Annotated in this window: 45 protein-coding genes; 17 read left to right on the top strand and 28 right to left on the bottom strand. The window is 53.6% G+C overall.

The window, feature by feature from the left end; all coding sequences use genetic code 11:
• Nucleotides 1–124 precede the first annotated feature (124 nt).
• The 6 genes from sctQ to sycN are packed head-to-tail and all read right to left on the bottom strand — an operon-like array spanning nt 125 to nt 5,646.
• Nucleotides 125–1,099 carry a type III secretion system cytoplasmic ring protein SctQ gene (sctQ, locus tag GW590_RS06265; RefSeq protein WP_169402173.1) on the bottom strand — a complete coding sequence of 325 codons (975 nt, stop codon included), beginning with the start codon at nt 1,097–1,099 and terminating at the stop codon, nt 125–127.
• Nucleotides 1,077–1,535 carry a hypothetical protein gene (locus GW590_RS06260; protein WP_169402172.1) on the bottom strand — a complete coding sequence of 153 codons (459 nt, stop codon included), beginning with the start codon at nt 1,533–1,535 and terminating at the stop codon, nt 1,077–1,079. Before GW590_RS06260 ends, sctQ begins: the two co-directional genes overlap by 23 nt.
• A gap of 2 nt (nt 1,536–1,537) precedes the next feature.
• Nucleotides 1,538–1,918 (bottom strand): hypothetical protein, encoded by a 381-nt coding sequence (locus GW590_RS06255; protein ID WP_169402171.1) that lies wholly within the window; start codon nt 1,916–1,918, stop codon nt 1,538–1,540.
• Entirely contained in the window at nt 1,900–3,228 is a 1,329-nt protein-coding gene (locus tag GW590_RS06250; protein ID WP_169402170.1) for an EscN/YscN/HrcN family type III secretion system ATPase, read from the bottom strand. The genes GW590_RS06255 and GW590_RS06250 overlap by 19 nt, the downstream gene beginning before the upstream one ends.
• Nucleotide 3,229: 1 nt before the next feature.
• Nucleotides 3,230–5,230: an EscV/YscV/HrcV family type III secretion system export apparatus protein gene (locus tag GW590_RS06245; protein WP_235955880.1), complete on the bottom strand. Its 2,001-nt coding sequence runs from the start codon at nt 5,228–5,230 to the stop codon at nt 3,230–3,232.
• A gap of 47 nt (nt 5,231–5,277) precedes the next feature.
• Nucleotides 5,278–5,646, bottom strand: coding sequence for a type III secretion chaperone SycN (gene sycN / locus GW590_RS06240; protein ID WP_169402168.1), 369 nt, complete (start codon nt 5,644–5,646; stop codon nt 5,278–5,280).
• A gap of 184 nt (nt 5,647–5,830) precedes the next feature.
• Between sycN and GW590_RS06235 the strand changes: the two genes are divergently transcribed.
• Nucleotides 5,831–8,599, top strand: coding sequence for a two component system sensor kinase (locus GW590_RS06235; RefSeq protein ID WP_169402167.1), 2,769 nt, complete (start codon nt 5,831–5,833; stop codon nt 8,597–8,599).
• A gap of 8 nt (nt 8,600–8,607) precedes the next feature.
• On the opposite strand, the gene GW590_RS06230 is transcribed toward GW590_RS06235, so the two are convergent.
• Entirely contained in the window at nt 8,608–9,264 is a 657-nt protein-coding gene (locus GW590_RS06230) for a two component system response regulator (RefSeq protein WP_169402166.1), read from the bottom strand.
• Nucleotides 9,265–9,431: 167 nt separating this feature from the next.
• Here GW590_RS06230 and GW590_RS06225 point away from each other — a divergent pair, with 167 nt between their 5' ends.
• From GW590_RS06225 to GW590_RS06175, 11 genes are all read left to right on the top strand, one after another.
• Complete coding sequence (locus GW590_RS06225; protein ID WP_169402165.1) at nt 9,432–9,824, top strand: hypothetical protein; 393 nt, start codon at nt 9,432–9,434, stop codon at nt 9,822–9,824.
• Nucleotides 9,821–11,311 carry an EscC/YscC/HrcC family type III secretion system outer membrane ring protein gene (locus tag GW590_RS06220; RefSeq protein ID WP_169402164.1) on the top strand — a complete coding sequence of 497 codons (1,491 nt, stop codon included), beginning with the start codon at nt 9,821–9,823 and terminating at the stop codon, nt 11,309–11,311. Before GW590_RS06225 ends, GW590_RS06220 begins: the two co-directional genes overlap by 4 nt.
• Before the next feature lie 14 nt (nt 11,312–11,325).
• The gene (sctD, locus tag GW590_RS06215; RefSeq protein WP_169402163.1) at nt 11,326–12,558 is read left to right on the top strand and encodes a type III secretion system inner membrane ring subunit SctD; all 1,233 of its coding nucleotides are present in this window, start codon (nt 11,326–11,328) and stop codon (nt 12,556–12,558) included.
• An 88-nt stretch (nt 12,559–12,646) separates the two neighbouring features.
• Nucleotides 12,647–12,898, top strand: coding sequence for an EscE/YscE/SsaE family type III secretion system needle protein co-chaperone (locus GW590_RS06210; protein ID WP_211186672.1), 252 nt, complete (start codon nt 12,647–12,649; stop codon nt 12,896–12,898).
• 149 nt (nt 12,899–13,047) lie between these two features.
• Nucleotides 13,048–13,818, top strand: a complete 771-nt coding sequence (gene fhuF, locus GW590_RS06205; RefSeq protein WP_169402161.1) for a siderophore-iron reductase FhuF — start codon at nt 13,048–13,050, stop codon at nt 13,816–13,818.
• 112 nt (nt 13,819–13,930) lie between these two features.
• Nucleotides 13,931–14,305, top strand: a complete 375-nt coding sequence (locus tag GW590_RS06200; protein WP_211186671.1) for a hypothetical protein — start codon at nt 13,931–13,933, stop codon at nt 14,303–14,305.
• 241 nt (nt 14,306–14,546) lie between these two features.
• Complete coding sequence (locus tag GW590_RS06195) at nt 14,547–15,845, top strand: MFS transporter (RefSeq protein ID WP_169402160.1); 1,299 nt, start codon at nt 14,547–14,549, stop codon at nt 15,843–15,845.
• A 17-nt stretch (nt 15,846–15,862) separates the two neighbouring features.
• Entirely contained in the window at nt 15,863–16,744 is an 882-nt protein-coding gene (locus tag GW590_RS06190; protein ID WP_328803046.1) for a MurR/RpiR family transcriptional regulator, read from the top strand.
• Between the two features lie 97 nt (nt 16,745–16,841).
• On the top strand, nt 16,842–17,840 hold the full coding sequence (locus GW590_RS06185) for an ROK family protein (protein WP_169402159.1): 999 nt from the start codon (nt 16,842–16,844) through the stop codon (nt 17,838–17,840).
• A gap of 134 nt (nt 17,841–17,974) precedes the next feature.
• Nucleotides 17,975–19,135, top strand: coding sequence for an MFS transporter (locus GW590_RS06180; RefSeq protein WP_169402158.1), 1,161 nt, complete (start codon nt 17,975–17,977; stop codon nt 19,133–19,135).
• Nucleotides 19,136–19,230: 95 nt separating this feature from the next.
• Nucleotides 19,231–20,049 carry a Cof-type HAD-IIB family hydrolase gene (locus tag GW590_RS06175; RefSeq protein WP_169402157.1) on the top strand — a complete coding sequence of 273 codons (819 nt, stop codon included), beginning with the start codon at nt 19,231–19,233 and terminating at the stop codon, nt 20,047–20,049.
• 103 nt (nt 20,050–20,152) lie between these two features.
• Here the strand turns inward: GW590_RS06175 and GW590_RS06170 are convergent, their stop codons facing one another.
• Nucleotides 20,153–21,241, bottom strand: a complete 1,089-nt coding sequence (locus tag GW590_RS06170) for an iron-containing alcohol dehydrogenase family protein (protein WP_169402156.1) — start codon at nt 21,239–21,241, stop codon at nt 20,153–20,155.
• A 117-nt stretch (nt 21,242–21,358) separates the two neighbouring features.
• Nucleotides 21,359–22,792: a NarK family nitrate/nitrite MFS transporter gene (locus GW590_RS06165; protein ID WP_169402155.1), complete on the bottom strand. Its 1,434-nt coding sequence runs from the start codon at nt 22,790–22,792 to the stop codon at nt 21,359–21,361.
• Nucleotides 22,793–23,060: 268 nt separating this feature from the next.
• Between GW590_RS06165 and narX the strand changes: the two genes are divergently transcribed.
• Together narX and narL are read left to right on the top strand one after the other, a co-directional pair.
• Nucleotides 23,061–24,860: a nitrate/nitrite two-component system sensor histidine kinase NarX gene (gene narX, locus GW590_RS06160; protein ID WP_169402154.1), complete on the top strand. Its 1,800-nt coding sequence runs from the start codon at nt 23,061–23,063 to the stop codon at nt 24,858–24,860.
• Nucleotides 24,857–25,504 (top strand): two-component system response regulator NarL, encoded by a 648-nt coding sequence (gene narL / locus GW590_RS06155; RefSeq protein WP_169402153.1) that lies wholly within the window; start codon nt 24,857–24,859, stop codon nt 25,502–25,504. Before narX ends, narL begins: the two co-directional genes overlap by 4 nt.
• Here the strand turns inward: narL and GW590_RS06150 are convergent.
• Nucleotides 25,501–26,994, bottom strand: a complete 1,494-nt coding sequence (locus GW590_RS06150) for a YchO/YchP family invasin (protein WP_169402506.1) — start codon at nt 26,992–26,994, stop codon at nt 25,501–25,503. The genes narL and GW590_RS06150 overlap by 4 nt on opposite strands.
• 443 nt (nt 26,995–27,437) lie before the next feature.
• Here GW590_RS06150 and GW590_RS06145 point away from each other — a divergent pair, with 443 nt between their 5' ends.
• Genes GW590_RS06145 through GW590_RS06135 form a run of 3 tightly spaced genes read left to right on the top strand, consistent with a single transcriptional unit; the run spans nt 27,438 to nt 31,220 of the window.
• The gene (locus tag GW590_RS06145; protein ID WP_169402152.1) at nt 27,438–28,208 is read left to right on the top strand and encodes a gluconate 2-dehydrogenase subunit 3 family protein; all 771 of its coding nucleotides are present in this window, start codon (nt 27,438–27,440) and stop codon (nt 28,206–28,208) included.
• Nucleotides 28,209–28,224: 16 nt separating this feature from the next.
• Nucleotides 28,225–29,988, top strand: a complete 1,764-nt coding sequence (locus tag GW590_RS06140) for a GMC family oxidoreductase (protein ID WP_169402151.1) — start codon at nt 28,225–28,227, stop codon at nt 29,986–29,988.
• A complete protein-coding gene (locus GW590_RS06135) occupies nt 29,985–31,220 on the top strand; it encodes a c-type cytochrome (RefSeq protein ID WP_169402150.1) in 1,236 nt (411 codons plus the stop codon). Before GW590_RS06140 ends, GW590_RS06135 begins: the two co-directional genes overlap by 4 nt.
• 203 nt (nt 31,221–31,423) lie before the next feature.
• On the opposite strand, the gene GW590_RS06130 is transcribed toward GW590_RS06135, so the two are convergent.
• From GW590_RS06130 to GW590_RS06045, 18 genes are all read right to left on the bottom strand, one after another.
• A complete protein-coding gene (locus GW590_RS06130; protein WP_169402149.1) occupies nt 31,424–32,194 on the bottom strand; it encodes a T6SS immunity protein Tli3 family protein in 771 nt (256 codons plus the stop codon).
• 64 nt (nt 32,195–32,258) lie between these two features.
• Entirely contained in the window at nt 32,259–33,029 is a 771-nt protein-coding gene (locus GW590_RS06125) for a T6SS immunity protein Tli3 family protein (RefSeq protein ID WP_169402148.1), read from the bottom strand.
• Between the two features lie 11 nt (nt 33,030–33,040).
• The gene (locus GW590_RS06120; RefSeq protein WP_169402147.1) at nt 33,041–35,146 is read right to left on the bottom strand and encodes a T6SS effector phospholipase Tle3 domain-containing protein; all 2,106 of its coding nucleotides are present in this window, start codon (nt 35,144–35,146) and stop codon (nt 33,041–33,043) included.
• A gap of 337 nt (nt 35,147–35,483) precedes the next feature.
• Nucleotides 35,484–36,374, bottom strand: a complete 891-nt coding sequence (locus tag GW590_RS06115; RefSeq protein WP_169402146.1) for a LysR family transcriptional regulator — start codon at nt 36,372–36,374, stop codon at nt 35,484–35,486.
• A 77-nt stretch (nt 36,375–36,451) separates the two neighbouring features.
• Nucleotides 36,452–37,273, bottom strand: coding sequence for a M55 family metallopeptidase (locus tag GW590_RS06110; RefSeq protein ID WP_169402145.1), 822 nt, complete (start codon nt 37,271–37,273; stop codon nt 36,452–36,454).
• A gap of 27 nt (nt 37,274–37,300) precedes the next feature.
• Nucleotides 37,301–38,356 (bottom strand): P1 family peptidase, encoded by a 1,056-nt coding sequence (locus GW590_RS06105; RefSeq protein ID WP_169402144.1) that lies wholly within the window; start codon nt 38,354–38,356, stop codon nt 37,301–37,303.
• Nucleotides 38,357–38,372: 16 nt separating this feature from the next.
• Nucleotides 38,373–39,284 carry an ABC transporter permease subunit gene (locus GW590_RS06100; RefSeq protein ID WP_169402143.1) on the bottom strand — a complete coding sequence of 304 codons (912 nt, stop codon included), beginning with the start codon at nt 39,282–39,284 and terminating at the stop codon, nt 38,373–38,375.
• Nucleotides 39,285–39,292: 8 nt separating this feature from the next.
• A complete protein-coding gene (locus tag GW590_RS06095) occupies nt 39,293–40,213 on the bottom strand; it encodes an ABC transporter permease (RefSeq protein WP_169402142.1) in 921 nt (306 codons plus the stop codon).
• Nucleotides 40,214–40,308: 95 nt separating this feature from the next.
• Nucleotides 40,309–41,853: a glutathione ABC transporter substrate-binding protein gene (locus GW590_RS06090; RefSeq protein WP_169402141.1), complete on the bottom strand. Its 1,545-nt coding sequence runs from the start codon at nt 41,851–41,853 to the stop codon at nt 40,309–40,311.
• A gap of 88 nt (nt 41,854–41,941) precedes the next feature.
• Entirely contained in the window at nt 41,942–43,843 is a 1,902-nt protein-coding gene (locus tag GW590_RS06085) for an ABC transporter ATP-binding protein (protein ID WP_169402140.1), read from the bottom strand.
• Between the two features lie 72 nt (nt 43,844–43,915).
• Nucleotides 43,916–44,881, bottom strand: coding sequence for an N-acetyl-D-Glu racemase DgcA (gene dgcA, locus GW590_RS06080; protein ID WP_169402139.1), 966 nt, complete (start codon nt 44,879–44,881; stop codon nt 43,916–43,918).
• Nucleotides 44,878–45,891: an N-acetyltransferase DgcN gene (gene dgcN / locus GW590_RS06075; protein WP_169402138.1), complete on the bottom strand. Its 1,014-nt coding sequence runs from the start codon at nt 45,889–45,891 to the stop codon at nt 44,878–44,880. The genes dgcA and dgcN overlap by 4 nt, the downstream gene beginning before the upstream one ends.
• A gap of 266 nt (nt 45,892–46,157) precedes the next feature.
• Nucleotides 46,158–47,258, bottom strand: coding sequence for a porin (locus GW590_RS06070; protein ID WP_328803055.1), 1,101 nt, complete (start codon nt 47,256–47,258; stop codon nt 46,158–46,160).
• Nucleotides 47,259–48,211: 953 nt separating this feature from the next.
• On the bottom strand, nt 48,212–48,889 hold the full coding sequence (gene narI / locus GW590_RS06065; RefSeq protein ID WP_169402137.1) for a respiratory nitrate reductase subunit gamma: 678 nt from the start codon (nt 48,887–48,889) through the stop codon (nt 48,212–48,214).
• Entirely contained in the window at nt 48,886–49,620 is a 735-nt protein-coding gene (narJ, locus tag GW590_RS06060) for a nitrate reductase molybdenum cofactor assembly chaperone (RefSeq protein ID WP_169402136.1), read from the bottom strand. The genes narI and narJ overlap by 4 nt, the downstream gene beginning before the upstream one ends.
• The gene (gene narH / locus GW590_RS06055; RefSeq protein ID WP_169402135.1) at nt 49,617–51,155 is read right to left on the bottom strand and encodes a nitrate reductase subunit beta; all 1,539 of its coding nucleotides are present in this window, start codon (nt 51,153–51,155) and stop codon (nt 49,617–49,619) included. The genes narJ and narH overlap by 4 nt, the downstream gene beginning before the upstream one ends.
• Entirely contained in the window at nt 51,152–54,901 is a 3,750-nt protein-coding gene (locus GW590_RS06050) for a nitrate reductase subunit alpha (RefSeq protein WP_169402134.1), read from the bottom strand. The genes narH and GW590_RS06050 overlap by 4 nt, the downstream gene beginning before the upstream one ends.
• 470 nt (nt 54,902–55,371) lie before the next feature.
• Nucleotides 55,372–57,060 carry a chloride channel protein gene (locus tag GW590_RS06045; protein ID WP_169402133.1) on the bottom strand — a complete coding sequence of 563 codons (1,689 nt, stop codon included), beginning with the start codon at nt 57,058–57,060 and terminating at the stop codon, nt 55,372–55,374.
• Between the last annotated feature and the right edge of the window lie 611 nt (nt 57,061–57,671).

Below are 57,671 nucleotides of genomic sequence, written 5' to 3'. Positions count from 1 at the left end.
GTGATATAGCAAAGGTATTGGGTTTGAAGGTGACGACAGAAAGGCCGTTGCCGATAGTGGGTTAACCACTATCGGCAACGGAGGGCATGCGGACATATCGGGCTACGGCGGGTAATTATGCCCTTCAGCACAGATGATCAATTTTTACCGCCAGCTGGGAATCAATCTCGAGCAGGGTACCTTTGGCAATCGGCCGTCCACCAATTTTCAACGTGACCAAACCATCATGGGTGGCTTTGCCGTTAAGCAAGGAGCCCACTTCTAACTGACTGAGATCTTGCAGCGAAGTTTCGAGTTGGGCGACTTCCACTGTCAACGCAATGGTGGCGTTAAGTAGCGTATTGTTGTGGGTAGTAATTAATGAAGGTGACGGTGTCACGTCCATCCAGTCATCAAAGTTATCCATAATTTCCTCAATTATAAAACTGTCGTCCTCACCAAACTGCTTCAGTGTTGCGAGGGGGTGTCCAATAAATAGTCCAAATTGTCCGTCGGCGACCTGCCAGCTATGCTGTAACAGCAAGGCATCACCCGGTCCCAAAATTTCCAGCGTCGAGGCCGCGATCTTGCTCCATCCTGCCAGCAGGGAAACGTCGAGAGCGATCGCCGCAGAGGCGTTCTCCGGGGCGACGGGATAAGCCTCATCGGCCAGTTGGCCAAGCCAGCTTTCGGCTGCCGATAACAGGTACAAATCCAGCCTGCGTTCCCCCTGGCGGATACTCAATTTCCAGCGCATACCTGCAGCCATGGCTCCCGCTTCAAGCCGTTCGGCGACCGGCCATGGCAAGCGACTTTCCTCACCACGACATGCTCCCGCCTCGGCCAGGGTCCAAATGGCAAGCAGCTCTCGCAGCTCGTCGGGCGTCGTCTGCCAGGAGGGAACGACCAGCATCGGCGCCACCCATTGACACCATTGCGACTCGTCCAGCCAGAATCGTAGCGGCCGATCGTCAAGGCGGGCGTGCAGTATCAATCCGTCGGCAACCGGCGGGTGGCAATAGGCAAGAGAACATTCACTCTGTTCGTTAAACCAATGCACGCCACATCCCACCCGGGCGACCAGTTGGCCCCCTTCTTTACTCAACTGCGGGATGTACATCGCTTACCTCTACCATAACCTGACGGGAAAATTGTTGACTCAGTTGCTGCTGCAATTGCCGCGCGCTGCCCAATGCCTGGTGCAGTTTCTGCAAATCTTGCGATTTCAGACGCAGATGAAGTTCATCACCGATGCAACAGGCTGCTATCTCCAACCCGGCCAACGGGCCATTGGTCAGACGCCATTGCAACCAGGCAGTGGCCGCAGATGGCTGGCGGAAAAGCTGTTGCAGCAAGCGGGTATCCGATCCTTCTTCACACTGCGCACGCTGACCTGCCCGCTCATCGCTCAGTGAGTAACCGCGGTTTTCTACCGCGGCGGGTATCGCCAGCAGTGCGGCAAAGCGGCGTTTATCTTGCTCATCAGATGCCTGATGTTCACTCTCCCTGCCAGAGTCAAAAGCTTGTCGACGCTGATAAGTTGTGGGTATATACATCTTTACTCCAAAAGAATTTTCAGTTTTTCCTGTTCCAACAAAATTTGTCGCAGCAGGTCTTGTTGTTCCTCAATCGCCACCTGCAGGCGCATAAACTCGTCCCCCGTTGCCTCGACCTGCGCCAACAGGTCATGATCCTGTTGGTAGTAATTGGCCAGTTGCAATCGGTAAGAACGCCACTCAACCGGGCCGAGTACCTGTTCGTTGCTGCCACACTGTCGCCATTGGTGCCAGAGTTGCCGCCGTGCTTGCAACAGCGCCGCTTTATGCTGCTCCAGTCGCACCCGTTGTTGTTCGAGACGAGCCATGGCACTGCGCACCCCACGTTCGCGCCGGGTTTTGATCGATAACAGCGTCGCCAGGGTTAATTGGTGGTCTGACATAGCCACTCCAGCGTTTCAGCAAAGTCATTTTTTTCGTTCACCGACTGGCACAGAAAATCGCGGATCGCGTCTTTACGCGCCATGGCTTCATCGGCTTGTTCATCTTGTCCTGGCTGGTATTCTCCTACCCGCACCAACAACTCAATCTCCTGCCAGGCGGCCATCAACCGCCGCAGTTTGCCGGCATGCTGACGATGCGCCTCTTCGGTAACCTGTCCCATAATACGGCTGACACTGGCGGCAATATCGATCGCCGGATAGTGGTTGGCCTGAGCCAGTTTGCGCGACAGAACGATATGTCCATCCAAAATTGAGCGCACCTCATCGGAGACAGGTTCATTAAGGTTATCCCCCTCCACCAGTACGGTATAAATACCGGTAATACTTCCCCGCTCAGCGGGACCGGCTCGTTCCAGCAATCGCGGTAAACGGGCGAAGAAACTGGGTGGGTAGCCTCCCGCTGCCGCCGGTTCACCGGCGGCAAGACCAATTTCTCGCGAAGCACGGGCAAAGCGGGTAAGAGAATCCATCATCAGCAGCACATTTTTGCCCTGATCGCGAAAATACTCGGCGATGGCCGTGGCGGTATAAGCGGCTTTCAATCGCTCAAGTGCCGGGCGATCGGAGGTGGAGATCACCACCACGCAGCGTGACCGCGCCTCTTCGCTTAGGGTATGTTCTAAAAATTCGCGCACCTCGCGGCCCCTTTCGCCAATCAGCGCCAGGACAATCACATCGGCAAGGGTGCCATCACAGATCATACCCAGCAGGGTACTTTTGCCGCCGCCTGCGGCGGCGAAAATACCAATACGCTGCCCCATACCACAGGTAAGGATGCCGTCAATGGCACGAACGCCGAGCGGCAATGGCGTATCAATCAGTTGGCGGGTTAACGGATTCGGTGCCGGGCCATCCAAAGGACGCCTTTCGCTGTTTGCCGGTAACGGCATATTGTCAAGCGGACGCCCCATGCCATCGAGGATACGACCTAACAGAAAGTCCCCCAGTTGCAGTTGGTGCATACTGCCCGTCGGCACCACTTTACTGCCGGTGGTCACGCCCAGCGGCTCGGAAAAGGGGGACAACATGGCGTAATTGCCCTCTATCGCCACCACTTCCGCCTCAATACCGGAAGGCTCCAGACGACACAGCTCTGCCAGACAAACATTGGGTAGCGAGGCTTTAAGCAGCGTCGGGCCGATTTCGACCACTTTCCCGGCCAGCTCAATGCCGACTGCGGACACCGCCGGGGCCAGCGTCAATTTTGCCAATAGTTGCTCTAGCACCTGGTGTTGATCAGGCTGACGCATATTATTCCTCCCCTATCAGGTCAATATTGCCGACCACGCGTAATTCGGTTTCCTCACCAATTTCCTGAAAGGACAAAACCTGGAGATTATAAAATTCACGTTCAATCACTTTGCGCAGGAAACGGCGAACGTCGATGGCGGTTAACAACACGTGGTGAGGTTTGTCGCCTTCGCCCACCTCCTGGCGAATGCGGGCGATAATTGCCTGGTTGAGTTCGGGATCGAGAGCGGAATATGACCCGGCCGAGGTCTGACGTATCGCTTCGCGGATCATGCTTTCGATAACATCACCAATCATCCAGCCGCTAATCCAGGGCTGACCGGCGCGGAAACGAGTGACCAGGTGACGACGAAGACCAATACGGACATACTCCACCAGCATCACTGGATCTTTCTCGCGCGGGGCCCATTCGATCAGGGCCTCAAATATGCTGCGCAGATCGCGGATTGATACCCCTTCGGACACCAGTCGCTGCAAGACATCGGCAATACGCCCAATCGGCAACTGACGCTGCACTTCTTTTATCAGGTCGGCGTACTTGCCTTCCATCGCATCCATCAGGAAACGCGTCTCCTGCACACCGACAAACTCGCCGGCATAACGGTCGATAAGCACCGATAGACAGTGGATCAGCCGCTCTTCATCCTGGTAAAGCCTGATACCCATTGCCGACAGCGCTTCCTGATGGCTGGGGGCCAACCATTGCAGGCTCAGTGAGCCAAACGGCAGACGTACACTTTGTTCCGCCTGCGACAAGGCTGGGGCAGTAATATCGGCCAACAACAGCCCTTCGGGAACCGAAACCACCAGCACCGGTTCCTGGTAGAGCATGATTTGCAGGGTTCCCGCTGGCAGCGAAGCATCTTTGTGCAACTGAATATCCGGTAGCGGGATCCCCAATTGCTCGAATTTTTGGTGGCGGAAACTGTCCAGCTTGCCGGCCAGCTTGGTAGAACGCGCCAGATCGGCAGACAAGCGCACCATTAATGGCGTAGCACCCGGCGTCATCTGGGCAGCACCAGCGCCCCCCTCGTCATCACCGCCAGACAGGGAAGAACCCGTTGCGTCAGTGCCCCCGGCGTTACGGCGCTTTTTCGCCCACCAGGTGATGGCAAACAGGCCCGCCGCCAGCAGAATAAAGTAGATGGCCGGAAACCCCGGCAGCATGGCGAAAACCAGCACCACGGCGCAGGACAGCATCAGTGCCTGCGACTGCTTGCCCAGCTGTTTGGCCAGGTCTCCGGCCAGGTTCAGTTTTTCCTCACCGGACACGCGGGTAACGATAATCCCGGCGGTGATGGAGATCAGCAGTGCCGGGATCTGGCTTACCAGACCGTCACCGATAGAGAGGATCGCGTAAGTCGAAATAGCCTCACTGGCACTCATGCCATGGGACATCACCCCGATGGCGGTACCGCCGAAGATATTGACCAAAATAATGATAATACCGGCGATGGCATCCCCTTTAACGAACTTCATCGCCCCATCCATCGCCCCGTACAATTGGCTCTCTTTTTGTACCAGACCACGCAGACGGCTGGCTTCGGCGGCATCAATGGATCCGGCGCGCATATCGCCATCAATACTCATCTGTTTACCGGGCATCGCATCGAGGGAGAAACGGGCGCCCACTTCGGCCACACGTTCCGAACCTTTGGTGATAACGATAAACTGCACAATGGTAATGATTAAAAACACAATCATCCCTACGCCGAGATTACCGCCGACGGCAAACTGACCAAAGGTGTAAACAATCTGGCCGGCATCCGCCTGTAGCAATATCAGACGAGTGGTACTGATGGTCAGTGCCAGACGATAGAGCGTGGTGATCAGCAAAACCGAGGGAAAGGTGGCAAACTCCATCGGATTTTTTATATATAGCGCCATCATCATCAGAATGACGGAGATGGTGAGGTTCACCGCAATCATAAAATCCACCAGCCCGGTAGGCAGTGGAATGATCATCATAAATACGGCGAGCAATAGCATGGCGGCCAGCATGATGTCCTGGCGGCCTGCTATAATCACTAGCCATTCTTTTACTTTATTCACCGGTTACCTCCCGTGATGATGTCCAGTAAGCGACGCAGGGTTTGCAGACATGACAGCCAATGGTTGACGTCGCTTTCTTTAGAAGGCGAGCAACTCAGCATCTGTTGTCCGCGCAATTGCCAGACACGAATGGGGGTGCCTTGCGTTCTCGCCGGGTGACAGGCACTCAGTAATCTCCTTAATGCCCTGCTCTGATAAGAAGGTTCAACTTCCCGACCGAGCGTGAACAAAATATGATCATCAAGGCATTCGACATAAAGTCGAAACGGCGGCATGGAAAACTCCATCCGCGAGGCAATCTGCGATGCGGGCAAGTCAGCCAATTGCAGAAACTGCTCCAGTCGCCGTTCGGTTTGTAATTCCATCCGTTTTCTCTGATGGTTAATGAAGAGTGAGGCCTTTAGAAAATTTTCCAGGCCTGGCTATCATCGTCAAAGGGGGCGACCGGAACTATCGGGTAAACACCTGAATCACGCCTGGAGGCACGCGATTGCTGGCTTGGCCGAATGAAAACTTGTTAAGATTTTCTCGTGAAAGGTGGCGAGTATTATGAAAAAACTGTGGCAAAACGCCTTGCTGTGGCGTCTTATTATTGCGCTGGGCTGCGCAATTAGCCTCTTCTGGTTAATGTCGGAATCGGTGTTGCTGTACTCCCGCTATACCACGGCGAAAAATACGCTTAACAACGAGCTGACGGTGGAACTCCAGGCGGCGGTCAATGTTGAAAGCAATCATTACCTGCAGGCAGAGCGTCGCCTTAAAACTCTCGCCGATCTCTGGCAATCCATGCCGACGGGTACCCAGTTGCAACTCGATACCCCCCATGCGCTGTTTATTCCTTTTGCCAACGCCATTATTGATGAGCAGCAACGGCAAAAAGCCATGCGAGCGGTGGAGCTGTTTGGCAATAACAGTGAAACAGAGAACGAAGCTGCCTATATCATCCTGCCCAACCAGGGGATGGTCCTGTATAAAACGGCACAGTCGACGTTTGATGGTCTGGGACAACGCCTGAAGATCATGCTGAGCAAAGGCGAGTTTGCTGCCAACCGACAATTTCATTGGGGACCAGCGTTCTGGAATGTGAATCACAAGTTATATGTGCCGTTATCGGTGAATACCGGCGAGACCGGGGTGATTATTGGCATGAACGTCGAAGTGTGGCGCATGCCGCTGCTCAACCACGAGTTACGAGACGCAATCTCCTTTGCCGTGCTGGATCAAAATGACCATTTCCTGCCGGTGGCCACCATTGAAAAAGCCATCCCGGCCGGTGAAGTGCCCGCCACCGCCCTGGCGCAGTGTCATGCTGAAAACCCCATTGAGATCGACGGCTTTTACTTCGTCTGTCGTTATTTTCAAGGCCCGTCGTGGCACGTCCTCGCCCGCTATCCCGAAAAGAGTGTGACCCTCAAGGCGGTGGAAAGGCAATTGTGGACCCTGCCGCCACTGCTGGCCATTTTGCTGTTATTACTGGCGATGATCTACTGGGTGTTGCGTACGCAGATTGGCAATCCTTTACAGAATCTGGTCAATGCCATTGATCACTATCGTCATCTCGACTGGTCACAACCCCTGCCCGAAAACCGTAGCGATGAGCTGGGCAGAATCGCCAAATCCTATAATCAGTTGCTGGCGGTAATCCGAGAAAATTATCAGATGCTGGACAGACGGGTAAAGGAGCGCACGCGGGCACTTAACGAGGCCAAACATCTGGCCGAACAGTCAAGCAAGCTAAAGAGCGAGCATATTGCCAGCATCAGCCATGAAATCCGCACGCCGATGAACAGCATCGTCGGTGCCCTCAGTCTGCTGCTGCGCTCGCGGTTGACTGCGGAACAACGGGAGTTAATCGAAACAGCCAATACCTCCTCGGATTATCTACTGTCCATTATTAATAATCTGCTGGATTACAATCAGATCGAAACGGGGCAAACGGAGCTGCCTTATGAATCCGTCGAGCTACTGCCGCTGCTGGATAAAGTGGTGACCACCGTTCATTTACGCGCCGAGGAGAAAGGGCTGGTATTCTCGACGCAGGTGGCTGCCAATATCCCGCTGGGAATGAAAATGAGTCGTATCAGAGTCAAGCAGATCATCATTAATCTGTTGGGCAACGCCATTAAATTTACAGAGAAAGGGTATGTCAGCCTGCAGGCAGAACGGCGAGGCGATAGATTGGCCATTGCTGTTAGCGACAGCGGTCCGGGTATTCCTCTCGAACAACAGCAAAATATCTTCCGCCCCTTTATTCAGATCAGTGAGCATACCGGGGGTAATGGTCTGGGACTGACTATCTCGTCCATGCTGGCCCAATCGATGGGCGGCGAGATCCAACTCACCAGTCAGCCGGGTAAAGGTTCCTGTTTCACCCTGTTACTGCCGATCGAACAATCTACCGGTGATTTTGAATGTTTTGCCGGTACGCTTGCTGCTCCGGCAGCGCTGCATCCACAACTGCAGCGATGGGGCCTGACACCGGTAGTGGGTGAAAACCCCGCGCTGTCATCACCGTCGCTGCTTTACCTGCCGGGTCGGTTGTGGCGCGCGTTGACCAATATATTGTATGGCAAAGAGTATGAAGAGGAAGCGACCACCGCGCTGGCGGTCAGCCCCTGGTCGTTGAAAATATTGGTGGTGGATGATGTCGCTGCCAATCGCGATATTGTCGGTAAAATATTGCGAGACCTTGGCCATCTGGTTGATATGGCCTCTTCGGGGGAGGAAGCCTTGCAGTTCGGCCGGCAAAGCGTCTATGACATGGTTCTGATGGATCTGCGCATGCCGGGCATGGATGGTTTTACCGCAGCGCAACGCTGGCGCGAAGCCGACTCGGGCATACTGGATGAAGAGACGCCGATCATCGCGCTGACCGCGGACGCCCTCTCCACCGAACGTGAGCGCGTCAAGGCAAGCGGTATGAATGACTATCTAAGCAAACCGCTGCGCATGGAAAAGCTTATGGCGGTGATTGAGCAGGTTGTTATGCAGCAACTGACCCGTGGGGTGGAATTAACGCCCAATGCCTCGTTGCAGAAATCATTACTTGAACCTTTACTGGACGAAGAGCTTCAGCAAAAAATAGTCATCACTTTTCATGGATTTGCCGAGAATATTGACAATGCCTGGCAGGACCGGCAACGAGAAACCTTGCTGGAGGTGCTGCATGCGGTCAAAGGTTGTGCCGGGCTATGCCATTATCACGATATCTATGCGGATACTGAACAGCTTGAGGGGGAGATCAAGCACGGGGAGTGGCCCAGCCAGGCGCGTATTCAGGCGCTGGTGAATCAACTGATCAATCGCCCCGTGTTGTAAAATCAGGCTCAGAAATGATGGATGCCCAGTCTGACCGCCCAGTTGGTCAGTTCCACCGCGCTGTGGGCATCCAGTTTACGCATTAGATTCAGGCGATGTGTTTCGACGGTTTTGATGGTGATTTTCAGGCTTTCCGCAATGTCGCGGTTACGGTTGCCTTCGGCAATCAATTTGAGGATTTGCCGTTCTCTTAAGGTCAGACGCACCTGCCCTTCCAGGGTTTTGGTTTCGGTGATCTGTTGCTGGTCGAGTAAAGGATCAATAAATGCACGCCCCACTTTGGCCATTTGCAGCGCCGCCAGCAAGGTCTGCTGGGAACTCTTTTTCAGCACGTAAGACAGCGCCCCCGCCTCCAGCGCCGAGCGCGCCCGGTGTTCGTTACTGTCAGCCGTCAACACGATAATAATCAGCTCAGGCCATCGCTGTTTCAGTTGGTAAATCACATCATTGCCATCCATGCCCGGCAATCCCAAATCGAGGATCACCAGATCAGGAGAGAGTCGCTGGCAGGAAGCGTAAGCCTCGAGGCCATCGTCAACAACCCCCACCACCTCATAATCCAGTTGTGAGGCAATCAATTGCTTTATACCGTCACTCAACAATGAGTGGTCTTCAATCAACAGAACTCGTGTTGCAGAACCTGGTGCCCTGGCCGGAAAATTCATTATCACCTACTTTATGCCGCTTATTTTATAAATTAATTATATTTTACGACGTCTAATAATCCAGTTCGTGAATTCATTAAACTTCTTAAATTCAGGTCATCACCCGATACCGCCCACCGAGACACTTCCCCAGAATAGCGCGCTCTTTCCCACGCAATCGAGGCCTTATGAAACTGCCAGACACCCTTTCATCATTGGAATGGATCCAGGTGCGCGCATCTCGCAGTGACCGATTAATCCTTGAGATCGCCAATACCCCGGCATGGTTTGGCTGCTATCCGCAAGCGATCTGTATCGCGATGGATACCGGTTTGATCATCGACGATATCGACTGGCTTCAGCGAGTCTGTCTGTGGTTCGCCTCGATGCGTTCCTGTGTCAATGACTGTCTGCTGCTGGAGTCTGATCGTCTGTTTCTGGCGCGCAGTCATCATGCAGCACAAAGCACCTCAGAGTGGGAAAACTCACTGAATCAACAATTGGCCGTCACCGACTGGCTAACAAAAAATGGTGCGATGTCAATGACATCGACACCTCATCAAATGGGAAGCTGGCGATGAGAATCAAGGTTATTCTGGCAGTATGTCTGCTGACAATACTGAGCAATAGTCAGGCAATGGCGACCATCCCCTGGAAAGATAATGAGCCTTTTTTTCTTTCCAGCCGCGGCAGTAAACTGACCGATGTGTTGCACGATCTCGGGGCCAATTATGGCGTGCCGGTGGTGGTCAGCAGTCAGGTGGATGAACCTTTTATCGGCGTTATTAAAAATATGGCACCGGCCCAGGCACTTGATCACCTGGCACGTCTGCATAAATTAGCCTGGTACTACGATGGCCAGGCGATCTACGTCTATAAAGCCCAGGAAGTCAGCAGCCGGTTGATTACCCCGACCTATCTCTCCGTCGATACCCTGACTGACCAGTTGGAAGGCAGCAATATTCTCGATCAGCGTCATTGTCGCGTACGCACCTTACCCGCCTCTAATGCACTGCAAGTGGAAGGGGTGCCCATTTGTCTTGGCCGCGTGGAAATGCTGGCCAAACGTATTGATGAACAAAAACTCAATCATGACCAAAATCAGGAGATCATCCAGCTTTTCCCGCTGAAGTATGCCAGTGCTGCCGACAGTAGCTATAGCTATCGCGGGCAAAAAGTGGTGATCCCCGGCATCGTCAGCATGCTCAAAGAGATGGCGCAGGGTCGTACCCTGCCGCTGCAGGAAAATCAGGGGCAACAACAGGCAGCGGATCGATCGCTGCCGATGTTCTCTGCGGACGTGCAGCAAAATGCGGTGATTGTCCGTGACAGAAAAATCAATATTCCACTCTATGATTCGCTGATCAGAAAATTTGACCGCAAACCGACGCTGATCGAAATCTCGGTGATGATTATGGACGTGAATTCCGAAGACCTCAGTGCCCTGGGCATTGACTGGTCAGCCTCGACGCAGATTGGCGGCGGTAGCGTCAGTTTCAACAGCAGTGGTAAACCCAGTTCCGATAGCTTCTCCTCGGTTATCTCCAACACGGGCACTTTTATGATACGACTGAATGCGTTACAGCAAAATGCCAAGGCGCAAATCCTCTCCCGTCCATCGGTAGTGACGCTGGATAATACCGAGGCAGTGCTGGATCGCAGTATTACTTTCCATACCAAACTGGTGTCGAGAGAAGTCGCCAAACTGGAATCGCTGACCACCGGCTCCATGCTGAGAGTGACGCCAAGGCTGATTGATGAAGGCACGCATAAAGAGATGATGTTGAAACTGGTGATCCAGGATGGCCGACAAATCAGCGCCTACAGTGAACATGAGCCGTTACCGCAAACACTGAGTTCGGAAGTGGCAACACAAACCTTATTACGTGCCGGACAGAGCTTGTTACTGGGCGGTTTTGTGCAGGATGAACAGAGCGAAGGCGAACGCAAAATTCCGCTGTTAGGCGATATACCCGTGCTCGGCAAGCTGTTCCGCTCGACGCAGAAAAACAGTCGCAGCACAGTCCGTCTATTTTTGATTAAGGCCGAGCCTTCGTTGCAGCCCTGACACCGGAAGAAACAATGGATTTTTTATATAAAGTCAGATGGCTAAATGGCCCGCTCGCCGGGCGTGAACTGGATTTGCCCGCAGGCGAAACGCGTCTGGGAGGGGAAGATGCGGATATTGCCCTTACCCTGGAAGAGAGTGCAGAAACCGTCCTGACTGTAACCACCGAGGGCATTAGCCTGTCCCCCGCCATCCCCGTCTGGGTGGACGGTTTACCCTGGGATACGACCCAGCCGTTACCGCAGGAGCGAGTGATCGATCTGGCGGGCCAAGGGCTGATTTTCGGCCAACCGGATAGCACGCTGAGCACAGCACCACTGCCTCCTCGCGGTGTGCCGGAGCCGGAAAAGAAAAAATCTCGCCTGTGGCCACTGTGGATCGGCTTGTCGCTGACCCTGATCGCGCTGGTGCTGGTGCTGGTGGTGATCGGTATTCTGCGCCATCCGCTGGAAAGCAAGGAGACCTTTGATGCCCATCATTGGCTGGAACAGACCCTGCGCGAGCCGCAGTATGCAGGATTACAGGCGCAAATAGATGACAAGGGCATGGTGCATCTGAGTGGTTTAACGCCTTCCTCAGAAAATATTGTTCGCTTGCGTCAGCAGTTGCAGCAGCATCATTTACTGTTCCGCGACGAGAGTCTGGGGGCAGACAGTTTACGAAATCTGGTGCGTCAGGTGCTGATGCTCAATGGTTATCATGAGGCGGAGGTCAACAGCGGCCCCAGCCTCGATAGCGTGGAGATCCACGGTGCCATTGAGGCGGATGCCGTCTGGCAGCGCACCAGCGCCCGCCTGCACGAGATCAAACAATTGAAACATTGGCAGGTGATAAACGATCGCGCCGAACTGTTTCAATCACTGCTCGAGCTGCTTAGCCAGCAGAATTTGCTGGAGGGCATCAGTGTTTCCATTGTCGGCAAAGAGCTGTTGATCAGTGGCAAACTGGATAAACCCGGTGCCGAGAAAATGGCAAAAGTGCTGCGCACATTCAATATTGAAAAACAGTCACGGCTGAAGGCGCGTTTCCAGAATATTCCCTCCAAAGTTTTGGCGGCCAATATTCTGCCTGCGGCGGTGATGAGCGTAGGGGGCAATGCCAGGTCAGTCTATTTGCAACTGACCAACGGTATGCGTTTACAGCAAGGTGCCATTCTGCCCAGCGGCTATAAGATTTTTGCGCTGAGCCACAATGCGGTGACCTTTCTGCGCGGACAACAACTGATTTCAATACCTATACATCTTTAACCAGTTTGCTGGCCATGCCGCCTTCAGGATCGAGAAACCGGGATATCCCCCGGCCCTCTGCCTGCAACGGACCTGGTTAGCAGTCTGTATGTTTATACCTGAGGACAATATGGCCAGATTAACCGAGTTAGAAAGAGTATTACGCCGAGATAACGAAGGCAGTGTGCGCGATGCTTTATTGGCGCAACTACAGGCGGGAGAGGAGAAAATCCAACACCAGTTACGCGCGAGTCAAAATGAGCAACAACGGCAGCAAAACACCCTGCTGCTGCAAGCCTGCGGACAGTCGGCACAGGTTATCGCCACCCTTTGGGGCCGCTATCATCCGGCGATCGCTTAAGGCAGTGATTCTTTCTGGGCAGCACCGGTGGCGGTTAACGTCACAGGTGCAAAAAAACAAATAGCAATAAAAATAGTTATCATTTGCATTGATATTTATATATTCTGCCCGTTCTGACTCTGTTTTCCTGGCTGACCTTTTTTATCGCGATGATCTCCACTCTCTTTGCCCATTTCCGCGATGGCCCCCTGCCCTGGGTGGCCGATCAACTGCAGTTGCTGACCCCCGAGGTCAGGGACGTGCTGCCTGTCAGCCTGCTGACCCACGAGGCAGGCTGCGCCAGTGTATTGTCGCGTTATCTGCAGATCCACGCCGCCGACGCCAAGCAGATTGAGCAGCGCCGGGCGCGTATCTCCATGTGGTCACAGTGGTATTTTGCCAATTTGCTTCCCGCTTGGGTGATAGTGTCCTTAAGCCACAACTGGCAACTGCCCATCCGTCCTGACCAGCTGTTTATTGGTTTGCAGCAACAGGGGTTGCCCGGCCAACTCTATTTTCAGGGTGATGCTCAGGCTTTTTCTCCCGACGTCGATCTGCCGCTGGCCCGCTTTACCACCTTGATCGAGCAGCATTTACGTCCGGTGTGCCAGGCGCTGGCGACCCTTTCCGAGATGAAGCCCGGGATCTATTGGGGCAATGCGGCGGTGCGCCTCCATTGGGGCATTGAGCAGGCGGCCTTGCTAAAAGCCGATACCACTGACGGTCTGGCGTTAATCAACGCGCGAACCCTGCCGGACGGTAGCAAAAACCCGCTATTTCAGCCACTGCGTGCCGAACACTCCGATAATCCCGACAGTCCGCTATTTCGCCGTCAGTGCTGCCTGCGCTACCGGCTGGCAGACCATGCCATGTGCTCCTCCTGCCCGTTATTACTGGTGGAAAAACGCCGCCGCCGGGACAACGGATCGCTTGCCGGGTAATTTATCGACGATTAATCGGCATTTGTTTTAACTTAGTTAAAAAAATGATTGGATTTGTACCGCATAAAAAGTGTGTAATCAGTTATCACCCCAGACCAACGAGGTATTGATAATGTCAAAACACACCCCCGAGGATCGCCTTGCCTGGTACAGCGCCAATGCGCTCAAAAGTCAGCTCAGCGTCCTTAACTCGCTGGCCTCAAGCATGCTTGGCACGCTGTCGCAACCCGTTAGCCAGGTATACCGGCACATTATTGGCAAGCAACAACCACTGAAAGCCAAAATTGTTCATCGCTATGCGGTGCCCTCTTCGCGCACCATCAGCGTTGCCGAAGGTTTCTTTGGCTTTATCCCCATTGAGTCTTATGAAAACGAGAAATATATTCTCGAAGTTGCCTTTGACGATCAAAAATATCAGGTAGAAGTGCCGCGCGCCTACTATCAAACCAGCCAGATCGGCGACAGCATCGATATCCACACCCTGTAATCGCTTAACCCCTTCAATCCCTGATCGGCAGTTCGCCGCTCAGGGATATCCCCCTTCGTTGCGCATTTCCCTGTTGCAGATTGTTCACTTGCTCGCTTAATCCTATTCCTTATGCTGTCTTAAACCTGCACAATCGATGAAAATAATTGACATTTTTTAACAAAAAAACTAGAAAAATATTTACATCTATCTGTCCGACCGCCTGTCGCGAAGTCGGCTAAATCAGTTGCGGAGGGTAAGCATGGCAGAGCACAGTCAAGCAGTCACCACCGGGCAAGCAACACGTGCCCTGGTGGCAGGATCGGTCGGCAATTTTATTGAATGGTATGAATTTGGTGTCTACGGCTATCTGGCAACGGTGATTGCCGGAAATTTCTTTACCCTGCAAGGGCAAAGCGGGCTGACAGGACTGCTATTAACCTACGCCTCTTTTGCCCTCGCCTTTTTCTGTCGCCCGATCGGCGCGATTATTTTTGGCCGCATTGGCGACCGCATTGGCCGTAAACCGACGCTGATCGCCGTGGTCTTGCTGATGACACTGGCGACGACGGTAATTGGCCTGCTGCCCACCTATGCCGCTATTGGCGTGGCCGCACCGCTGCTGTTGACCTTGATGCGTATGCTGCAGGGGCTATTTGCCGGGGGTGAATTTGGCGGCGCGGTTTCGCTAATGACCGAGTTTGCTCCTCCAGGTAAACGTGGGCTGTACGGTGCCTGGCAATCCTTTACCGTGTCGTTGGGGCTATTATGCGGCGTCGGCCTGGTGGCGCTGCTGGCTTACGGGCTTGGCAGCGAACAGTTAACCCAGTGGGGCTGGCGTATCCCTTTCCTGCTGGCGCTGCCGATGGGACTGGTGGCCCTGTGGTTGCGGGTAAGACTGGATGAAACCCCAACTTTCACCCAGAGCAAAAAGGCCAGTGTCCTGGCTGTGCCCGCGCCGCTCGGCACCACACTAAAAGCCATTGCGCTGGGTATTGGCCGTATGATGGGCTGGTCAGCGGGGGGCTATACTTTTCTGGTGGTCATGCCCTCTTATCTGCAAACCTCACTGCATGCCAGCTTTTTGCAGGCATTGGTCGCCACGGTGCTGGGTAATCTCGGTTTTGCGTTAGCGATCCTGCCTGCGGGTTTGCTTAGTGATAAACTGGGGCGCAAGAAAGTGATGATCGCCGCCATGCTGGTGGTGATTGTGCTCAGTTTCCCGCTGCTGCATTTACTGCAGGATAGCCAAAGCAGCCTGTGGGCAAAAGGCATCGCGGTGTTGATCGCCGGTGCGGCTATTGGCACCATTGCCGGTCCCGGCCCCGCTATGCTGGCGGAAATGTTCCCGACGCGCACCCGCTATACCGGTCTGGGATTGTCTTACTCGCTGTCCAATGCGGTGTTCTCCGGCTGTGCCGGGCTGATTATTACCGGACTGATTAAGCAGACCGGTAATCTGGATATTCCGGCCTGGTATGTGGTGGCAACCTGTATCGTCAGTCTGTTTGCCTTGATGACATTACGCCGCGATGACCATTTGCGTGAACTCGAAAAATAACTCGCCAAGGAGTCAACGTGAACCCTACGTTTTCCGGCAATCTCGACATGGCCTCGCGGCTGCGGGCGCTGGAAGGTGCCTTTTCACAGGCAGAGCAGCGTATTGTCAATTTACTGGCGCAAGATCCGCAGCGTGTCGCCCAGCTAAGCGTTACCGAACTGGCGAAACTGGCCGCCACCAGCACGGCAACGGTGGTGCGCACCAGCCGCCGTCTGGGTTTTGAGGGCTATCCCGCACTGCGCCTGGCCCTGGCCGCGCAGCCACTCCAGCTAAGCACGCAGCCACCCGCGCCGCTGGTTGCCGATATCAGCGACGGGGACAGTGCGCAACAAATCCTCAGCAAACTATTGGCCTTTGAAGTGGAAGCCGCCACGGCCACGGTGGCCTTGTTGACCGATACGGTGTTGACTGATGCTATTGTTGCGCTCAGTCAGGCCCGGCGCATTGATATTTACGGCGTCGGGGCCTCCGCCCTGGTGGCCGAGGACTTCTGCCAGAAACTGCGGCGTATTGGGGTCTTTTGCCAGTTTTACCGCCATGCCGACGACGCCCTGGTCAGCGCCTGTCAGCTGACCGCACAAGATGTCGCGCTGGCCATTTCCCATTCCGGCGACACCGCCGAAGTGATTGCCGCACTGCACCAGGCGCGCCAAAGCGGTGCCACCACCCTGGCGCTGACCGCCAACCCACGATCGGCGCTGGCGCGCAAAGCCCATTTGCTGTTACTGACCAGCGGGCGGGAACTGGGTTTTCGCGCCGCGGCCATGGCCAGTCGCACCAGCCAGCTGTTACTGATCGACTGTCTGTTTATTGGTATTACCCAGCGCTTTCCTTTTGCCCGGGAAACGCTGCAGAAAACCCATGATATCGTCAGGGATAGGCGCAGCAAAAAGCTGTGAGTGATTTTATCTTGCCGAAGGCTAACGCGACAGAATCTTGCCTGGCCGGTATTGTGATAAAATATCCTTGATGATCAATGGCTGTTGATGAGGCGCTATGAATACCCCGGTTACCCGCACCACCCGAGAAATGAAAAAGAGCAATGTGCTGCTGGTGGTCAATGCATTGAAGGCGCTCAATTCTGCTACCAAGGCGGATCTCGCGGCGCAAACCGGACTGAGTGTCGCCACCTGCGGCACCGTGTTGAATAATCTCTGCCTGACCGGCGAGGTGCTGTCCCTGGCGCTGGATGCCTCGAGCGGTGGCCGGCCGGCCCAGCGTTATGCCTGTAACCCGGATTTCTTCTCGGTGCTCAGCCTGTATGTTGAAGGTAACAACAGCGCTTGTCGAATGTCTGCCCTGATCTCTTCCGCCACCGGTGACGTACTGCAACAGCTCGATACCGTCCACCCGTCGCTCTCGCTGGAACACTTTTTCAGCTATATCAGCGATATCCTGACCCGATATCCTAATCTGCAGGCGATGGGTATTGGTCTGCCCGGAGTTATCGTCAATGGCGTGGTCGCTTCCTGTGATATTTCACTGTTTAATGATCTGCCGCTGGTGCCAATGCTGCAGGAAAAATTTGGCGTGTTTGTTCAGGTAGGTAATGACATGAACTACACTGCCTATGGTTTTTACCGCAGCAACTGCCCGCAAGAGACCGCTCCGGTAGCCTACTTGTTACAACCGGAAGGCGAGTGCACCGGTTGCGGTATGGTGATCAATGGTCGCGTATTACAGGGGGCCAGCCATTTTGCCGGTGAGGTATCACATATCCCCCTGACGCCTGCGGCTGACGAACAGATCGCCGAGCGGCTGGGTAAAATTGTCGTCACGCTGGTGGCGGTGATTAACCCGGTGATGGTGGCATTGTCCGGGCCACAGATTCAGGCGCAAGACTTGGTCGCTATCCGCCGCTACTGTCAAAATCATCTCCCCGCGCAGCACCTGCCTACCCTTATTTACCGCCCCTCCATTGAGCAGGATTATTTGCAGGGCATCGCTGAACTGACGCTTGAAAGCTATAACTTCCATCTCGCCTTTGAACGCTGATCGCCGTTTTTTTTCTGCCTGCTGATACTTGACTTCATTTCCGTCCACTCTGTATAGTCACCACTTATGATAAGTCTTTTAATAAGTGATTTCACTACCACCGGGATCACTATGTGGCGACGGGAATTCTGTTTATGTTACTGAGCATGACCACTGATTTGAGCGACTCCAAAGGCAAGCGTGTTGCCACTCGGGCGATTTTCTTCGTCACCGGCCTGGCAATGGGGCTTTGGGCGGCGCTGGTCCCTTACGCACAACTGCGCACTGCGGCAGCGGCGGGCGATCTGGGGCTGTTGCTGCTTTGTCTGGGCAGCGGCTCACTGCTGGCGATGCTCGGCTCCGGCCGTCTGATCGGCCATTTCGGTTGCCGGGCGATTATCCTGTTTGCCGTGTCGCTGTTCTGTTTGCTGTTTCCGGCGCTGGCAACGGTCAGTGATATTCACTGGCTGGCTGTATCGCTGTTTCTGTTTGGCATGGGGATAGGGCTGGCCGACGTGGCGATGAACGTACAGGGATCGCTTATCGAACAAGTGTCAGCCAGACCGTTGATGTCCGGTTTTCATTCGCTTTACAGCGTAGGCGGCATCGCCGGGGCGGGCGGCGGTTCGCTGCTGCTCGGCAGCGGATTATCACCGCTGGCCAGCACTTTTTCGGCCATCGCCCTGATGCTGATCATTACCGGTTTATCTTGCAAGCAACTGCTGCCATTTGGCAATCATAATGCTGACCAGGCCAAACCTGCTACTCAAGCACGCCCTAACTTTCGTCTGATGCTGATGGCCGCAATGGCAATGATCTGCTTTATGGCCGAAGGCGCGGTGCTGGACTGGGGCGGTGTTTTTCTCACGCAGGATCGCGGTCTGGCAGTGGAACACGCCGGATGGGGCTTCGCGCTGTTTGCCGTCACCATGTCATTGATGCGCCTTACCGGAGATGCGGTAGTCAGCGTGCTCGGCCGCCAGCGCGTGCTGATAGTTGGCAGTATTTTCGGCATCATGGGGTATCTGCTGGTGGTGATACTCCCTGGCTGGCACCTCTCATTGCTCGGCTTTGCCCTGGTTGGCGCGGGGGCGGCCAATATCGTTCCGGTACTGATCACCCTCGCCGGCCAGGAGAAGGTCATGCCCGTCAATATGTCGGTCGCGATAGTGGCAACGCTCGGCTATCTCGGGGTGCTCGGCGGGCCGGCGATCATCGGGTATATCGCCCATCTTTCCAGTCTGGCAGTCGCTTTTTCTACGGTTGCCATCCTGTTTCTGATCATCACGTTAGGTGCTTTCAAGCTGAAATATTAACCATTAAAACTGAGTGGCATATTGCCAGCCGGCGCTTTGGTGCCGGTTTTTTTTCACGCTTACAACTTTCACACTGTCCCTTTTAAGGAGTTCCGATGACCGTAAAACTTATTGCCGTGGATATGGATGGCACCTTTCTTGACACCCAGGGCGACTATAATCGTGCGCGCTTTGCCAGCCAGTACGCCGAATTACAGCGTCGCGGCATTAAGTTCGTGGTCGCCAGTGGCAATCAGTACTACCAGTTAAAAACCTTTTTTGATGCGATTGACCCGGACATCGCCTATGTGGCAGAAAACGGCGCTTATGTGGTGGATAAACAGCAGGAAATTTATTGTGCCCACATGCCCGCCGCGCAGACAGCTCAGGTGCTGGCGTTTATCAGCGGCATTAATGATATCGAAATTACGCTATGCGGCAAAAATGGTGCGTATATGCTCGAAAAATTGGGTGACAGCTTCTTTAACAAGATGAAACGTTACTATTTCCGTCTGGCGCGCGTGACAAGTTATGCCGATATTAGCGAGCCTATTTTCAAATTTGCGATAGAAGTACCCCATGAAAAACTGGCAGGGTTAATGACACAGGTGGAAGATCATCTGGGCGGGATTGTAAAGCCGGTATCCAGCGGCCATGGCTCGGTGGATCTGGTGATCCCGGGTAACCACAAAGCCAACGGCTTAAAGAAAATTCAGCAGTTATACGGTATTGAGGACCATCAGGTGCTGGCGTTCGGCGATGGCGGCAATGATCTCGAAATGCTGCAACAGGCCGGGTTCGGTTTTGCCATGCAAAATGCCCAACCGAAGGTACTGGCAAGCGCCCGTTACCGCGCGGGCCTGCATCATCAGGAAGGCGTATTACAGGTTATTGACGATTGCCTGGCCGGACGTGCGCCGTTCGAGAAACCTTAACCGTACCTGACCTCGCTGCTGATTACCGATATCCGCGACGAAAAAAGTGCCCAAGGGCAAGGCTTGACAAAAGGCGGTAACTGGCCGCAGGGGAAATACTTATTCAGCTTTTCGGCCCGCTGAGCTGCTGGACGCGAGCTATCGCTTCGCGCATCTGCTGATAGTTGACGTCAAACGGCATATTGGCCATATCTGCTGCGTTAAGGCTGTGCTCGATAATCTGCTGCAGTTCGGCTTCGTTCAGTGTTGGGGCAAACTCATCAATATGTGTCGGGATGGCGCTGGCGCGCGCCAACGCTATCGCCGCCAGCAGTTCGTCATCGCTGCGCTGTTCCAGTGCCAATAAACAAAGGTTGCCAAATCCCACCAGCAAACCGTGGGCGATATGGCGAGTTTTATCACAGGCGGTAAATCCCTCATACAGCGCATGGGCGGCGGCGGTATGTGCGCCGTTGCTCATAATCGAGGTCAGCCCGGCATAGAGGAAAATGGCATCTAATACCTGCTCCAGCGCGCGGTTTGCCTGGCGCTGTTGTACCGCCAGACAGGCGTCGGCGGCAAAATGTTTAATCAATGTATAACAGAGTTCGCTGTTGGTGCGCGCCACGCCGGAAAGTCCCGACAGATTGTCCAGATCGGCGATGGCGCGATATTCATACCATTTGGCCAATGTATCGCCGACCCCGGCGGCCAGCCAGGACAACGGGGCATTAACCAGCAGATCGGCATCGATCACCGCCGCTGCCGGACCGTTGGCCAGTGGCAGCATATCGCGAAACTGGCCGTTGGCATGATAGCGAAACGCCAGCGGCGTCACCGCGGCACAGGTGGCCGCCACGCTCGGTAAGGTCACTACCGGAATATTGCACATGACTGCGGCGATTTTGGCCGTATCCAGCGCTCGCCCGCCACCGGTGGCAATCACCACCTCGACTCCCTGCCGCGTCAAACGTTCGGCCAACTGCGCGATCTGCTGCTGGCAACACTCACCGCTGAGCGTATCGGCACCCAGATAGCTGACCATTTGTTGATCGAGCTGGTCAGCCACCTGCGGCTCCACGCTGGCAATCGCCCGTGCACCGCCCACCAATAGCGCCCGCTGTCCCAGACGCCCGCACATGGCACCGAGATGTTTGATCGCGCCACGACCGCGCAATACGCTGGCAGGAAAAACCAATCGCTGAGTAAACATACTGATCCTTGAGAGGAAGAACCTTGCCATCAGTATGGAAGAGGAAACAGAAGTTTGCTGCGAAAAGGCCAAGGCGAGCACCGGGGAACTCTGGTCCCCCGGCGTGGATGGCTATTTTTACGGTTTCATCTGCAGGCTGCCTTTGCGTCCGTAACACCACCAGGTGATCAGCGCACACACAATATAAAACAGCAGGAAGACTTTCATCGCCCCTTCCGGCGAACCGGTTAACGCCAGCGACATGCCAAACGCCCGGGGAATAAAGAAACCGCCAATCGCGCCAATCGAGGAAATAAAACCGAGCGCGGCGGCGGTATCGGTTACCGCCTCACGCTGCGCGCTTTCCACCGTAGCCCCTTGTGCCAGCGCCTTTTCAGCGGTTAACTGGCGAAAGATCAACGCAATCATTTGATAGGTTGAACCGCTGCCCAGCCCTGCCGTCAAAAACAGCAGCATAAACAGGGTGAAAAAGGCGATAAAATTGCCGCCCTGCCCGTTCACCGGCAATGTCAGGAACAGCAAGGCGGCAAATACTGCCATCAGCATATAGTTGACCAGGGTCACTCTGACGCCGCCGAGTTTATCAGAGAGTATCCCGCCAAAAGATCGCGCCAGCGCGCCGATAAACGGCCCGAAGAAGGCGTAATGCATAAACTCCACCTGTGGAAACTGGGTTTTGGTCAGCATGGCAAATCCGGCGGAAAAACCGATAAACGAACCGAAAGCCGCCAGATAAAGCACACTCATCACCCATAGATGCCCGCGCTTTAGCACCGGCAGTTGTTGGCGGATTGACGCTTTGGACGAGGCAATATCATTCATGCCAAACCAGGCAGCCAGCGCGGTGACCAGCAGAAATGGCACCCAGATCCAGGCTGCATTTTCCAGCCAGAAAGTCCGGCCTGCCGCTCCCGGCACAAACAGCCCGAAAATGGCCACCGAGACCACCAGCGGCGCAACCAGCTGCATCACGCTGACACCAAGATTTCCCAGTCCACCGTTAATCCCCAGTGCACCACCCTGTTGTGCTCGGGGGAAAAAGAAGCTGATATTGGCCATACTGGAGGCAAAGTTGGCGCCACCAAAACCACACAGCAGGGCGATGATCAGAAAGGTATGGTAGGAGGTTGCGGTATCCTGCACTGCAAAGCCCAGCCACAGACAGGGCAACAACAGAAAAAGGGTACTGATTGCCGTCCAGCGGCGACCGCCAAACAGCGGGATCATAAACGAGTACGGCACCCGCAAAATGGCGCCGGACACCGAAGGGATAGCGGTCATCATAAACAGCTGTTCGGTGGTGAAATTAAAACCCATTTTATTGAGGTTTACCGCGACGGTGCTAAATAACATCCACACGCAAAAACCCAATAATAAACAAGGCACCGAGATCCATAAATTTCGACGTGCTATTTTTTGCCCCTGGGTATTCCAGAATGCCGGATCTTCTGGTCTCCAGTCTTGTAATACCTTCGGGTTTTTCGCCTGGCGAACTGATGTATTTTCCGTCACGTTGACCTCAAACTCATAAAGTAAAAGTATAATTGACATGCACCTTATGGAGAGGACACTGCGTACATCTTGATATGCATCAACGTCATTGTGGGTAATTTTACCCCCCCTAAAGCCACACTCTCCCTAGGGAGTAGTTGCCGGGATGAAATAAAAAGCAGAGTATTCAGAATATTAATATGAAAATTTTCCCGCGATGATTTCCTTCGCCGCGACTGTGACTATTAAGGGTTACTACTTTGTAGGTATAGGGTTCCACCCCAAGATGATAAAAAATGCGCCTAGCAGCCAACTGCGGACGGAGACTATGATTAATTCTGCCCTTAACCGACTTTCACTGGTAAAACAAATCACCCTGCTGATGCTCCTTTTAGGATCACTCGGCATTGTGGGCATGAGCATTGCTTCCTGGATGGCGCAAAGTATTCAGGGCAACGCCCATGCCATCAACAAAGCCGGTTCACTGCGCATGCAGAGCTACCGTTTACTGGCATCCCTGCCGTTGACTGCCCAGCAAGATACTCTGCTGCGGCAAATTGAAGCTGACCAGAACAGCGCTGAGTTGTCCAAGGCCATCAACCAGGAAGGCTTGCAAGCGCAATATGCCGAGATGCAGGCGTTTTGGCAGCACTCGCTAAAACCGCAATTGCAACAGGCACAGCAGCCACAACAGGCGAAAACGGCAGTGGTGGAGTTTGTCCGTCAACTGGATGACCTGGTCGCCGCCCTCGATCATAAAACCGAATATCATCTGGCACTGATCGCCAGCGTACAGGCTGCTTTCAGCGCATTGACCCTGCTGGTATTGGGTTTGACGATCTACTTTTTGCGTTTGCGCTTACATCGCCCCTGGCGTCGATTATTGGCGCAGGCCAAAGCCATTACTCACGGTGATTTTAGCCAGCGTTACCCGCGTGCGGTCAGCAAAAATCCACAGGCCAGCAATGAGATGGATGTGTTGGGGGAATCGTTAAACAGCATGTCGACGGCACTGGCAGAGATGATCGACAATCTGGCACAGCGCGTCGAAGAGAAAACCGCCAGCCTGCGGCAAAAAAATCAGGTATTGGACTTTCTGTATCGCGTTAGTCAGCGGTTGCATACCAACCAGTCGCTGGCACAAAAACTGCAACCGGTGCTGAATGAGTTGCAGAGCCTGACGCCGCTGCGGGCGATCCAAATGCGCCTGTATGAAAATAACAGTGCCGAATTTTTTCAGGCCATTGACAGTCAAAAACCGCTGAAAGAGCGACTGTTGCTGGGAGATGCCGCCCCCCTTGCCGCCAGTGATACCAGCGAATCCCTTAGCTGGAGTCTGCATGATGGCAGTGAAAATTGTGGCTTGTTGCTGGCGCAACTGCCGCAGGGAGAGAACCTGAGTGCCGATCATCAGCAGTTGATCAGTACCCTGCTGGAACAGCTGACCAGCGCACTGACCCTCGATCGTCAGACCGACAATCAGCAGCAATTGATGCTGATGGAAGAGCGCGCCACTATTGCCCGTGAATTGCATGACTCGCTGGCTCAGTCGCTCTCCTGCTTAAAGATCCAGGTGGCCTGCCTGCAAATGCAGGCCCCGCCGCAAAGTGAAGAAAGCCGTGAATTGATCCGGCAAATGCGCGAGGAGCTCAATACCGCCTATCGCCAGTTGCGTGAACTACTGACCACCTTTCGCCTCAAACTCACTACACCAGGACTGCACTCGGCACTGCAACATACCGTCGATGAGTTTTCTCAGCGCCTGGGATTCGCCATTAGTTTTGATTATCAGCTGCCGCCGCGTGCGGTCTCGGCCAGCCAGGGCGTGCATTTGCTGCATATTGCCCGCGAGGCGCTAAACAATATTTATAAGCATGCCGCTGCCAGCGAAGTGGCGCTCAGTCTGTATTGCGAAAATGACCAGATACAGATGGAGATCGTAGATAATGGCTGCGGCCTGCCGGCAGAAACCAGCCGTCAACATCACTATGGGTTGATCATTATGCAAGACCGTGCCAACAGCTTACAGGGGGAATGCCAGATCCTGGCCAGAGCCAGTGGTGGTACCCGGGTCAAGGTCCATTTTCACCCCAAACCCCTCCCCTTTACTTCTCAGGAGCAAGTATGAGTGATACGCCCTCGACCATTCTTTTGATTGACGACCATCCGATGCTACGCAACGGCGTTAAACAGCTGATTGCGCTGGATGCCAGCCTGCAGGTTATCGGCGAAGCCAGCAACGGCGAACAGGGCGTCGAGATGGCAACCCAGCTCGACCCGGATCTGATTTTACTGGATTTGAATATGCCGGGGATGAATGGTCTCGATACGCTGGACAAAATGCGCCAGACGGCGTTGTCGGGGCGCATTATCGTGTTTAGCGTTTCCAATAATGAAGATGACGTGGTGACCGCCCTGAAGCGCGGTGCCGATGGCTACCTGCTCAAAGATATGGAGCCGGAAGATCTGCTGGTTTCTCTGCGCCAGGCAGCGGCGGGCAAAATGGTACTGAGTGAAGCCCTGACGCCGATACTGGCAGCCAGCCTGCGCGAAAACCGTCCCGGCAATGACCGCGATATTCAGTCATTGACTCCTCGCGAGCGCGATATTATCAAACTGATTGCGGAAGGACTGCCGAACAAGATGATTGCCCGCCGCCTGAATATCACTGAAAGTACCGTCAAAGTACACGTCAAACATTTGCTGAAAAAAATGCGCTTAAAATCCCGCGTTGAAGCCGCGGTATGGGTGCTGCAAAGTAACCACCTTTAACCCTGCGGGTGGCTAAAATCGTAGCCCTGAGGGGCAAGCACGGCACTTAACGGCGGCGTAACATTCAGGGTGATCCAGTTCGAGGTCACATGCTGCTGTTTGCTGTCGACGGCGGTCACCGACAAACGATAACTGTTGCTGGCCCCGGGGGTACTGTCCCACGGCGGTACAATCACCGACCAGCCGTTAGGGTCGCTGTTATTTTTGGCCGCCGTCAGGCTCAGTGCCTGAGTATCCCCCTGCCAGCTTAATGCCTGAATTTTATTTAGCGCGCGGATATCCAACTTGAGCGGCAGACTCTCCCCGGGTTGCAGCCGCCACGGCGGCGTGGCCAGAAATACCAACAGGGTTTTACGCTGCCGGAACGCCAGTACCGGAATATTATTACGATCGACGGCATCCAGGCGGCTGCCGCGCAGGGAATGCGCATCGGCCACATAGTCGGGTGAGAGCTGTTGGCTCAGGGGAACGCCCAGTTTATAGGTCAGTGACAGCTGTAACAGATCCTGATTATCACCGCTCTGCCCCTGCTGACGTTCGGCACTGAGGGTAAAAAGCGGCACCGGCGTATAGTTGACACCCAGGGAGAGCGCCGAGGGATTACTCTGATAGTTGCCATCACCAAACAGATCGACACGGTCACCGCGATACTGTTCATAGCTTAGCGTGGCCCCCAACTGTCGATAGAAAGGCAAATAGGCCCGGGTACGGATATCATAACCGGCAGCTTGACGTTGCATCATGGCAGCGCCCGGCGATTGCGGCCTGAACCCCGATAACGGCTGATAATAGTTGGCAGAAAAATGCAGATAATCGGTCCAGGCCTCGGCACCGAAACTGGCGCGACGCAGATCGCGATTAAAGTCATTATCCACAAAGGCGTTGTATCCCAGCAGCCAATTGCCGTGCGACCAACGTTGCCCGAGGCCAAAATTACCGATATCCGCCGCATCGCTATGTTCAATGCCAAACTGGCTGTAAGTCAGCCAGCTTTTTGAGCTATAAAGCGGACTCAGCAAGGCGGCAGAACTGCCACTAAAATTGCCGCCGCTGACATTGATATTCATGGTGGTGCTGCCCAGCGGTGAAAGCAGGCTGGTGGTGGTCTGCGTGACCAGTCGCGCCGCCTGCTGCAACGCCAGGGTTTCGGCCTGCACTCTTAAGGGATCGTCGCTACTGCTGCTGCTGTTTTCTCCAAACTGCTTGAGCGCCTTCGCCACCTGAGTAGCAAATGCGTCGGTCGGAGTCGGCTGCCCGCGCGTTAGCGAACTGCCCAGATCGGGTAAAGCGTTGGCGGCAGGTTGCGCGGACCCGAGGTTGAAGGGGGAGTTACTGGCGGAAGCCGGGGCGGCGTAATCGACTTCGGGGACAACCAACGCGCTGGCACTGTTGGTGAAAAATGTGCAGCTTAAGCCGCAGCCCACTGCGAGTGCCAGTGAACTTCTTTTTACCATTCTTATTTTAAAAAATTTTACCGAGACATCCGTCATAATTTTCACATTCAACCAGTAAGCAGCGATCTTAACGGACGGAGCCAAAAATTCAAGTCTCGCCGCCTTAATTGGCCTGTTGCTGCGTCATTTGCCTGACAAATCTGTTGCAATTTGTGTGGTTTTTGCTGGTGAGGAATGGCAGCCTCCGGCCTTGCGGTCACCCTCGTCAGCCCTAAGGGAAATAATCAATAACCCACTAATTTAAAATGGTTTTACAGCTAATTATTCCATATTTCGGCAGAGAGATAAGCTGGCAATAGACACTTGAAAAAGGCGCGAAAACGCCTCCAATACATCTACATAACAAAAATATACATTCCATTTACATTAAAAAGCATTCTATCCTTGTTAAGTCATATTGCAGGATGACGCCACCCAATGGGGTTGCGGCCTGGTGACAATCCAGAACCCAGCAAGCAGTACATAACAGGGGAACATTGATGAGCAAAAAAACCTTGCCAGGCGTGACGCGTCGGCAAATTCTCTCATTTTCAGCCGCCTCGGCGGTGCTCGGTGCGGCAAAAGCCGCCAACGCCGTCAGTCTGAAAGGCACCCCGGTCTGGAGCCCTTTCGATAACAGTCCGCCACCACAGATTGACAGTGATGGCTGGGTATTTTTTAACGATGCGGAAGCCGCCACCGTGGAAGCCATTGTTGACCGGCTGGTACCCGCCGATAACCTGAGCATCGGGGGTAAAGAGGCGGGCTGTGCAGTATTTATCGACCGTCAACTGGCCGGTTTTTATGGCACTTTCGAACGTTTATATATGCAAGGCCCCTTCCAGCCGGGAACCCCGGAACAGGGCGATCAGTCACCGTTGGTTCCACAGCAGCGTTATCGTCTCGGTCTGGCGGCGCTGGAAGAGTACAGTCAATCCACCTACAAGAAATCCTTTAAAGATCTCGCCGGCGAACAGCAGGACGAGGTGCTCAGCGGCCTGGAAAACGGCAAAATCGCGCTCGACCAGCCAAGGTTCAAACACCAAATCGACGGAAAACTGTTTTTCGCCATCGTGCTGAAAAACACCATGGAAGGTTTCTTTGCCGATCCCATCTACGGCGGCAACCGCAATATGGTCTCCTGGAAAATGCTTGGTTTCCCCGGTGCGCGCTATGACTACCGCGAATATATCGGTAAGCATAATCAGAAACTGGATTTGGAACCTTTAAGTATCTCCGGTGGAGATGCCTGGAAGATCGCGAAAAGCTAACGGCGGAAAAATTATTATGGCAAAGAAACTCCCTAAAACCGATGTGGTCGTGATTGGTCTCGGCTGGGCCGGATCAATTATTGCCCATGAACTGACCGAAGCCGGGCTGGACGTGGTGGCGATTGAACGCGGCCCGTGGCGCGATACGGCGCGTGATTTTAATGTTGCCACCATCACGGATGAACTGCGCTATAACAGCCGGGAAGAACTGATGCTGCGCAACCGGCAAAATACCATCACCATCCGCAATAACCCGTCGCAAACCGCGCTGCCGATGCGTGAGTGGGGCTCATTCCACCCTGGCAACGGTACCGGCGGCGCGGGTAACCACTGGGCGGGGATCACCTTCCGCTTTCAACCGCAAGAATTCCGCCTGCGCAGCTATCTGCTGGAAAAGTACGGGGCCAAAGAGATGCCCGCCGAATTGGTGCTGCAAGACTGGGGCACCGACTGGTCGGAAATGGAACCGCACTATGCCGCCTTTGAGCGTCTGGCCGGCGTATCGGGCAAAGCCTCCAACGTTAACGGCGAGCATCGCGAAGGTGGTAACCCGTTTGAAGGCATGCGCTCTATTGAATACCCCACCCGACCGATGGACCAACCCTATGGCCCGACCTTGTTCGCCGAAGCGGCGCGCAATATGGGCTACAAACCCTTTCCGGTGCCCTCTTCGCTGCTTTCCGAGGCCTATACCAATCCCCTCGGCGTCAAAATGGGTCCCTGTACCTTTTGCGGTTTTTGCACCAACTACGGCTGTGCCAACTATTCAAAAGCCAGCGCCATCACCACCGTGTTACCGGCATTGATCCGCAAAGATAATTTTGAAGCACGCACCAGTTGTGAAGTTATGAAAGTGGTGATGGATGCCAGCGGCAAAAAAGCCACCGGGGTGATCTATATCGACTCCTCCGGCGACGAGTGGGAACAACCTGCCGAGCTGGTGGTGGTCAGTGCCTATACCTTTGAAAACGTGCGCCTGATGCTGCTTTCCGGCATTGGCAAGCCTTACGATCCGGTGACCAATAGCGGCACGACCGGCCGCAACTACGCCTACCAGACCGCCAACGGCGTGCAGCTGTTTTTTGATGATAAAAACTTTAATCCCTTTATTGGGGCCGGGGCCATCGGAATGGGCATCGATGAGTTTAATAACGATAACTTTGACCACAGCGGGCTGGGCTTTTTTGGCGGCGGCAGTATTCGCGTCACGCCAATCGGAGCGGCACCAATTGGCTATCGTCCGGTGCCGCCGGGAACACCAAAATGGGGCAAAGAGTGGAAACAGGCGACGGTGAAAAACTATCTCAGCTCCATGTCCATTGGATGTGAAGCCAGCAGTTACACTATCCGCACCAACTATCTGTCTCTCGATCCGACCTATAAGGATCCATTGGGCCGTCCGTTGCTGCGCGTCACCTTCGACTTCCCACAGAATGATCTCAAGATGGCACAGTACTGTACCAATAAAGTGGGAGAAATCGCCAAGGCGATGAATCCGCGCCAGTATGTGCAAAACCCCACCAAAGGCCACTGGAACGGTACTCCTTACCAGTCCTCTCACGTTTGCGGCGGTTTTGTGATGGGTGCCGATCCTGCGACCAGTTCGGTGAATAAATATCTGCAGGTGTGGAATGTGCCAAACCTGTTTGTGGTGGGCGCTTCGGCATTCCCGCAAAATCCGGGCTACAACCCGACGGGCACCGTAGGGGCGCTGGCCTTTAAAGCTGCGGAAGCGATCCGCGATCGCTATCTGAAAAACCCCGGGGAGATGATGGTATGAAGACATTGGCATCTTTTTCACTCGGGTTGCTGGCATTGGGTGTCAGCGCGATGGCCCAGGCTGGCGGCAACGGCGATTATTCGCAGATCGAACGTGGACGCTATCTGGCGGTTGTGGGCGACTGTGCCGCCTGCCATACCTCCTCGCAGCCGGGCAGTCAGCCGCTTGCCGGCGGCGTGGCTATTGAAACGCCCTTTGGTCGGCTGGTAGGGGCCAATATCACTCCGGATGTGGTCACCGGTATTGGCAAATGGACCTTTGATGATTTTCAGCGGGCAATGTCGCAAGGCGTCGGTCACGACGGAGTACGGTTATATGGTGCCATGCCTTTTACCGCCTATACCAAAGTCAGCAAAGCGGATAATCAGGCGATTTGGGCCTATCTGCAGAGTGTGCAACCGGTTAATCATCCGGTGCAATCCAACCAACTGCCCTTCCCGTTTAATATCCGCACCAGCTTACTGGCCTGGAACTGGATCAACTTTAAGCAGGGTGAATTCAGACCGGATATGAAAAAATCCGCCGAATGGAATCGCGGCGCCTATATTGTTGCCGGTCTCGGCCACTGCGGCACCTGCCATACGCCAAAAAATATGCTTGGCGGCGACAAAGACGACAATTTTCTGCAAGGTTCGGTAGTGGAAAACTGGATGGCACCGGATATTACCAGCAATAGCCATACCGGCTTGGGTAGCTGGACGGCGGAAGATATCACCACCTATCTGAAAACCGGGGCCAATCGCTTTGATATAGCTTCCGGTCCGATGGCCGAGGAGGTACAAAACTCCTCACAGCACTGGACCGATGAAGATCTGCATGCCGTCGCGGTCTATCTCAAAGACAGCGGCCTCGACAGTGGCAACAAGGCCCCGGCCGCCATCAGCGCCAGCGACAACCGTATGAAAGCCGGTAAGGCGATTTACGCCGATCGCTGTTCTGCCTGCCATACACCAAACGGTGGCGGTCAACCCGGCTTGTTCCCACGACTGGCGGATTCGCCGCTGATCAACAGTGATAGCGCCACCTCGCTGATCCATGTGGTACTCGCTGGCAGTCGTCCGGTGGATACTCAGGCGGCACCAACGGCACCGGGTATGCCATCCTTTGATGCCAACCTCAGTGACGCCGATGTCGCCAACGTACTAACCTATATCCGCAACAGCTGGGGCAACTCGGCGGCGGCGGTAGCAGACAGCGATGTAAAAGCGCTGCGCACCGAACTGAAAAAGTAACAGGTAACATGAAAGCCCAGGACGCAGTTATGTGTCCTGGGTTTTGATAAAAAACTCGTATTCAGAAATAAGATATCCAGCCATAGCAGGCAAGCAAACCGGTGGTAATAATCAGCCATGATTTGGTTAATAATTTCATATTATTCCTTTAATCAAGATCCCTTTTATTCAACAACATCTGTCATGCCGCTTAACGGATAAGCTTATAGCCCTAAACTCGGATCGCAGCGCATACGATCCCAGCCGCGATAGTTTTTCACTTCGGGGATTTTATTGGGGATACCCTGGAAATTTTCGTAAAAGGCGAAAACCTTCCACGGTTTGTCTCCCTGAATTGAAACCCAGGAGAGATAATCTTTTCCCCAACGGCTACCTACATCTCTCGGAAACAAATGATGTTTTTCTCCGCTTGAGATATAGTCTATTCCGCTGCCCCCCGGCTCTAATCGAGGATCATCAAAAGGTTTCGAGCTCATATAAATATCACCCCATTTGGTCAGCATAAACCCCTGATCGTTAACCACGGTAAATGAAATAATATCTTCACGTATCGGATTGGTATCTTCACCCGCCACGATAACAAGACCGTTTTGCTTTTTGCGCCGTGGAATGCGTTTGCCATAAGGGTCTGCGCCACCACCCGGGGCAAAGCGCGCCCTATCCCAGGTGCGGCCATAGTCTTTTGAGATTAAAAATCCGGAACCTTCAAATTCCGTAATTGCCATATAGCGCTCAGAAGGATGAATATATTTTTTGGTAAATATCCGATAAAACTGACTGGTTATTTCGGTGTGTATCCCCATTTTAGTATCGGTATACCATAATGCCCCCTCACAACCAAAGCCGGTCAACTCCAGATAACGATGGTCATCAAAACGATAAACTACCTGCGTAGGTGGTTTTTTAGGTGGGGCCTGGCAGGAGGTCAGTAACCCGGCACCAATAATTAGCCATGATTTGGTTAATAATCTCATATTATTCCTTTAATCAAGATCCCTTTTATTCAACAACATCTGTCATGCAGCTTAACGGATAAGCTTATAGCCCTAAACTCGGATCGCAGCGCATACGATCCCAGCCGCGATAGTTTTTCACTTTGGGGATTTTATTGGGGATACCCTGGAAATTTTCGTAAAAGGCGAAAACCTTCCACGGTTTGTCTCCCTGAATTGACACCCAGGAGAGATAATCTTTTCCCCAACGGCTACCTACATCTCTCGGAAACAAATGATGTTTTTCTCCGCTTGAGATATAGTCTATTCCGCTGCCCCCCGGCTCTAACCGAGGGTCATCAAAAGGTTTCGAGCTCATATAAATATCACCCCATTTGGTTAGCATAAACCCCTGATCGTTAACCACGGTAAATGAAATAATATCTTCACGTATTGGATGGGTGTATTCACCCGCGGGGATCCAATAACCGTCTCGATCCTTACGACGCGGAATGCGTTTACCAAACCTATCTGCCCCGCCGCCCGGCGCAAAGCTCGCCCCCTCCCAGGTGCGGCCATAGTCTTTTGAGATCGAAAAACCTCCAGCACCATAGGAGGTAATAGCAATATAACGCTCAGAGGGATGAATATATTTTTTGGTAAATACCCGATAAAACTGACTATGTACCTGTGAACGAATATTCATTTTGTTATCGACATACCATAACTCCCCCTCACAGTAGAATCCTTTTAACTCCAGATAACGATGGTCATCAAAACGATAAACTACCTGCGTAGGCGGTTTTTTAGGTGAGGCCTGGCAGGAGGTCAGTAAACCTATACTAATAATCAGCAATAATATAGTTAATGCTTTCATTATTTTCCTTATTAAGGATTATTAATCGGCTTCGGGTTTTCCCATTGCAACACGTCTCTATATTCTTCCGCACCACTATCATCACGCTGTGATCTAATCACCTGTACCTGGCGTGCCCCGTAATCATTGACCACTCCATATTCTCCGACGGGCATACCGTTTTCTCGCTCGGGCTTATTCATAAATTGTTTTATTTTATCAAAATCCAAAATCCCTTCTTTATAATATTTTCTGACTTCCGGCAGCGGATTTTCCTCTCGTCGCCAGTCGGCCTGTAATAATAAGTAGTCCCAGAAGTCTTCAAATTCAAAAGAGTTACATTTGCCAATCGCCAAATCGTAAACCATGGATTTTTCAATGGCCTCACTACTTTTGACAATTGAGGAGTGCTGACTATAGGAAATATCGTTTTTAATCGCCATATCCAGTTCCGGCTCGGTCATTCGGCGATATATCAGTAACTCTTTTGGCGAATCGCGATAACCGATAACCGTTCCTTTTACTATCTCCCAGGGGTGTTCTTCCGCAAGCACCTGCAACTGCGATTCACTCAGGTTTTGGTTGGGCAGTAGATGATAAAACTCCGGGTGGTGAGGAACACCAATAAATTCGCCCACCAATTTTTCGGCCTTCATTGCCGCCTTGGCAATGCGCGGATCATTACCACTGAGTGCAGCCTTATAGCCCTTGCCTTCCCCTTGCAGGCTAAAGACAAAGGGTTCTGGCAACAGCGGGGCATTGATGGTGACATCCCGGTAGCGGTACTTGGTATCTTTAGAGTCATCCTCTTGGCAACTGGGCATTTCAAAATGAAATCCGGTTTTATCCCCGACGGTAACGCCGCGACAAAACACCCGCTGGCGCAGATTATCCCCCAGGGGGGCACGCAGTTTATCAGGGATACCGCGCCAGCCAAAGCCCTGCACGGGGGCAATGGAAACGACCTGATCGTTGGGACAAAAATAGTTATAAACCATGCCAAAGTTATTACGATTATAGGCGGGCTGGTCCCAACTGGCCTTGCGCGACAGGCAACCTATTCCCGTCAAATATTTAATATAGTCGCTGTCATGGGAAGCGGCAGCGGGCTGACAGCGTGGATTTTTTGCCATTAATTTGCAGAAATTGGCGAAGGTCTTTTGGCGGCCCTGGCTGCTTTGCTGATTCCCCGGCATGGTATTTTCCAACCAGCGATTTTCCAGGGAATACGGCGAATGATTGAGGATCACACAGTCGGCCGGCGCAAACCCTTCCGCGTGGACCCACATATTGGCCAGCATAGTCAGAATGGTGCCCTGACTATGCGCCACAATATTAATGGTGTCGTGCTGAGTATCCGGATTCTGACGAATATCCAGAATCAAATCTGCCAGCCGACGGGCGGCATAGGCCTGATAAATACGGTGCGGATTCTGGTAAATCGGATGGCTCCAGTCGCCGTGGTTCCAGAGTTCGCTGCGCGACTTCAATTTGGCTATCGCCGCCAGGATCAGCCCCCGGGTACCGGGACCAAACATATCGGGAATATTGGTGGTGGCATTGGCAAAGGTGCCGCCGTTTTTTGCCGCCATGGTGTCTAACCAGTTTCTTAAATTATCGATATTTTCGCCGTTATGGGTGCGGATCTTTCGCTGATCAAACTCGCGATAGGTATCATAGGGCAAATCCACATCCGGCATATTTTTAAGCAATTCATCGCGATAGCGTCGCTGATCCTGCTGCCAGGTGGCATGGTCTACCGGTTTATAGCCCCAGTAAAAGGGGATCACCGGCGAACGATTCACCCGGTTAATGCAGGTCTGCTCCTGCACGCTGCAGGTTTTTTTGCTAAAACCGCCCTGCGGATCCTCAATCATAAATTCCTGCGTTCTCCAGCTATGCGGTGCGAGATCGTTGCGCCCCAGCCGGGTGTTGAGGCCGCGACACAGAGCCTGGTCCTGATCCTGATAGGCCTCACCGACATCGTTGACGCCGTGGACCAGGATCACCATGCAGGGCAGCGGCGGTTTCACCGCGCAGTTTTTTATCAGACAGGCCCCGGAGGTCATGGGGCGACCAATATCCTTGACCGACAGATATTTTGGATTACGAATAGAATTTGTATTGTTATCACTCATCAGATCACTCCTTTGATCAACTCAATAGTGGCATTTTCCAGTTCATTTATTTCCAGCGATGAAGGGCCACCATCCATAGGGAACCAATACGTCACCCCGGCCTGCGCCTGCTGATAAATCAACTGCGATGATTTAAGCGCAATATGTACGGCGGCCAGTTGTTCGATAATATTGTCTTTAGGTAGTCATTTCCCTTCATGGGACAGACATAACCTAGCACAGGAAAATTGCGGATAAAACGATCAAGAAGAAAAAATATTCCAATATAATCAAATGGTTTAGTGGAATACTTTATTGATTTCACTATTGGATTTATGGCGTGAATGATAAAGAGAGATCAGCCGTCCAGCTCACTTAACGCCCACATTTTATGCCGGATCAACTGTTGTAGCGTCAAGGCAACCTGTGATTGTGGCTGTCCACGGCGGCTAAGCAAAATCACCTCAAAAGGTAACCGCTCAACCACCGGCACAATTTTTAACTGATGTAGGTAGCGCCTGGCGGTAAAGGTATCGACCACGCCCACGCCGCCACCGGCCAGCACCATATCGGCAATTACCGAGTAGGTTTTGATATGCAGCGAGGCGCGCGGGGTTAACCCCTGCTCGCGCAAGACGCGATTAAGCACCTGTCCCAGCGGATCTTGCTGTTGCAACATCAAGAGATTGTTATCACACAACCAGGAGAGGGAAACCGGTGCCTGTATCGGGCAGTCCAGCGGCAGCAGTGCCACCATATTGGCGCTGTACAGTGGTTCGGCAATCAGTTCGGCAGAAACCTGCTCGGCAAAGGCGAGGGCAAAATCCATTTTATACTGCAACAGATCCTGACTCAGCGTATTAAAATGTCCGGTCACCAATTCCACGGTACCGGCGGGGGTTTGGCGATGAAAATCCACCAGCACCGGGGCCATCACGCTGTGTCCCAGTGCATGGGCAGAACCGATCCTGACGTGCTGACCTTCCCCCTGGCGCAACTGCTCGGCCAAAAAGCCGATGGCCTGAATATGGCTGAACAGTGCCTCTACCTCGGGCATCAGCCGCCGACCTTCGGGGGTGATCACCAGCCCCTGCGGGGTGCGGTCAAACAGGTTAAAGCCTAACTGTTGTTCGGCATGGCTCAGCACCCGGCTGACGTTGGGCTGTGAGACGTTAAGCAAACGCGCTGCGCCGCTAACGCTGCCCGCCTGCAAAACCGCCTGAAAGACTTCAATATGGCGCAAACGCATACTTCCCTTCCCCCGCTGTTCTCTGCTTGCTGCACTCAGACTGCGAAGGTAACAAAAAGCTGGCGCGGTAGCTTGTGTTACTTTTGTGTCGACGCAAGATAAGAGAACGCGCTCAACAGGCTGATAATTGCCGCCACCGTAGCACTGCGATAACCGACAGTAATGGCGTCGATACGCTCTACCTCGGGGATCAGGCAGAACAGATCCGCCAGTACCGGTTTGGCAACCATCAGCTCAAGCTGATAAGGGCCGCTAAAACGGCGTTCTACCTGCAACGGCGCGGCTTTGACCGTAGCGGCAGCCTGCAGGCGAATTTTTTCCTGCGCCATAGGTGGACTAAGGGATTCCGCGGCATTGGCCGAAATCGCCCGCTTGACGCAGATATAATCGACCTCGGGATAATATTGCGCCACCCACTGCGCCAGTTGATCGTCGCCGCTGACCAACCATAACGGCACATTGCGTTCGGCACCGGCGGCGGCATAGAGATCGGTTTCGCCCATCACACTGCCATTTAGCTTGATACGATAAAATGCCCGGCCATTGATGGTATGGGCCAGCACGCCACGCTCTCCGGCAGCGCTGTGAAAGCCAATAAACATCATGCCGTCGTAGGCCTGCTGTTGCAGCCCTTCCACCATAGATAATCCGCGTGGTTTACCCTGTACCAGACGCGCACGGGGATCGATATTTGCCGTGCGCAGGTTTTGCATCATGGCATGGCTGTCGGCCACCACCACTTCCGTTGCCCCGCCATCAAACGCCCCGGCAATGGCAGCATTGACCTCTTGTTCCATCAGCGCGCGGGCAGTTTCGTACTCGCTATTGCCCGGAGTGCACTGCTCGGGACGCATCACACCGGCAATGCCTTCAATATCGGCAGAAATAAACACTTTCATGGTATATCTCTTAAATTGATTAAAAAATTAACGGCTGGCCAGTTTATCCAGTACGCCAGCCAGACCGAGGCGGTAATGCTGCTGAAAACCGACCACGGTTTCCGCCGCCAGCATGGCATCAACCACCGCCTGCTCTGTGGCATCGGCGGCCATCGCCAGCAAGGGTTCCAGTTGCTCATCGGCGAGCAGCGTCCCTTGATGGCAGGTGGAAAACGCCACGGCGATATCCCCCGAACCGTGCCCCCAATAACTGCCCAACCGCCCCAGCCCGGCCCCGGCACGGCGGGCAATGCGCGTCAGTTGGCGGCTATCGAGATAACCATCGCAGGCCATAATAATAATGATCGAACCGGCATCCACCTGCGGTGCCAGTTCCGGCAGTACGTCGGCGATCTCGGCACCAATACGTACCCCGTCCAGGGTCAGTTGCGTTAATACACCAAAATTGGCCAATACCAGCACACCAAGCTGCAGATCCAGCTCTGCATGCCGCCGCGACGCGCTGCCGATCCCGCCTTTGAGACCAAAACAGCTCATGCCACGCCCGGCGCCGACGCTGCCGCGGGCAAAGGTAGGGGCCGCCGTTGCCAGCGCAGTCAGCGCATGTTGCTCGCTGACTGCCATCGCCTGAATATCATTGAGATAGGCATCGTTGCACTCCAGCACCAGCGGATTGATGGTAGCGCCGCCCCGGCCAATCTGCGGAAAATCGATACAGCTCTGTCGCACCATGGCGTTAAACAGAGTGCCGACGGCAAAGGTATTGCTCAGCAGGATCGGCGATTGCAGCTCCCCCAACTCCATCAGCTGTATCAGCCCGATAGGCTTGGCAAAACCGTTTAACACGGCCGCACCGCAGGGCAAGGGATGGTGATAGAGATCCTCGCCCGGCGGCACAATGGCGGTAACGCCGGTTTGTATGGCACCACTGGCCAGCGTACTGTGACCGACGCGAATACCGGCAATATCCGCCAGGCTGTTGCTGACACCGGTAGGAAAACGCGGGGTAAAGATCTGTCGCTGCTGTTGCCAGCGGCTTAACAGGGCAGAGATGCCCTGGGCGCTAAAATCATCAGAATGCATGGTCACTCGGCATAGCTTATTTTTGCAATTTGGGATCGAGGGTATCGCGCAGTGCGTCCCCCAGCAGATTAAAGGCCAGCACGGTCAGAAAGATAGCCAGACCAGGAAACACGCTGACGTTCCATTTTCCGGCCATCATCATATTACGACTCATGGCTAAAATATTGCCCCATTCGGGGACATCCGGCTCCGGGCCGAGACCGATAAAACTCAGGCTGGCGGCGGTAAGAATGCTGGTGCCAATACGCATGGTAAAATAGACAATCACATTGGATAAAGTACCAGGCAAAATATGGCGTAGCAGCACTACGCGGTCAGGGGCACCGACACAGCGCACCGCTTCTATATAGGCACTCTGCTTGATCGATAACGTTGAGGCACGCACGATACGGGCAAATACCGGCACACTAAATACCGCCACGGCAATAATGACGTTATTTAACCCCGGTCCGAGGATTGCTACCACGGCAATGGCCAGCATCACCCCGGGAAAAGCAAACAGCACGTCGGAGCCACGCATAATCAGCATATCCAGCCATTTACCGTAGTAACCGGCCAGCAGCCCAAGCAACACGCCAAGCACCATTCCCAGGGTAACCGACAGCAGCCCGACATACAGCGAGATGCGCGCACCAAAGATAATACGACTCAGCACGTCACGGCCAAGATCGTCGGTGCCAAACCAGTGTTCGGCAGAAGGGCCGGCCCCCAGCGCCATCCAGTCAGGCACCTGGGGATCGTAAGGGGCGATCCACGGTGCCAAAACTGCCACCAGGATCAACAACAAAATAAACAGCGTGGAGACAATGGCTACCGGATGGCGAAAAAATGACTGCAAGAAATCCCGCCATGGTGAGCGGATATCCTCTGTGCTGGCGGTCACTTCGCTATGACCAATTTCGGGTAATGGGGTGACAGGATCGCGCATTATTGCTCCTAACTCAGTCGGATCGCCGGGTTAACCACCGCGTACAGCAAGTCAACCAGGGTATTGATGACAATAAACTCGAAGACAAACAGCATTACCAGCGCCTGGATCACCGGCTGGTCCTGGGTTTGTATCGACTGGATCAGCAACCATCCCAGCCCCGGCCAACTAAACACCACTTCAACAATAATTGAACCACCGAGCAAAAAACCAAACTGCAGACCGAGCATGGTGATCACCGGGATCAGCGCATTGCGCATCACATGCTTCCAGGTCACCAGCCGCGCCCGCAGCCCTTTGGCATTGGCGGTTCGCACATAGTCTTCCTGCGCCACCTCAAGAAATGCCGAACGGGTAAAACGCGCCATCACCGCCGCCACCGAGGAGCCCAGGGTGATGGCGGGCAGGATAATGTCGCTCGGCTTGTTAAAGCCGCTGACCGAAAAGATGCCGAACGGCATGGCGACAAACTGGATCAGCAGCAGCCCCAGCCAGAACGGCGGCATGGAAATACCGCCGATCGCCACGCTCATCAAAGTCCAGTCCTGCCATTTACCGCGTCGTAACGCGGCCCAGACGCCAATCACCAATCCCAGCACGACTGACCAGGCAAAACCGGCCATCGCCAGATAGAGGGTCGGCATAAACCCGGCTTCTATCACCGCCAGCACCGGCTGTCGCGTGCGGTAAGTAGTACCCAGATCGCCACGAAATACGCCGCTCAGCCAGTGCCAATATTGCGCCGGAAGGGGATCGTTTAAACCAAGCAATTGCCGCGCTGACTCAACCGCCTGCAAAGAGGCATCCTGACCGGCGTAAATACGCGCAGGGTCACCCGGCAGCAGCTTGATAAAACCAAAAATCAGTAATGACACCACCAGCAGTACCGGGATCATTTCCAGTATTCTGCGGATAAAATAGGTCAGCATAAAATCCCGTTCCCCGATAACAAAATCACTCTCCACCCGCAGGTGTCAACGCCGGACGGGCAGCAGAGATCTGCCCGTCATGGTCAATCCATCGATTATTTAAACTGCGCCTGATTAAACAGCAGCGTACCGTCGGCCAGCATAAATACGCCGCTCAGATCGCGGGTTTTACCCACCAGATTGTCTGGTGAACCGAGGAATGCGACAGGCGCATCGGCCCACAGCAGTTTTTGCGCATCATCATAAGCCGCTTTACGTTTGGTCATATCCGCCGTTTGCAGCGCAGCGGTAATATCGGCATCGACGGCTTTATTGCTGTAGTAGGAGACGTTATAGGCTTTCGGGATCCAGGATTCGGTGGCAAACAGCGGACGCAACGCCCAGTCGGCATCACCGGTGGAGGTTGACCAGGCACCGTAGTACATCTGCACTTTGGCATCTTCTGCTTTTGGCGTACTCCACAAACGCTGGGTCAGCGAACCGGCATCCATCGGCACCTGTTTGACGCGGATACCAATCAGCCCCAATTGCTGTTTGATAAACTGGCCGGTACGGATACGGTCGGTTTTATTGGAGCTCCACATTTCCACTTCAAAGCCATCGGGATAGCCCGCTTCTTTCAGCAATGCCTTGGCTTTGGCAATGTTGTAACTGTAATCCGGCTCTGCCTGCTTTTGATAGAACTGCACATTCTGCGGCAGTGGCGAGGTTGACGGCGAGCCGAGTCCGGCAAAACCGACTTTCAACCACAGGTTACGATCAATGGCGTAGTTAATGGCCTGACGCACGCGGACATCTTTAAACTCTTTTATCTGGGTATTAAAGGCGATGTAGTAAAGGTAGATACCGGCGTCACGCTGGATATCCAGCTTCGGATCGCTTTTAACGGTTTCTACCAGATCCGATGGCAGCGGATAGACTGCCTGCACCGCACCGGACTTCAGCTTGGCCACCTGAGTGGAATCTTCTGGTGTCGGGTAGAAGGTGATGGCATCGACTTTCGGCCAGCCTTTCTGCCAGTAGTTATCGTATTTAACCAGTTTGACGTCTTTACCCTGCTGCCATTCTACAAACTTGAATGGGCCGGTACCGACCGGATGCACGCTAAGATCCGCTTCGTTCGGATAAGCTTTTAGCGAAGCCGGGCTGTGCATTACCGCTGACGGGTGGGCCAGGGTGTTGATCATGGCACCAAACGGCTTGTTGAGGGTGATTTTCACCTGGTAAGGGGCGGTCACCTCAACGCTCTGGATCATGCTAAACAACGAGTTGCGCTTAAGGTGATTGGCCGGATTGGCCAGGCGTTCAAGGTTGATTTTAACCGCTTCGGCGTTAAACGGCGTACCGTCCTGGAAAGTCACACCCTGACGCAGGTTAAGGGTAAATTCGGTGGCCGTCTCATTGCTGGTGTAATCGGTGGCCAGTACCGGGATCACCTTCATCTGGTTATCAAATTCAAACAGACGCTGGAAAATACCGGTTTGCACTGAGTAGCTCAGGGTATCGGTAGTGTCATGGGGGTCAAACCCGGTGACATCCGCATACATGGAGATGCTCAGATCTTTGGCAAAGGCCGAGGTGGTAAAGCAAACAGCCAGGCTGGCGGCCAGTAATGTCTTGCGATTTAACATCGAATGCATGTACTTCTCCTGTGAGTATCCCGAAATATTCAACATAACTGTCATCTGCCCCGGATTAATGACCCTACCGCAGTCATTGCGCCAGGGATTAAGTTTGTGCCACCCAGTGGTGCTCACTTACCTGACGGTATTTCACTTTTGCTATTTGCCATCCGGCTGGATGCACCGGTGACTTCACTTCACTATCATCAAAACTGCGCGCCACCCTTTTTGTCGGGTCGGCAACCGGCACTGAACTCAGCAAACGCCGGGTATAAGGATGTTGTGGCGCACTAAAAATGGCATCGCGCGGACCAATCTCGACAATTTGTCCGAGATACATCACCGCCACGCGGTTGGCGATACGCTCAACCACCGCCATATCATGGGAAATAAATAACCAGGCAACACCGGTATCACGCTGCAAATCCATCATCAGATTCACCACCTGCGCCTGAATGGAAACATCCAGCGCCGAGACTGCCTCGTCGGCAATAATGACCTGCGGCTGCAACGCCATGGCGCGGGCGATGGCAATGCGCTGACGCTGGCCGCCGGAAAACTCATGGGGATAACGGCGGGCAACGGCGGGATCGAGCCCGACGCTGTGCAGCAATTTATTTACCCTTGGCGTCGCCTCGGCCAGCGAACGCGCCAGCCCATGCAATAACAGCGGTTCGGCAATAGAGAAACCAACGGTTAGTCGGGGGTTCAGGGAGGCATAGGGATCCTGAAACACCATCTGGATTTGCCGACGTATGGCCTGAAATGGCTTATCGCGCAGCAGGGTGATCTCTTTGCCCTCAAGATGGATGCTTTCCGATTCACTGCCCACTAAACGCAGGATGGCGCGGCCGGTGGTCGATTTGCCACAGCCGCTTTCACCGACCAGAGCCAGCGTCTCCCCCGGCCAAATGGAGAAATCGATCTGCTCGACGGCGTGCACCTGCTGGGTGATACGGGACAATATCCCGGAACGAATGGGGTAACAGACGCGCAGGCCGCGTACGTCCAGCAAGGGTGCCACGCTATAGTTGGCGGTCGTCTGGTCGTCTGTAGCCAGGGGTTCAGCCACACTGGCAACCGTTTGCTCTGTCGAAATCAAAGGAAAGCGCCGCGGCCACTTTAGCCCCTGCATATCGCCGAGTCGTGGGACAGCCGCCAGCAAGGCGCGGGTATAGGGATGGCGGGCATGCGCAAAAATATCGGCAACACTGCCCTCTTCCACCACTTCGCCGTGATACATCACCACCACGCGATCGGCAATTTCGGCCACCACGCCCATATCATGGGTAATAAAGAGCACGGCCATATCTGAACCGCGTTGCAAATCGCGCAGGATCTGTAAAATTCGCGCCTGCACCGTGACATCCAGCGCCGTGGTGGGTTCATCAGCAATCAGCAGCGCCGGGTCGCAGGCCAACGCCTGGGCAATCATCACCCGCTGACGCATACCGCCAGAAAGCTCAAAGGGGAAACAGCCTAAAATACGGTCAACGTCCGGGATACGCACCTGTTTCAGCAACTGCCGCGCTTTAGCTAGCGCCTCGACCCTGGTGCAAATGCCATGATCGATAAGCCCCTCGGTCAGTTGATCGCCCACCCGCAACACCGGGTTAAGGGAGGTCATCGGCTCCTGGAAGATCATCGACATTTCCTGACCACGCAGTTGGCGACGCGCCTCGCTGCCCATCTTCGCCAGCGAATGACTGACACCGCTGCGGGTAGTAAACTCTATGCTGCCGCCGTCGATATGGGCGGACTCGGCCAGTAATCCCATAATACTTAACGAGGTGACGGACTTGCCGGAACCACTCTCGCCAACCACGGCGACCACTTCGCCTTTATTAATCGAAAAAGAGACGCCTTTCAGCGCCTGAGTCTGGCCCTGGCGACCGCTAAAACTGACCGATAAATCCTTCACCTGAAGAATGGGCCTGTTACGGGTTTCCGGCAGCAGCGGGTCAGCAGACTCGGTTGAGGAGGCCTCACTAACAGGTAGTTCAGTCATCAATAGCGTGCTCCTTTAACAGGACAATGTAGTGAATATCCGGGGAAAAGGCCTGGCCCTTTCCCCGCTGCGTTACAGCCAGACTTCGCCCTGGTGATAGCGCAGCCCGGGTTGAAAATCCTGCGCCAGCCAGATAGGTCCGTCGAGATCGACGCACTCCGCCTGCACCGCCACCGGCAATGCCGCTTCCATCGCCAGCGAGGAACCCAGCATGCACCCTACCATCAGACGCAGACCGAGGGTTTTGGCTGCTTCGGCCATTGCCAGCGCTTCGGTCAGGCCGCCACATTTATCCAACTTGATATTGATCATCTCGTAGCGATCACGCAGCCCGGCGATATCTGAACGCTGGTGACAACTTTCGTCGGCGCAGATAGGAATAGGATGCAAACAATGCACCAAGTCTTTGTCGTTACCCGCTGGCAGCGGTTGTTCGATCATGGCGATATTAAATTCGCTCAGCGCCTGGAACAGGCTGTCGAGATCCAGCCCCAGCCAGGCTTCATTGGCGTCTACCACCAACGTTGCCAGCGGGGCGGCCTGACGAATGGCGGCCACCTTCTCGATAATCTGCAGACGATCGAGTTTGATTTTCAGCAGTTTGGCCCCTCCGGCCACTGCGACTTCTGCCGCTTTGACCATATTTTCCAGGCTGTCGAGGCTTAAGGTTTCAGCAGTGACCACCCGCTCAGGTGCTGGCATTTCAAGCAGTTGCCAGACGGTCTTGCCCTGTTTTGCTGCATCCAAACGCCACATGGCACAATCGAGTGCATTGCGTGCCGACCCTATCGGCAGCGCCTGCTGCAAAGCCTGACGACTTAGCCCGGCTTCCACCTGCGCACGTACCTGCTCCAGTTGTTGACAGACACTTTCCGCCGACTCCTGATAATGGGCCGTCGGTGTACACTCGCCCATCGCCACCCACTGGCCGTCGGTGAGGGTCACCCGCACCACGGTAATGGCGGTGCGTACACTACGAGAAATGGCAAAAGGTCGCGCCAGCGGCAGTTCAACCGTTTGAATATCGAGGGCGATCATAAGCCACGATCCTTGATGGATTGCGCCAGTTCGCTGATGCCAAAACGTACCGGGTCGGTGGCTGGCACACCAAATTCACGGCTGATTTCTGCCAGCGCCGCTTTGGCTTGCGCTTCATCTACGCCTGAGGTGTTAAGGGAGAAACCGGCCAACTGCACCTGTGGACTGGTCAGGCTGGCAGCGGCAAGGTTGGTGGCAACACACTGTTGCAGCGTTGGCATAAACTGATGAGGTAAATGGCGCATATGCGGGCGGCCCAGTTCATGACACATCACCAGCAGATGCGCCTGCGCGCCGTGGATCAGCCCCATGCTGACCCCGGCAAATGACGGATGGTACAGCGACCCCTGCCCTTCGATAATATCCCAGTGATCGTCATCATTGGCCGGAGAGAGAGACTCCACCGCACCGGAAATAAAATCGGCGATCACCGCATCAATAGCGATACCGGCACCGGCGACCAGCACCCCGGTTTGACCGGTAGCACGGAAGTCCGCTTTCATGCCGATATCGCGCATCGCCGCTTCCAATGCCAGCGAGGTATACATTTTGCCGACAGAGCAGTCAGTACCGACGGTCAAAATACGTTTACCGCTGCGCTTCTTACCGCTGCCGACATCCAACTGTGGACGCATATGACGCACATCAAACAGTTGAACATTATATTCATCGGCCAGGGCAACCAGTTCCGGCAGCTCCAGCAGTCCCTGATGCAGGCCATTGGCGACATTGAGTCCGGCACGAATGGCGGATTTAATGGATTCAATCCAATGTGTCGGCAGCTTGCCACCGGCATTTGCCGTCCCCAGTACCATGGTTTTGGCACCACGCGCTTTTGCGGTGGTAACGTCCATATCTTCCAGTCCCAGAGAGACGGAATCGGTTGCCAGACGGATCTGACCGACGCAAGACTCAGGACGCCAAACGTGAATTCCGCGCGCAGTTTTTGCTGCCAGCGGATCCATTACGTCACCAAGAAACAGCAGATAAGGCATGGGGATTTGTTGCATAAGCGACTCTCTTTATCGTGTGTAAGGGGATGGCAAAACTGATTGCCTGACCTGCCGACTATTTCACGAACACCGAGGCGCGACGAATACTTGTTTGGTCGCAGGGTATAACCTGAGGCTATGCCAGCTAATTAATTGATTTAACAGATAGTTAACAAGATATGCATTAACTAAAGCCGGATCCCAATACATAAAAAAAGGCAAGGCCAATGGCCCTGCCTTGCAATTACCTTTTCAGACACAGATAAGGGTAATGCTCGTTAAGCTTAGAAACGATAGGTCAAGCTGACGGTAGTCACGTTGTCGTTGTTGCCGCCAAGTTTGTTGTTCTCACCCAATGCGTTGATTTTGTAGTCAACGTAGGTGTACATGTTTTTATTGAAGTAGTAAGTCGCGCCGATTTCGTAGTATTTGTAGATGTAAGCATCGCCGACACCTTCAACATCGATAGCTTTGTTCTGCACGTAAGCAATGGAAGGACGCAGACCGTTGAGGAACTGGTACTGAGCAATGGCTTCCATGATCTGGGTTTTATTGGCATAACCGGATACGCCGTTGGCCGAGATGCTGGACAGGTTACGGGTTTCTTCGTACATGGTAGCCAGATAAATCTGGTTGGCATCGTATTTCAGTGCTGCAGACCAGGCTGAGGCTTTATCACCGCCACCGACCGCAGAAATCGCCTGCGCGTTGGTGCGGTCAGAAGAGGAACCTGCTACCACGGCACCAATGCCTGAGCCACCAATATCTTCGTAGCTTACAGATGCGCCGTAACCGTCACCATTTGATTTGCTGTTAGGGCGAGAAGTGGTGCCTGCGCTTGCCGCTTCGTTTTTACCCTGGTACTGCAAAGCAAAGTTCAGACCTTTAACCAGGCCAAAGAAGTTTTTATTACGATAAGTGGCCAGACCGCTTGAACGACCAACCATATAGTTATCGCTGTTAGCTGAATCGCCGCCGTACTCTGGCATCATATCGGTATAACCGATCGCATCGTAAACCACACCATAGTTGCGGCCGTAATCGAATGAACCGTATTGAGAGAATTTCAAACCGGCAAAGCCCAGACGGGTTTTGTTGCCGTTTTGATAATCCGCGCCGCCCTCAGAGTTATTGGCCTGCACGTTATATTCCCACTGACCATAACCGGTCAGCAGATCGTTAATTTTAGTCTGACCTTTAAAGCCGAAACGCACATAAGTGTAATCACCGTTAGCACCAGTATTATCACTAAATTGATGTTTGCCGTTGACGCGGCCATACAGATCTAATTGGTTGCCATCTTTGTTATAAATTTCTGTAGCACTTGCACCACTGGTTACAACAATTAAAGAGACCGCTACGGCCAATACACTGCGCTTCATCATCATTTAAGTTCCTAGAATTTTATAAAGGAGTTCCCGTGCCAGATTTTAAATATCCAGCTGCGAGTTTCTTAATGTTTATAATGGTTGCTATCTGTAAATCGAATCGAACCATAGCATCATGTTTAAAAAGTTAAAATGGAAAAGTTCGGATCATTTAGTCAAAATAACGTAAAGACATGTAACTAAATAATTCCAAATCCATTTTGTAACCCCATGATTTTATGCGTTTTTTGCATAACGAATTGCACCAATATCGTGCATCGCGGTTTTTTGGTGCAAAGAGTGATACTTATCATGCTTTTAATGTGATGTAGATCACCTTTTTAACGGGCTATTTTCATTTAACAATCGTTAAGATATTTAAATGTGAAATAGCCGTTTTGCCTTTAAATAGTGCATAGCAGAGTAATTATTTTCTTTGTTTTTTTGCCTGGCACAAAAATTATTCCGCCAACCTAAGATATTTTGTATGGCCTATTTTTTTATAAATATACGCCATAATTACTCCCAAACCTTTACTTGCAATATAATAAGGGACTTATAATTACCATGGTTATTAAATTGAACATTTCTATTTAACTTCACCTTCATAAGTTATGTACAAAAAATAACCAACAGCAAGGTAGCAGCAATATAAATAAGTTCTGCTTATGCTTATAAGTCGTCCTTGCCATGGATTTTTCAACACGCAGACTGGGTTAATAAGCAGAGCCAAGGGGATAAACCCGATGCTGTTGAAAATAGCATCAACAGGTCTGGCGCTAGGGTAAAGTTCGTTGCCAATCGGCAAAGCCAGGTCAATGGTGAGTTAAAGGGTCTAAGTCAGTGCGGTGAAGGCAAGGCAGGTTAATAACCGGGCGCAATATTGTTATTTTTGACAGGATATTGAGGGAGTTTCGCCAGATAAAGGGTCTATTAAGCGGCAAGCGCACAGGCGCTTGCCGAGAAGAGGATCAGTGGCGATTGCGTACCAATTGATAGCGGCGAGTCAGATACTCCACCGGAACGCTCCAGATATGCACCAGACGACAGAAAGGGAACAACAGGAACAACGTCATACCCATCACCATATGGATACGGTAGATTAGCGCAACCCCCTGCAGATGCGCTGAAGCGCCCCCCTGGAAGGTCACCACCGCCTGCGCCCAGCCCACCAGTTTCATCATTTCACTGCCGTCCATATGCTGTGCCGAGAAAGGAATAGTACCCAGTCCCAGGCAGGCCTGCAGCACCAGCAATGTCATAATCAGGATATCGCCAACGCTCGAGGTGGCGCGCACCCGCGCATTGGTCAAACGGCGCTTAAGCAGCATGGCTCCGCCGACCAGCGTCAGCAAACCACAGACACCTCCGGCCACCATCGCCAGCTGTTGCTTAACGGCGATCGGTAAGAAAGACTCATACATCCAGTGCGGTGTCAGCATCCCCACCAGATGACCAAAAAAAATCCCCAAGATACCAATATGAAACAACGGCGAGGCAATGCGCAGCCCTTTCTTATCAAAGATCTGGCTGGAACCGGCGCGCCAACTGTATTGGCCATGGTCATAACGCAACCAGCTGCCGACTAAAAATACCGTACCGGCCAGATAGGGATAAATATCAAATAACAGGCTATTGAGAAAACTCATGGGCGTGACTCCCCGGCAGTGCCGCTCTCAAAGTGGGCATCAAGGTTAATATATTGCGGCGCAACCGCTCCGGCGAAACGCTGGCTGTGTGCCGTCTCTTCGGCGCTGGCGCAGCCCTGTTCGCTGAGAAATTTGATCTGTTCTTCTTCCCAGACCGCATCCAGCGCTTGCGGCGTATCGTCGCGACTCTCCTGTTGCAGCTTTTCGGCAACATCGGCGCTGTTTAATGCCACACCGGAAATCGCCAGCAGCAGCTCAAACAGCACGGCATAATGACTATCACGCTGGGCGATGCGCGCCGCCAGCAAGGCAAGGATCGGCGCAATATCCACCAGCCCACTTCGTGCCTCTTCTAACGGCAGCGAAGCCAGATACTCCAGATACAGCGGTAGATAATCCGGCAATTCCTTGCTGTCTAATACCAGTCCGGCAGCGCGATACTGATCCAGCAAATCCACCATCGCTTGTCCGCGATCCCGTGACTCACCGTGGACATGCTCAAACAGCAGCAACGAGGTGGCGCGACCGCGATCGAACAAACTGCAATACTCCGCCTGGCGGTCGAGCAGTTCGGCAGCGCAAAAAGGTTTGATAAAGGCACTGAGTTTTGCCGCATTCTCTTCATCAAGCGCCTGACTGTCAGCCAGTGCGCTCAGCAGATCATCCCGATGAGCCCACAGCGCCTCATCGGGGTAATCCAGCAGGCGGGCAATAATCTGTAAGGCGATCATTTCTTCTCTCCCGATGTACGCGGACTGATATCAATGGCATCAATACGTTTGCTATTGAACAGGTTAAATTTGCTGTCGCTGCCGTGGCAGCCGTCACCAAAGCTGAAACCGCAGCCTTTGCTCTCCGGGAAAGCTTCCCGCGCCAGCTCGCGGTGGCTGGAAGGCACTACAAAGCGGTCTTCATAGTTGGCAATCGCCAGATAGCGATACATCTCTTGTGCCTGTGCCTCGCTCAAACCGACCTGCTCCAGCGCGCTGGTGTCATTGACGCCGTCCACGGTTTCTGCCCGTTTGTAATGGCGCATGGCCAGCATACGTCTTAAGGCCAGCGACACCGGCTGGGTATCACCGGCGGTCAACAGATTGGCTAGATATTGCAGCGGAATGCGCAGGCTCTCGACGTCAGGCAATACGCCGGTGTGCGGCATGGCACCGGCATCCGCCGCCGACTGGATCGGCGACAATGGCGGCACATACCAGACCATCGGCAGGGTGCGATATTCCGGATGCAGCGGCAATGCCAGCTTCCACTCCATCGCCATTTTATAGACCGGTGACTGGCGGGCAGCGTCAAGTACCGACTGCGGGATACCCTGCGCCAACGCCTCGGCAATCACCTGCGGGTCGTTAGGATCGAGGAAAATATCCATCTGGCTCTGATAGAGGTTTTGTTCGTTCTCAACGCTGGCCGCCTGTTCAATACGATCGGCGTCATACAGCAAGACACCGAGGTAACGGATACGACCAACGCAGGTTTCGGAGCACACCGTCGGTTGCCCGGCTTCGATACGCGGATAGCAGAAAATGCATTTTTCTGATTTGCCGCTTTTCCAGTTGAAGTAGATTTTTTTGTATGGGCAACCGGTCAGGCACATGCGCCAACCGCGACATTTATCCTGGTCGATCAGTACAATACCGTCTTCATCACGTTTGTAGATGGCACCGCTCGGGCAGGTGGCAACACAGGCCGGGTTAAGACAGTGTTCGCACAGGCGCGGCAAATACATCATGAAGGTGTTTTCAAATTCGCCGTACATCGCTTTTTGCATATTGGCAAAGTTGCTGTCTGCCGAACGCGTGGCAAACTCGCCGCCTAAGTCATCTTCCCAATTGGGGCCGCCGACAATTTTATCCATCCGCTGACCGGTGAGCAGCGAGCGCGGACGGGCAATAGGTTGATGCTTACTCTCTTTGGCGGTATGCAGGTGCTGATAATCAAAGTCAAACGGCTCGTAGTAATCATCAATTTCCGGCATATGCGGGTTAACAAAAATCTTTGACAGCAACTGCAACTTGTTACCCATCCGCGGCTGCAATTTGCCGTTGATTTTACGGATCCAGCCGCCCTTCCATTTTTGCTGATTTTCCCAGTCATTGGGAAAACCGACGCCGGGTTTGGTCTCAACGTTGTTAAACCAGCCATATTCAATGCCTTCGCGGCTGGTCCAGACGTTTTTACAGGTCACCGAACAGGTATGACAACCGATGCATTTATCCAGATTAAGCACCATGCCGACTTGTGAACGAATTTTCATTGGGCTTTCTCCTGCATGCTGTCATTACCTTCTTCGTCTAACCAGTCAATGCGATTCATTTTCCGCACCACCACAAAATCATCACGGTTGGAGCCAACGGTACCGTAATAGTTAAAGCCGTAGGACTGATGGGCATAGCCGCCGATCATATGCGTCGGTTTTGGCGTTACGCGAGTGACCGAGTTATGGATCCCCCCACGTTGTTGGGTGATCTCGGAACCGGGAATATTTACCAGCCGCTCCTGTGCGTGATACATCATGGTCATCCCCGCCGGAACTCGCTGGCTGACAATCGCCCTGGCGGTCAAGGATCCGTTGGCGTTAAAGGCTTCGATCCAGTCGTTATCGACAATCCCCAGTTGACGGGCATCGTCTTCGCTCAGCCAGACGATAGGTCCGCCACGGGAGAGCGTCAGCATCAGCAGGTTATCGCTGTAGGTTGAGTGGATACCCCATTTCTGGTGTGGAGTAATAAAGTTCAGCGCCATTTCCGGGTTGCCGTTGGATTTGGCGTTGAGGAACGCCTGCGAGGCCTTGGTATCAATCGGCGGGCGATAGACCAGCAGGCTTTCACCAAAGGCGCGCATCCATTCGTGATCCTGATAAATCTGCTGACGGCCGGTCAGGGTGCGCCAGGGGATCAGCTCATGAACGTTGGTATAACAGGCGTTATAGGAGACGTGTTCGTCTTCCAGCCCCGACCAGGTTGGACTGGAGATAATCTTGCGCGGCTGCGCCTGGATATCGCGAAAACGGATCTTTTCGTCTTCTTTATTCAGCGCCAGATGACGATGGTCAATACCGGTAGCTTCACCCAGCGCCTGCCAGGCTTTCACCGCCACCTGCCCGTTGGTCTCGGGGGCCAGCGTGAGGATCACTTCTGCGGCATCGATAGCCGTTTCAATCTTCGGACGCCCCTCGGCTGCGCCGCCGCTCTGGGTATAATTGAGTTTTTTCAGCAGCGCGATTTCAGTATCGGTATTCCAGTTGATCCCTTTGCCGCCGTTGCCCAGCTTATCGAGCAAAGGTCCCAGCGAGGTAAAGCGCGCATAGGTGTTCGGGTAATCACGCTCGACGGCGATCAGATGCGGCGCGGTACGGCCGGGGATCAGATCGCATTGGCCTTTTTTCCAGTCGTCCACACCCAGTGGCTGAGCCAGTTCGGCCGCCGAGTCATGCTGGATCGGCAGGGTAACCAGGTCGGTTTCCACACCAAGATGACCCACGCAGACTTCCGAGAAAGCTTTGGCCAGACCTTTGTAAATCTCCCAGTCGCTTTTTGACTCCCAGGCCGGATCGACCGCGGCGGACAGCGGATGAATAAACGGATGCATATCCGAGGTATTCATATCGTCTTTTTCATACCAGGTGGCGGTCGGCAGCACGATATCGGAGTACAGGCAGGTGCTGGAAAGACGGAAGTCCAGGGTCACGACCAGATCCAGTTTGCCTTCACCACCCTGCTGTTGCCATTCCACTTCCTGCGGCAAAATGCCGCCCTGCACGCCAAGATCTTTGCCCTGGATACCGTTCTCGGTACCCAACAGGTATTTCAGCAGGTATTCATGGCCTTTACCGGAAGAACCCAGCAGGTTAGAACGCCAGACAAACAGGTTACGCGGATAGTTTTGTGGGTCGTCGGGTTGTTCGGCGGCAAAGCGCAGGCTGCCGTCTTTCAGCCCATCAACGGCATAGTCTTGCAGGTTTTTGCCGGCAGATTTGGCCATGGCCGCCAGATCCAGCGGGTTAACATTCAGTTGCGGAGCCGACGGCAGCCAGCCCATGCGTTCGGCGCGCACATTAAAGTCAATCAGACTACCGGTAAAGCGCGATGGGTCCGCCAGCGGTGATAACAAGGACGCGGGTGACACGCTTTCGTAGCGCCACTGACTGGAGTGGTTGTAGAAAAACGAGGTGCCGTTCATCTGACGTGGTGGACGCTGCCAGTCCAGACCAAAGGCCAGCGGTTGCCAGCCGGTCTGCGGACGCAGTTTTTCCTGACCGACATAGTGCGCCCAACCGCCGCCACTTTGGCCGACACAACCGCAGAAGATCAGCATATTGATCAGGCCGCGATAGTTCATATCCATGTGATACCAGTGGTTTAAACCGGCACCGACGATAATCATTGAACGACCGTGGGTTTTATCGGCGGTCTGCGCAAACTCACTGGCGATACGAATAATATTTTGCTGTGAAACGCCGGTGATCTGCTCGGCCCAGGCCGGGCTATAGGCCTTGACCTCGTCAAAGCTCTGCGCACAGTTGGCATCATCCAGCCCGCGCTCAACGCCGTAGTTCGCCAGAGTCAGGTCATAAACGCTGGCTACCAGCGCTTCACTGCCGTCGGCCAGCTGCAGGCGTTTTACCGGCAATTTGTGCAGCAGGACATCTTGTAACTCGACGCTGTTAAAATGTTCGTGCGCAATGCCACCAAAGTAAGGGAAGCCCACCTCGACCACCTCATCATGATCCGCCAGCAGACTCAGTGCCAGCTTGACCTCTTGCTGATCCTTACCTTCACGCGCCTGCAGATTCCATTGGCCTTTTTCGCCCCAGCGATAGCCGATAGAACCCAGCGGCGACACTAATTCGCCGCTGAGTTCATCAAGGGCAATAGTTTTCCACTGTGGATTATTTTCCTGCCCGAGGTTATCAACCAGGTCAGAGGCACGCAGCATGCGCCCCGCGACATAGTGGCCGCCGTCGCGTGGTTCGAGCAATACCAGCATTGGCATATCGGTATAGCGGCGAACATAGTCGATAAAGTAACTGCTGGGATTATCCAGATGGAAGGACTTGAGGATCACATGACCCATCGCCAGCGCCAGCGCACTGTCAGTACCCTGCTTCGGCGCCAGCCAGTGGTCACAAAGCTTGGCCACTTCGGCGTAATCCGGGGTAATGGCCACCGTTTTGGTGCCTTTATAGCGAACTTCACTAAAAAAGTGGGCATCCGGGGTACGGGTCTGCGGCAGATTGGAGCCCCAGGCAATAATATAAGAGGAGTTATACCAGTCGGCGGATTCCGGGACATCAGTCTGCTCGCCCCAGGTCATTGGTGATGCTGGCGGCAAATCGCAATACCAGTCGTAGAAGCTGAGACAGACCCCGCCAATCAGCGACAAATAGCGTGCGCCCGCGGCATAGGAGACCATTGACATTGCCGGAATGGGAGAAAAACCGATAATGCGGTCAGGGCCAAAGGTTTTGGCGGTGTAAACATTAGAGGCGGCAATCAGTTCGTTCACTTCCTGCCAGCTTGAACGCACAAAACCGCCGCGACCACGGGCCACTTTATAGCTTTTGGATTTTTGCGGATCGCTGACAATCGATCCCCAGGCCTCCACCGGATCGCTGTGTTGCAGCTTGGCTTCACGCCATAGCTGGATCAGCTTTTTGCGCATCAACGGGTATTTCAGACGGTTGGCGCTGTAGAGGTACCAGGAGTAACTGGCACCGCGCGGGCAACCGCGAGGCTCATGGTTGGGCAAGTCCGGACGGGTGCGCGGATAGTCTGTTTGCTGGGTTTCCCAGGTGACCAGGCCATTCTTGACGTAGATTTTCCAGCTACAGGAGCCGGTGCAGTTTACGCCATGGGTGGAGCGGACAATTTTGTCATGCTGCCAACGGCTACGGTAACCGTCTTCCCAGTCACGGTTAGTATTCAGCGTTTGGCCATGTCCGTCAGCAAAGGGTTCGGCCAACTCTTTAAAGTAGCGAAACCGGTCAAGGAACTTGCTCATCCAGGAACCTCCAGATGCAGGCGCTCGTAGCGTCTGTCGTTATATGGGTGATGTCGTTATGCAAATAACAACGCAGAATCAGAGTGCTCAAATTGGCGCTAGAGTAGTAACCGCTAGCAGGCGCCAACTTGATGGCGATCAAGTCCGCGTTGGGCAAGCAAAACAGGGGTTAGGGGAAATACTCCGTTGGGGGTATAAAATAAATTCGAGTTAATACACTGAAAAATAAGCAGTAATTATTTATAAAATAGAACAGGGAGAGAGGTTAAAGCGCGGCTGACTATTTGGGGGTAGATGTCGGTTTTGGGAAAAATTCAGGTGAGTTTGTTTCCAGCAATAAAAGTTTTATTTATCCAAAAAATAGCCCCCTTTACCGGCAGAGGGCCACTTGATAAACGCCCATAAACGGAAGGGATCCGCCAATGCTCAGGGAGCGAACCCCATTAGGTGTTGGCTCCTGCCCGACAAGTTTATAGAAAATCCTTGGCTTTACTGAGCAAGGCAGCTTTGGTAATCACCCCCAATAATCGACGCGATTGTGCATCGGCCAATACCGGTAAACGTTCGAGAGGGGAATTACTAAACATCGCCCAGGCTTGCTCATAGCTGGCATGCTGATAGAGGGTGGCAAATTCCTGTTCAATATAATCGGCGAGCGCACTCTCTTTCGCCAGGCTGCCGTCGATAATGCCACTGGCCAGCATATTGGTGGCCACCACGCCCAAAAATCGCTCCTCGCGGTCGACAATATAGACATAACGGGTGCGCTGCTTTAATCCTTCGCTGACCACATCGGCCAACCGGGCATCGATATACATTTTCGAACAGGGAATGATCAACGCCGCCACCGTGCCATGCTCAAAATCATTTTTGGCAATAAATCGCGCATTGTGTCGGCTGAGTACCGGGTAAGTACCGCTGACTTTAAACCTCGAGGCGACAACATAGGCGATGGCGGTGGCCAGCATCAGCGGGAACAACAACGAACTGTTCAGCGTCATTTCAAAAGCCATCATAATCGACATCAGCGGTGCCCGGCTGGTAGCAGCCAGCAGCGCGCTCATGCCAATGGCAGCATAGAGTCCCGTTGGCCCGGGATCAAAGCCCAATGCCTGCAGACAGCTACAGACCAGCGCGCCCCCTGCGGCACCAATCAGCAGCGAAGGCGTAAAAAGCCCGCCTACCGCCCCCGAGCCCACGGTTAGCGCGGTGGCCAGAATTTTCAGCAGCAGCAACAACAGTAGCGAGGTATGCAGCAGGCGATTATTAAGGATCAATTCGATCACTTCAAAGCCGTTGCCCAACACCAGCGGCGAGATCATCGCCACCAGACCCACCGCCAGCCCGCCCAGCCCCAGGCGCAGCACGGGATGGGTGAGTGGCTGCATAATATGGCGCACTTTTTCAATGGCGGCGATAAACATCGGCCCGAGAACACCCGCCACCGCACCAATCACCAGAACGGTGACAATAGCGCCGGGAGATGGAGTAAATACTGCCGAGGAGTAGAGATACAACGGGGCATAGGGCGTGATTGAGCGCACGGTCAGCACGGCGACTGAGGCGGAAATAAACAGCGGGATCAGCCGTTGTACGGCGGTGACACCAAAGGCAATCTCCGCCACAAACAGTGCACCGGCAAAAGGCGCGTGGTAGACCGCGGCCAGACCACCGGCCGCGGCCATGGCAATAATATCCGACTGATGCAAAGAGGAAAAACGGCTAAAGCGCCCGAGCAGGCTGCCACTAAGGGCCGACAGTTGCACCATGGCCCCTTCACGACCGATCGATCCGCCGCTGGCTATACTGGCCAGGGACGAGAGTGCGCGCAGCAGAGTACTGACTACCGGGATCCCCGGCAGGCGTTGGTCGATAACATCGAGATAGTCGGGCATTTTGCCGTTGCGCGCCTCATAGCGCAGCGCCCAATACAGAATTCCCCCGGCCAGCACGCCACCGCAGGTGGTGATCAGCGGCCAGACAATACGCGGATATTCCACAAAAGCGCGGGTAATATCGCTACCGTCGGTAAACATCAGGTCGTTTATCTCGGTGATTGCCAGGCGAAATCCGACGGTGACCAACGCGGCAATAATCCCGGCGGGAATGGCAATCAGCAAATTTACCCAATCGGATTTTTGCAACGCTTTAATGCTCATCACGTCCCCGGCGGTTGGTTTTAATTCAGAAAGCAAAGGCTTATCGGCGGAGGGGATCTTATCAGTTTTTCGGTTTGACTAAACCTACTAAGTTTTTTGTGCTGCGCACGGATTTTGGGGGGGGCTTAAGTGTCAATTTTTGTTTTTAAAGTCAATTCGCTATGAGGAGTTGTATCGGGTTGGGCTTAAATGGTAATTTCCTTTTTTTAAAGTCAATGGGCTATGAGGAGTTGTTTCGGTTTTATAATTGCAGTGGCCACTTAACCCGCTGTGCCGAACCGAGTTAAGGAGCGCTGGCCCGCTCCTTAACAATCCTGGGCCTTTTGGTGTCTTTGATTCGTCTGCTGCCTATTACCGGCTATGTTTCAGTGACTCCCTGCGTGGCACGAGCCGCGCTGCTCCGCAGTCCCCTTGCTCGGTCGGGAGCCAAAAGCGTCTCCCTCCGCTTCGCGCGGCGCCGTCTCTGAATGTGCCAGTAAGCTATGTATGTCGTGCCGTTTCAGCTTAAATGGCAATTTTCTGTTTTAAAACTAATTGGCTTTAGCGGAATTGTTTCGGTTAGGCTTAAGTGTCAATTTATGGTTTTAAAATCAATTGGCTATGAGGAGCTG

The organism is Rouxiella aceris, assembly GCF_012933545.1.
GTDB classification, from domain to species: Bacteria; Pseudomonadota; Gammaproteobacteria; order Enterobacterales; family Enterobacteriaceae; genus Rouxiella; species Rouxiella aceris.
Note: the sequence above shows the minus strand (reverse complement) of the source record. Positions and strands in the feature narration are given on the sequence as shown.

What these genes read in the sequence shown, in the direction of transcription:
- sctD (WP_169402163.1), top strand. Translation starts at nt 11,326, where the DNA reads ATGGATTTTTTATATAAAGTCAGATGGCTAAATGGCCCGCTCGCCGGG.
- dgcN (WP_169402138.1), bottom strand. Translation starts at nt 45,891, where the DNA reads ATGCAACAAATCCCCATGCCTTATCTGCTGTTTCTTGGTGACGTAATG.
- GW590_RS06230 (WP_169402166.1), bottom strand. Translation starts at nt 9,264, where the DNA reads ATGAATTTTCCGGCCAGGGCACCAGGTTCTGCAACACGAGTTCTGTTG.
- narX (WP_169402154.1), top strand. Translation starts at nt 23,061, where the DNA reads ATGATTAATTCTGCCCTTAACCGACTTTCACTGGTAAAACAAATCACC.
- sycN (WP_169402168.1), bottom strand. Translation starts at nt 5,646, where the DNA reads ATGGAATTACAAACCGAACGGCGACTGGAGCAGTTTCTGCAATTGGCT.
- GW590_RS06140 (WP_169402151.1), top strand. Translation starts at nt 28,225, where the DNA reads ATGGCAAAGAAACTCCCTAAAACCGATGTGGTCGTGATTGGTCTCGGC.
- GW590_RS06135 (WP_169402150.1), top strand. Translation starts at nt 29,985, where the DNA reads ATGAAGACATTGGCATCTTTTTCACTCGGGTTGCTGGCATTGGGTGTC.
- GW590_RS06225 (WP_169402165.1), top strand. Translation starts at nt 9,432, where the DNA reads ATGAAACTGCCAGACACCCTTTCATCATTGGAATGGATCCAGGTGCGC.
- GW590_RS06120 (WP_169402147.1), bottom strand. Translation starts at nt 35,146, where the DNA reads ATGAGTGATAACAATACAAATTCTATTCGTAATCCAAAATATCTGTCG.
- GW590_RS06260 (WP_169402172.1), bottom strand. Translation starts at nt 1,535, where the DNA reads ATGTATATACCCACAACTTATCAGCGTCGACAAGCTTTTGACTCTGGC.
- GW590_RS06165 (WP_169402155.1), bottom strand. Translation starts at nt 22,792, where the DNA reads ATGTCAATTATACTTTTACTTTATGAGTTTGAGGTCAACGTGACGGAA.
- GW590_RS06180 (WP_169402158.1), top strand. Translation starts at nt 17,975, where the DNA reads ATGTTACTGAGCATGACCACTGATTTGAGCGACTCCAAAGGCAAGCGT.
- narJ (WP_169402136.1), bottom strand. Translation starts at nt 49,620, where the DNA reads ATGATCGCCTTACAGATTATTGCCCGCCTGCTGGATTACCCCGATGAG.
- dgcA (WP_169402139.1), bottom strand. Translation starts at nt 44,881, where the DNA reads ATGATCGCCCTCGATATTCAAACGGTTGAACTGCCGCTGGCGCGACCT.
- GW590_RS06220 (WP_169402164.1), top strand. Translation starts at nt 9,821, where the DNA reads ATGAGAATCAAGGTTATTCTGGCAGTATGTCTGCTGACAATACTGAGC.
- GW590_RS06250 (WP_169402170.1), bottom strand. Translation starts at nt 3,228, where the DNA reads ATGCGTCAGCCTGATCAACACCAGGTGCTAGAGCAACTATTGGCAAAA.
- GW590_RS06145 (WP_169402152.1), top strand. Translation starts at nt 27,438, where the DNA reads ATGAGCAAAAAAACCTTGCCAGGCGTGACGCGTCGGCAAATTCTCTCA.
- GW590_RS06085 (WP_169402140.1), bottom strand. Translation starts at nt 43,843, where the DNA reads ATGACTGAACTACCTGTTAGTGAGGCCTCCTCAACCGAGTCTGCTGAC.
- GW590_RS06110 (WP_169402145.1), bottom strand. Translation starts at nt 37,273, where the DNA reads ATGAAAGTGTTTATTTCTGCCGATATTGAAGGCATTGCCGGTGTGATG.
- GW590_RS06170 (WP_169402156.1), bottom strand. Translation starts at nt 21,241, where the DNA reads ATGTTTACTCAGCGATTGGTTTTTCCTGCCAGCGTATTGCGCGGTCGT.
- GW590_RS06090 (WP_169402141.1), bottom strand. Translation starts at nt 41,853, where the DNA reads ATGCATTCGATGTTAAATCGCAAGACATTACTGGCCGCCAGCCTGGCT.
- GW590_RS06175 (WP_169402157.1), top strand. Translation starts at nt 19,231, where the DNA reads ATGACCGTAAAACTTATTGCCGTGGATATGGATGGCACCTTTCTTGAC.
- GW590_RS06235 (WP_169402167.1), top strand. Translation starts at nt 5,831, where the DNA reads ATGAAAAAACTGTGGCAAAACGCCTTGCTGTGGCGTCTTATTATTGCG.
- GW590_RS06130 (WP_169402149.1), bottom strand. Translation starts at nt 32,194, where the DNA reads ATGAGATTATTAACCAAATCATGGCTAATTATTGGTGCCGGGTTACTG.
- GW590_RS06195 (WP_169402160.1), top strand. Translation starts at nt 14,547, where the DNA reads ATGGCAGAGCACAGTCAAGCAGTCACCACCGGGCAAGCAACACGTGCC.
- narI (WP_169402137.1), bottom strand. Translation starts at nt 48,889, where the DNA reads ATGAGTTTTCTCAATAGCCTGTTATTTGATATTTATCCCTATCTGGCC.
- GW590_RS06255 (WP_169402171.1), bottom strand. Translation starts at nt 1,918, where the DNA reads ATGTCAGACCACCAATTAACCCTGGCGACGCTGTTATCGATCAAAACC.
- fhuF (WP_169402161.1), top strand. Translation starts at nt 13,048, where the DNA reads ATGATCTCCACTCTCTTTGCCCATTTCCGCGATGGCCCCCTGCCCTGG.
- GW590_RS06045 (WP_169402133.1), bottom strand. Translation starts at nt 57,060, where the DNA reads ATGAGCATTAAAGCGTTGCAAAAATCCGATTGGGTAAATTTGCTGATT.
- GW590_RS06125 (WP_169402148.1), bottom strand. Translation starts at nt 33,029, where the DNA reads ATGAAAGCATTAACTATATTATTGCTGATTATTAGTATAGGTTTACTG.
- GW590_RS06210 (WP_211186672.1), top strand. Translation starts at nt 12,647, where the DNA reads ATGTTTATACCTGAGGACAATATGGCCAGATTAACCGAGTTAGAAAGA.
- GW590_RS06185 (WP_169402159.1), top strand. Translation starts at nt 16,842, where the DNA reads ATGAATACCCCGGTTACCCGCACCACCCGAGAAATGAAAAAGAGCAAT.
- narL (WP_169402153.1), top strand. Translation starts at nt 24,857, where the DNA reads ATGAGTGATACGCCCTCGACCATTCTTTTGATTGACGACCATCCGATG.
- GW590_RS06100 (WP_169402143.1), bottom strand. Translation starts at nt 39,284, where the DNA reads ATGCGCGATCCTGTCACCCCATTACCCGAAATTGGTCATAGCGAAGTG.
- GW590_RS06050 (WP_169402134.1), bottom strand. Translation starts at nt 54,901, where the DNA reads ATGAGCAAGTTCCTTGACCGGTTTCGCTACTTTAAAGAGTTGGCCGAA.
- GW590_RS06200 (WP_211186671.1), top strand. Translation starts at nt 13,931, where the DNA reads ATGTCAAAACACACCCCCGAGGATCGCCTTGCCTGGTACAGCGCCAAT.
- GW590_RS06245 (WP_235955880.1), bottom strand. Translation starts at nt 5,230, where the DNA reads ATGCTGGCCGCCATGCTATTGCTCGCCGTATTTATGATGATCATTCCA.
- GW590_RS06115 (WP_169402146.1), bottom strand. Translation starts at nt 36,374, where the DNA reads ATGCGTTTGCGCCATATTGAAGTCTTTCAGGCGGTTTTGCAGGCGGGC.
- narH (WP_169402135.1), bottom strand. Translation starts at nt 51,155, where the DNA reads ATGAAAATTCGTTCACAAGTCGGCATGGTGCTTAATCTGGATAAATGC.
- GW590_RS06070 (WP_328803055.1), bottom strand. Translation starts at nt 47,258, where the DNA reads ATGATGAAGCGCAGTGTATTGGCCGTAGCGGTCTCTTTAATTGTTGTA.
- sctQ (WP_169402173.1), bottom strand. Translation starts at nt 1,099, where the DNA reads ATGTACATCCCGCAGTTGAGTAAAGAAGGGGGCCAACTGGTCGCCCGG.
- GW590_RS06150 (WP_169402506.1), bottom strand. Translation starts at nt 26,994, where the DNA reads ATGACGGATGTCTCGGTAAAATTTTTTAAAATAAGAATGGTAAAAAGA.
- GW590_RS06095 (WP_169402142.1), bottom strand. Translation starts at nt 40,213, where the DNA reads ATGCTGACCTATTTTATCCGCAGAATACTGGAAATGATCCCGGTACTG.
- GW590_RS06105 (WP_169402144.1), bottom strand. Translation starts at nt 38,356, where the DNA reads ATGCATTCTGATGATTTTAGCGCCCAGGGCATCTCTGCCCTGTTAAGC.